Genomic DNA, 56,886 nt, shown 5'->3' with positions numbered 1-56,886 from the left:
CCGGATACCGTTCGAGCCGAGCGTAATGCTACCTGCGGCAGAGGTGCAGCTCCCCACAGTGTTGTTCTTCGTACCCCGGTAAAGGGAGTCGGCATCCACCGTCCAGCCGCCGATTTTCCCTTTTGTAACGTTCAAGGTCAGAGCTTCGATGTTTCCGGCGGTAATCAAGGAGGCTTTCAACGCCGCCGTGTCGATGCGTGCCGCAGCGATAATCCCCGATGTGATCTGGGAAGCACTGATGGAAATCGTCTTAATCGTATCGGCCGAGAGTGTTCCGGTAAAGACGCCGTCCTTGTCGATGTAGGTCGCACCGACCCAGTTCAGACTCACTCCGCTGCCGAACTCGACCTTGCCTGTCGTGGCGTTATACCTGACATACTGGTCGCCATAACCCAACTGGGCGTTACCGCCGTTATCTACATAGAAGGTTTTGTAGCCATCCCTAAATCCATAGATGCCGTTTACCGCCTCTGCGGCGATCGTTCCCGAGGAGGTCTTCGTATTGAGTGTAAACGAGCCTATGGCTATCCCGGAGACGGTGCCGTCGCTGTTTTTCGTGCCCGCAAAGAGTTTGGGGGTGATGACCGTGTTGCCGTTGATGAGCGTCTTACCCGTATTCCACTCCTTGACCCAGTCGAGCATGTCGGCATCGACCCCGTCCTTGCCCGGGATACCCGCCTTGGCTTTCGACCAGACGAACGACAGATGATAGACAATACCGGAAATTGTCACGGGAATATCTATTGTTCCGTGGTCGGCGAGGGTCGTCGTACCGGCGGTGATAACGTAGGTTAAGGTCTTCGTGCCGTTATTGACGGTAACGGATGAGAATCCCGCCGGCTTACCCACCGCACCGATGGTAAAGGCCGTGAGTTCCTCGTCCCCGCACATCACCCGTACGGTCGAGGTGAGAGTGACGGACGAGAGAATCTTCCCCGTGTCATCCGCGGGGAACACGTATTCACCCAAAGACTGGGTTATGGTATACCCGTCCTTCTGGACATAGATGGTCGCCTGTCCCCGGGCGATGAGAATCTTTGCCATGAAACCTTTTTCTGAAAGTATAGTGCGGAATGATTCCGGCAGGTTGCGGATTTTTTTTCGTGTAAATGATATTATTATAAAAAATATTTGTATTTTTGTAATTGGAAATGGTTCCGGGCGGTTCGCCGCCACGGATGAAAAGGGAATCCGGTGAGAATCCGGGACAGTACCCGCTGCTGTAAGTCCCCTCAAGGTTGCCGCAACCTGCCACTGGTGTAATGCTGGGAAGGCGCGACGACTGGGACGAGTCAGAAGACCTGCCATGACCGGAAAAGGATTTACACCCGCGGGAGAAAATCGGGTTGCGATCAGATACGGAATGCCGTAGGAGTCATTCTCATATTTGAAGACAAACATAATCCCGTTCGTGTAAACCTGCGCGAACGGGATTTTTTGTGTTTGTTAAAAATATGTTTTATTAAAAAACAAGTAAGCTATGAAAAGAAATTTACGCTTTCTGGCGGGAGCTTTCCTGTTGACGGCAACCGCCCTGTTCACCGGCTGTAATTCAGACGATGACTTTTTGATGAATCCTCAAACTGATTCAGTAACTCCCGAAACCCGAGCCAACTTTAATGATGATGGCACTACAACCATTACATTCGATGACTTCGATGAAACATTCATGGCGGTTTCGCCTAAAGCAGAGAACTACTACACGCTTTATGGATATACTGCAGAGAACCAAATCAGGGAAATATACGATCCCGATTTTGTGTTTGTCTCCGACATGAATACTGTAACCAATTCTTATGGAGCGTATACTGAATTTTCCAGTGGTGCCATTGCGTTGTCGAAATACAATTATCGTTCTGATTCTGCTGCCGGCAAGACTTCTGGAACTAATTGGTGGTATACTTGGGAGAATCAATGTAGTGTCTATAATACAGCATCCACAGATGGGGCCAATACAGGGGCAGGTCACAGCGGTTCCAATTTTGCTGTTGTATACGGCTACTCTGATTTCGGAAATACGGAGTGGATGGCCAAACCTGAATTCTATTTTGACTCCCCTCGCAAATTCAAGGGTTTATGGTATTGTAACACAGCATATACCTATGGTGTGATTATAAATGGTAATCAGTTCGGAACATCGGGTGTTGCAACACCGTTGAGTAATCTGAAAGATTCTGACGGCAACAATATAGGATATTTCCAAGTCAACATCGAATGTTATGACGTAGATGGAAATTTGATCACCACTGTATCGAAATTGTTGGCCGACTACCGATATGATAAACCAACAGTGTCCCCCGTAACTACATGGACATATTGGGATATTAATGTAGCGGATGTGCAAAGTGTAAAATTCAATTTTGAAGGATCTGATGTCGATCCTATATATGGACTCAATACTCCGGCGTATCTTTGTATAGACGACGTTACAATAGAATAACAATTTAATATAGTTTAGCATAGAACTGATTTCAGTTCTATGCCTTTTTTATTATGAAGGCTTTCATATTTAGTATTCTTGTACTTTTGTTTTTTATTACAAGCTGTAATAAGAACGATGTAATTACTGAAGAAATAAAACAAGCTCCTATAATTGAACTCGATAGTGAGACTGGCATTTACACTATCAAAGTTGGGCGTGAACTGACAATTGCCCCGACATATAAATATGCGAATAATGCACTTTATGCATGGACAGTAGATGGAAAACTTCTTTCATCTGAATCAATATTGAAGTATACATGGAATCAGGAACAACATCTATATATCAAATTGCGAGTTGATACACCAGAGGGTTATGCGGAAGAAGAGTTAAAAGTAGAAGTATTGGAGTTAACTCCACCTACAATTTCAATCATAATCCCCTCTAAAGGATTAAAAGTGCCTCAAAACACGGATTATATTTTATCTCCAGATATTCAACATGACGATCTTGAAAATTTTAGAATTGAATGGGTACGCGATGGAGAAATCGTCGGAACAGAAAAAGCATATACGTTTCACGAAAAAGAACTCGGTACATATTCGATAACAATCCGGGCATCCAATATAGACGGAGAAACAATCCGTGATTTCGACGTAGAAGTTGTGGAAACAATGCCTTATTCCGTACGGTTTCCGACACCATCCTATACACAAACTTCTACGGATCGTTATACTTTTGCAGGGCGTCCTGTATATTTGCGGCCTTTGCTGGAATATTTCGATTATCCACAGTATCAATGGCAGGTCAATGGAAAAATTATGGAAGCCGCTACCGACAGGGTTTTTAAATTCACGCCGACGACTCCTGGAGAATATTTCGTTGCTGTTACTGTTACAGAAAAAATGCCCAACACACAGCCACTTTCACGTAACATAACACGTAGTAATACTTCAATTACAACGACAGTTAAGGTTATTTGTGAAGAAAAAACGGAACAAGAACGCTATCGGCAAGCGACAGCGACAAGTTCAGGTATTTGGGATAAGGTTTATGAATTCATTCCTGCTCCCGGACAGTTTATTAATGAGTTATCCCAAAATACCGGATTTATAGGAAATGAAACGACGCCCCAACAAGCCATAGAGTATGCAACGAAACGATTGAACAAAAAAGCGCATGTTTCACTGGGATCTTTCGGTGGTTATATCATCATCGGTTTTGACCATAGTATTGCTCCGAGTGGCCGAGAATACGATTTTGCAATACAAGGAAATGCTTTTAACAGTTCGAGCGGTGGCTCAAATGAGCCGGGCATTGTTTGGGTAATGCAAGATATAAATGGCAATGGCCAGCCAGACGATGAATGGTATGAATTAAAAGGATCTGAAACCGGCATCGATGGTACAATACAAGACTACGAAGTAACTTACTATAGACCTGCACCCAGAGCACATACTCCGTGGGTAGATAGTGAAGGTAATTCAGGTTCTGTCGATATGAATGCATACCATGGCCAAGAATATTATTATCCCAATTGGATTAAAGAAGATAGCTATACATTATATGGGACGCGTCTGACTCCTCGCAACAATCAAGATCCCGTTACAGGATATTGGGCGAATAACGCTTATGAGTGGGGGTATGTGGATAATATGGGTTCAGATAATCTGGTAGGAGGAAATGTCATTGATGGTAGCGGTCAGCGCAACGGATTCAAAATAGCCAATGCAATATATCATGACGGGACTCCAGTAAAATTGCAATATATAGACTTTATCAAAGTTCAGTGTGGAGTATTATCGAAAAGTGGTTGGCTTGGAGAGATATCCACAGAAGTATTTTCATTTGAAGACTTATCAATAACTAATAATCAATAATATGAGACAGTTTTGGCTTTTACTATTCATTGCCCCATTTCTTTTTTTATCATGTTCAGAAGATAATCAGACTCCAGAAAGTCCTGCTGATGCCGATGACAATTTTATCACATCAGTCGTGATGACTGTGGCAAGTCAATCCTATACAGCGGAAATAATTGACAATATAATTACCATAACAGTTCCATATACTGTTTCGTTAAATAATGCTCAAGTCGAATTCAAATACACATCCTCGGCAACAATTATTCCCGATCCGGCAAGCATTACTGACTGGGATACGGAACGAACGTTTCGTGTAACCTCTTACAATGGAGAAGCGAATGATTATACATATAAAGTCATTAAAGACGAGATTCGCTATGAAGGGGATGTGGAATTGAAGACAACAGCGGATGTTACGGCTTTCATTGATACGGACGTAACGGTTATCAAAGGTGATTTGATTATCGGGTCGGATGCTGAGGATGCAGAAGAATTGTCGGATATCGCCGCATTAAAAATATTGAAGGAAGTCGAAGGAAACATCATCATTCGGAAAAGTTATGTTGGACAAGATCTTACGGGACTTGATAATATCACTTCAATTGGAGGTTTGCAAATAGGAACTGAAACTGCCTTTGCGACCAACAGTAAATTGCAGATGGTCAGTATGAGATCTTTGCAGCATATTACTGGCGACATCGTTGTCTGCAACAATCAAGTAGCATATGTGCAATTCGACAACCTTGAAACGATTGATGGAAATATAATATTCAGGACTTCATCTCTACAAAGTTTTGAATTCCCTAAATTAACCACTGTCGTAAAGGATTTTGATCTCCAGTGTCTGACAAGTGACGGAGAACCAGGAGGAGAAATCACATCTTTGAGAATTCCTGAATTGACAAAAGTAAACGGTCGCTTAGGGGTTAATAATTTAGGCAAAATGATTTCTTTGGAATTTCCGAAATTACAAGAAGTTGGAAGTGTGGATTTTGCTTCTATACCGATTCCGTTGGAGACCCTTTCATTGCCGGAATTATCGGTAGTAAACGGCGACCTTAATCTCGTTTCCAGTTATATTGCGTCCGATGCTTTTACATCTACGGGAAATAATAAATTACAAGAAATAGATGGACTGTCTAACTTGTCGATTGTTAAAGGCACATTGACAATATCTAAATTCCAAGTCTTGAAAAAATTGCCGGATTGGAGTAAATTAGAACAACTCGGAGGACTGACCTTGCTGCGTTTATTGGAGTGTTCTGATCGAATTTTAGATTTGAGCAAAGTAAATTTTGTACCTTTTGAGGATAACGAACCTTTAATTTCTATTACAGACGGGACTATATTCTCAAAAATTATCACAAAAGAGGATATGTCGCAAGTTAGCATGTTTCTAGCTCCGAGCGGTATTACCGGTTCAAGTGTTGGAATAGATCCAGAATTGAATTTTAAGAGTATTAAGAATTTTAAGTATTCTAGCAATATGACAACAGATCCTGTATTCCAATTTGAACGAGTTTACGGGAATATGGAAATTATAAGAGGTTCAAAAAAAGGCGTTTCAGCCCCTAACTTGGTAAGTGTAGATGGATATTTAAGCATCGAAACTACAATGGCAAACAATATCTCGTTCCCGAAATTGGAAATTGTCGGAGGTCAGTTATGTATTATCGGTAATCTGAACGCTGTTTCTAACTATGATTATGATTTTACGAATTTAAAGTCAGTCGGTTGTTCAAGCAATCCTCAATATATCAAAGAAGGGGTGATTAATAATATTTTATATGGTTCTTTAGATTTTATGGCATCAAATAAAGATTTTACATTTCCGTCATTGGAACATGTCGGGGGTGTTGGTATGACTGTTCGTGCCGTAAAAACTATTTCATGCCCCAAATTGCAGGCCATTGATGGAACACTTTGTGCTGCAAATGCAGCATCGCTTACGACTTTCAATATGCCAACTTTAACAAAACTCTCAGGAGTTCGATTTATCCGGTTGACACGGTTTGTTGATTATACGTTCTTCAAATCTTTTGTAGAAGAAGAGCAAATCAAGAAAGAAGACTGGCTTGTAACCAATTGCGGTTATAACCCCACCTACGAGGATATGCAAGCCGGTCGCTATACCCAGCAGTAACACCCATTATTTTACAAGGGAACAGGGTACTGGCCGAAAGACCGGTACTCTTTCCCGTTTATAACAAGCCAATGAAACATCTAATACGACATATCATTCTTCTATGCGGGTTGCCGCTGTTGCTGGCGGGCTGCATGGAGTGGGACTACGGAGATGCGGTGGAAGATTTCAACGCTACCGGAGCCGGGTTGTTCATCACCAACGAGGGCAACTTCCAGTACGGCAATGCCACGTTGTCGTACTACGACCCCGAAACCCAACAGGTGCAGAATGAAGTGTTCTTCCGTGCCAACGGCATGAAGCTGGGCGACGTGGCGCAATCGATGTGCATCCACGACAATAAGGGCTGGGTCGTGGTGAACAATTCCCACGTGATTTTCGCCATCGACCTCAATACGTTCAAAGAGGTGGGCCGTATCACGAACCTGACTTCGCCGCGCTATATCCATTTCCTCAGCGACGAGAAAGCCTATGTCACCCAATTGTGGGACAACCGCATCTTCATCATCAACCCCAAGAAATATGAAATCACCGGTTACATCCAGGTGCCGGACATGACGATGGAAAGCGGCTCCACGGAGCAGATGGTGCAGTATGGCAAATATGTCTATTGCAACTGCTGGTCGTACCAAAACCGCATCATCAAGATCGATACCGAAACGGATCAGGTGGTAGAAGAACTGAAAGTCGGCATCCAGCCCACCTCGCTGGTAATGGACAAGAACCACAAGATGTGGACGATCACCGACGGTGGGTACGAGGGTTCGCCCTACGGCTACGAAGCCCCGTCTCTCTACCGCATCGATGCCGAGACGTTCACCGTAGAGAAGCAGTTCAAGTTCAAGATGGGCGACTGGCCTTCGGAGGTGCAGCTCAACGGTACGGGCGACAAGCTCTACTGGATCAACAAGGACATATGGTCGATGGACGTGGATGCGGAACGTGTTCCCGTGCGCCCGTTCCTCGAATACAGCGGTACGATTTATTACGGCCTGACCGTCGACCCCGTGCGTGGCGATGTCTACGTGGCCGATGCCATCGACTACCAGCAGCAGGGCATTGTCTACCGCTACTCGTCCGAAGGTGAACTGATCGATGAATTCTATGTCGGGATAATCCCCGGCGCATTTTGTTGGAAGTGATGGGCAGGATACGACACCTATACCATCTCATCTTCGTTACCAAAGGACGCAAGATGACGATTCCGACAACGGGAAAAGGATTGATGCTCGAGCGGATGACACGGATTTTTACAGGGAAAGGTTGCCGCGTACATGCCGCCAATGCCTTTCTCAACCACGTGCATGTACTTGTCGAGATTCCGAATTCCGGGGATTTCAGCAAGATCGTGAACAAGGTGAAAGGCGCCACGGGAACGGTATACCAGAAAACCCCGGAATATGCCGACTTCTCCGGTTGGGCTGCCGGATTCGACTCGTTCAGCGTGTCGTTCAGCGACCTTCACCGGCTCAGACGGCACATCGAGGAGCAGCATACAATCCATCAGGAGATCTCGTTCGAGGAAGAATACGGACAACTGCTTGAAGAGAATGGGTTTGACCCGCATCAAACGTCCGTGCCGGCATCCTCCACGGTACATTTTTCCGCGAATACCCACCCTAAAAACGGAATCAAATGATTTATACGAAATACATACTTTTCTCGCTACTGCTCGTCTGTCCGTCCGTATTGTCCGCGCAGGGAATCACACGACGCATCCACCAGATAGACGAGGTCACGGTGTGGGGCAAACGCCCGATGAAAGAAATCGGCGTGCAGAAGACGAAGTTCGACTCGCTCGCACTGAAAGAGAACATTGCCTTATCGATGGCCGACATTCTGACGTTCAATTCGTCCGTGTTCGTCAAGAGTTACGGACGCGCCACGCTCTCCACCGTTGCTTTCCGCGGCACGTCGCCCAGCCACACGCAGGTGACGTGGAACGGCATGCGCATCAACAATCCCATGCTGGGTATGACCGACTTTTCCACCATACCGTCCTACTTCATAGATCAGGCCTCGCTGCTTCATGGCACGTCGTCGGTGAATGAAACGGGCGGCGGACTCGGCGGACTTGTCAAACTCGGTACTACGCCGCAGGTCGGCGAGGGCTTCCATGCCCAATACGTGCAGGGCATCGGGTCGTTCCGCACGTTCGACGAGTTCGCCCGCTTCACCTACGGCAGCGACCGATGGCAGGTCTCGACCCGCGCGGTCTATTCGTCGTCGCCCAACGATTACAAGTACACCAACCACGACAAGAAGATAAATATCTACGACGAGGAGAAGAACATCATCGGACAGTATCATCCCAAGGAACGCAACCGATCGGGTTCGTTCAAGGACCTGCACCTGTTGCAGGAGGTATATTACAACACCCTGAAAGGCGACCGTTTCGGGTTGAACGCATGGTATATCAACTCCAACCGGGAACTGCCGATGCTCACGACCGATTACGGCGATGAGACCGCCTTCGAGAACCGCCAGCGGGAGCAGACGTTTCGTGGTGTCCTGTCATGGGACCATATCAAAGAGAAATGGAAAGTCGGCGTGAAAGGCGGTTATATCCATACGTGGATGGCCTACGACTACCGTCGTGAGGTGGCGCCGGACAACTGGGCCTCCATGACCCGTTCGCGGAGCAAGATAAACACGTTCTACGGACAGGCGGAAGCGGAATACTCGCCCGGCAGGAAATGGTTCTTCACCTCGAACGTATCCGTGTACCAGCATCTCGTGCGCAGCGAAGACAAGAACATCATCCTTCAGGATGGCAACAAAGCCGTCGTCGGATATGACAAGGGGCGTGTCGAGCTCTCCGGTTCTGTATCGGCCAAATGGCAGCCTGTCGAGCCGTTGGGCTTGTCGCTGGTCTTGCGCGAGGAGATGTCGGGCGACAAATGGGCTCCGCTCATCCCGGCATTCTTCATCGACGGACTGATTTCGCGCAAAGGGAACGTGATGGTGAAAGCCTCCGTATCGCGCAACTATCGTTTTCCGACTTTGAACGACCTCTACTTTCTGCCGGGCGGCAACCCCGACCTTAAAAACGAACACGGCTTCAGCTATGACGCCGGAGTGAGTTTCGATGTCGGCAAAAAGGGGGTATATAAACTGGGCGGCAGCGCAAGCTGGTTCGACTCCTACATCGACGACTGGATCATCTGGCTGCCGACGACCAAGGGGTTCTTCTCGCCGCGCAACGTGAAGAAAGTCCATGCCTACGGTGTCGAAGTGAAGGCCAACCTTGCCGTGCAGCCGGCAAAGGACTGGCTGATAGACCTGAACGGTTCCTATTCGTGGACCCCCTCCATCAACGAGGGCGAAAAGATGTCGCCCGCCGACCAGTCGGTGGGAAAACAACTGCCTTACGTGCCGGAGCACTCCGCCTCGCTGACAGGACGGCTGTCATGGCGGACGTGGGCGTTCCTCTACAAGTGGGCTTACTACTCGGAACGTTTCACCATGTCGAGCAACGATTACACGCTGACAGGCCACCTGCCCCGGTATTTCATGAGCAATATCTCACTGGAGAAAATGCTGTCGTTCAAACCGCTGGATGTACAGTTGAAACTTGCCGTCAATAACCTGTTCAACGAGGACTATCTCTCGGTGCTGTCGCGTCCTATGCCCGGCATCAACTTCGAGTTCTTCATCGGCATCACCCCGAAATTCGGGAAAAGCAGAAAATAATGTAAACGTAAATAAGGTAATGATATGAAAGTATTAAAGAATTTGAGCCTGATGGTGCTGCTTGCGCTGGCATTTGCAGGCTGTCGTGGCAAGAGTTCCCAACTTGCCGATTTCAACAAACAGCTTTACGCTCCCGAATATGCCTCGGGATTCAAGATTGAAAGAGCAGACGGCAGACAGAGCGTGCTGGTTTCCGTCATGAATCCGTGGCAGGGCGCGGATAGCGTCACCACCCGGTTGTTCATCTCCCGTAACGGGGAACCCGTTCCCGAGGGTTTCGACGGGCAGGTCCTCGAAGGGGATGCGCAGCGCATCGTGGCGATGTCCTCGACCCATATCGCCATGCTCGACGCCATCGGCGAGACGGCACGTGTGGTCGGCGTTTCGGGACTCGACTATATCTCCAATCCCGACATTCAGGCACGCCGCGACAGCATCGGCGACGTGGGTTACGAGGGAAATATCAATTATGAACTTCTGTTGTCGCTCGACCCTGACCTTGTGCTGCTTTTCGGCGTGAACGGGGCCAGTGCGATGGAGAGCAAACTCAAGGAGCTCGGCATCCCGTTCATGTATGTCGGCGATTATCTCGAAGAATCTCCGCTGGGCAAAGCCGAATGGCTGGTGGCGCTTTCGGAGGTCGTCGGGAAACGCGCGAAGGGCGAAAAGGTATTCGCGGATATTCCGATCCGATACAATGCGCTGAAACAGAAAGTGTCCGGTGCCGTTCTCGATGCCCCGTCGGTCATGCTCAATACGCCCTACGGCGATTCGTGGTTCATGCCCTCGACGGAAAACTATGCCGTGCGGCTGATTACCGACGCCGGAGGCGACTACATCTACAAGAAGAACACGGGCAACTCTTCGACGCCTATCGACTTGGAGGAGGCATACCTGCTCGCTTCGGAGGCCGATATGTGGCTGAACGTCGGCATGGCGAACACACTCGACGAACTGAAAGCCGCCTGCCCGAAGTTCGCCGATACCCGCTGCGTCCGAAACGGCTATGTCTATAACAACAACGCCCGCACCAATGCCGCCGGAGGCAACGACTACTACGAATCGGCCGTCGTGAATCCCGACCTTCTTCTGCGCGACCTCGTGAAGATATTCCACCCCGAGTTGGTCGAAGAAGATTTCGTATACTACAAACAACTGAAATAGATGCGTTCACGCCCCGTCATCCTGTTCACCGCGTTGTCCGTGCTTACGGTCGGCCTCTTCCTGTTGGATTTGGCTGTGGGCGCGGTTCGCATTCCCGTCGGCGACGTATGGGCGGCCCTGACGGGCGGCGACTGCCCGCGGACTACGGCGAAAATCGTACTGAACATACGGCTGATAAAGGCGGTTGTGGCTCTGCTGGCCGGGGCGGCGCTATCGGTCAGCGGCTTGCAGATGCAGACATTGTTCCGCAATCCGCTGGCCGGCCCCTACGTGCTGGGCATCAGCTCGGGTGCAAGCCTCGGCGTGGCGCTCGTGGTGCTGGCAGGCGTCGGCTCGTCGATAGGCATCGCCGGAGCGGCTTGGCTGGGTGCGGCCGTCGTGCTGCTCGTAATCGCTGCCGTCGGACACCGCATAAAGGACATTATGGTGATATTGATTTTGGGTATGATGTTCTCGTCAGGCGTGAGCGCTGTCGTGCAGATATTGCAATATCTGAGCAAAGAGGAGGCGTTAAAGGCGTTCGTCATCTGGACGATGGGGTCGCTCGGCGACGTGACGGTGCCGCAGCTCGCCATCCTCCTTCCGTCGGTCATCGTCGGGTTGCTGCTGGCCGTATGGACGATCAAACCGCTCAACCTCCTGCTCTTCGGCGAGGAATATGCCGTAACGATGGGACTGAATATCCGCCGTTCGCGCGGTCTGCTGTTTCTCTCGACGACGCTGCTGGCCGGCACGGTAACGGCTTTCTGCGGCCCGATCGGCTTCATCGGTCTTGCCATGCCTCACGTCGCGCGGATGCTCTTCCGCGAGGCCGACCACCGCGTGCTCCTGCCGGGAACCCTTCTCTCGGGGGCGGCGGTATTGCTTCTTTGCGATATCGTTTCCAAAATGTTCACTTTGCCCGTAAATGCCATTACCGCACTGCTGGGAATCCCGATAGTCGTATGGGTGGTTTTACGCAATAAATCGATGACGGTATGATAGAACTGTGCGATTTTTCCATAGGCTACGCAGAGAAGAGGCTTCTCGATAAGGTCGATGCCTCTTTCAAAAGAGGACAGCTGACTGCCCTTATTGGCAGGAACGGCACGGGGAAATCTACACTTCTCCGTGCCATAGCCGGACTGAATCATAATTATTGCGGTAAAATCCTGCTCGACGGACATTGTATCGCAAACATGAGAACTCCGGAGAAGGCAAGGCAACTGGCATTTGTCACGACCGAGCGCACACGCATCGCCAACCTGCGGTGCGAGGATGTCGTGGCTATCGGCCGCGCCCCTTACACCAACTGGATCGGCCGCATGCAGCCTCAAGATAGGGAAATCGTCATGCGGTCGCTCTCTTCGGTCGGAATGGAGGCGTATGCCGGCCGCACGATGGATAAGATGTCGGACGGTGAATGCCAGCGCATTATGATAGCCCGTGCTCTGGCTCAGGAAACGCCCGTCATCCTGTTGGACGAGCCGACCTCGTTTCTTGACATGCCCAACCGTTACGAATTGTGTTCCCTGCTCGCACGGTTAGCGCATGCTGAGGGCAAATGCATTCTGTTCTCCACTCACGAACTGGATATAGCCCTCTCGCTGAGTGACAGAATAGCCCTTATCGATACGCCCGTCCTTCACTGTCTGCCGACCTCCGAAATGATCCGCAGCGGGCATATCGAGCGGCTGTTCAACAATGCCGCCGTACAATTCGACCCCGTGAGCGGGATCGTGAAATCCATGCCAAGAGACTGACTTTCCTGTCGGGAAACACGTCAGACGCAATGAGGGTGTCCCAAAAAGTATTTGGCACCCTCGTATTCGTTGTAAGACATGTCGTTTATTTCGATACCTCGCACATCAGCACGCCTTTCCCCGTCACATCGGCTTTCGAGACCGTGATGGATTTTCCCGTGTAGGTCTTCACGACGGAAGTCCCGGCAGAGTTCCACAGTTTCCATGTATAGGTATAAGCTGTCCCGCCCGTGTCGATTTCCTCACCGCCCCTGTATAACACGGCTTTGGCATCCACGTCATTGCCGTTGTTCTTGATGGTGAACCCCTTCTGGCTGACCAGATCAACCGTGATGGGGTCGGACATATCCGTGAAGGAGATGATGTCGCAGACGACCTTGTTCGCCGAGGCGTTGCCCGCCGAGGTGTCCGTATCCTTGATGGCGCACTTGAAGGTCTCGAAGTTGAGAACGGCATCTGCCGTAATCGTGATTTCGTTTGTCGTCCAGCCTGCCGTCACGCCCCGAGGATTGGTCGAGGTAAGGCATGCCCAGCCGGCACCCAGCATGGAGTTGTAGTAGGGACACGAAACGGCGGCTCCCGATGCGGCTGCGGCACTCAGTGCGGAGGTCAGCGTCACGACCTTCGTGGAGGCGTTGACTGCCGAAATGGTGTACTGTGCCGATCCTATGGTTATCCTGCCTCCCGCCTCCATGTTCATTACCGAAGCGACCGTTATGGTCGTGGCTCCGGCTGCCGCGGCAGCTGTCAGTGTCGTGCCCGCGAATACCGCCGAATCCTTGATGCCCCACGCGTAGGTGACGTTCGTCGTGTCGATAGAGGCTCCGCGCCACAGGTCGCAATGCGCCCTGAGCGTCGCCACCTCGTCGTTCTTGAATACGATGCCGTCGGGTGCATACGCCACGGCGGCGATCATCGCTCCGGCGTTCAGGTGCTGCGTGAACTGAATCTCCGCCCGGAACGGAATCTCCAGCCCGTTGGCGTCGATGTAAACCGCCTCGAAAGTATAACGCACTTGCGGAGCGGAAACGGTCATGTGGTTGGCTTTGACGGTAAGGGCATACTTGGCCGATGCCGCGCCGATGGTGCAGCTGTCCTGTCCGGAGACGATCGCCGTACCGTTCTTGTACCACTTGGCCGAGCCGCTCTTCACGCCTGCCGTAAGCGTCGCGGCATTGCCTACCGAGGTGATCTGGTCGGTCGCCGCCTGACCGCTGACGAAGAGCGAAGGGGTAAGTACCAGATAGGGAGAAGCCGCCCACGAAGGGGCATAGGCATTGTTGTCTCTGTTGTACACCTGTGTCAGGGGCTGCGAGGAGCCGATGAATGCCTGCAACGATACCGCGTCGTTCTGGTCGATGATGGTGACCTGCCCGCGGGCTACTTTTACTGCCATAATAGATTATCGGTTATTTGTTATTTCCACTTCGCAATCGAAAACGGCCTTGCGCCACACGTCCCCGCCGGTTATCTCTATCTCCCTGCCGTAACGCGGTGCGGCGTTCCATATCCTGTCACTCTCCGTATCGCGGCTCGTCCGTATCCAGCGGAAATTGCCGTCGGGAATGAGCGATGTAATCTCTTCACCGCCCCTGTACACCCTGGCACGGAGTACCGTCGAGACGATTCCGTTGCGGAATGTCGTGCCGTTTTCAGACTCCACATAAACAGTATAGGAGGGAGATCCGTCGTAAAGTTTGAAAAAGGTATGGGTCGCACTGATTTTTTCATTACGGTATGTTGCCGTGTAGCGGAGGGTCAGCACGTCGCGCCCTTCCCAGCCATGAAACGGGGGTGTCATTTCAAATACGGCGGCATTGCATCCGGCATCTTTCCATATGCCGTCAACGGCAAGGTATTCCCACTGCCGACTTTCCGGCTCGAAATTGTATTCGGTCGCCACAAGCGGGATATTCTCCGGCTCGCATGCGCCTGAAAGCTCGTCCTTGAAATGGAACGCCGTGCCGCCTGTCAGGGAGACGGAACGGGGCTTGAGCAGTTCCTGCGCCTCCTCATCGAGGTCTTCCCAGCGGATGGTCACATCGCGCAGTTCGATGGTATCCTTGCCCCACTTGAACCGTCCCGAGGCGAAATGGCCCGTCCCGTCCGGATGGATGACGAAAGAACCGTCCCGTGAAACGATCGAGCCGTCTTCGTTCAGCCGCAACAGGGGATTCTGTATGGTACCCCCGATACCTCCCTTATTGAACCAGGCACCGTAATCGTCCGTGTAGGACAAGGCTTCATCGGTCGCCTGATAGGGGGTCACGTTCCTTCCGGCCTCCAATTGAGGGGCGGACAACGACAGGGGGACGGAAGCGGCAATGCCGAGACACATGACGGGGGAATCTGACCCGCGTATGAGGAACGGGACATTATAACGGACCCATCCTTTACCGGCAGCCACCGTCCGATCACCGACAAGATGTTCATCCTGATAGAACCGGATGGCTGCCGTATCTTCCGCTTTTATCCAGACTGAGAAACAATAACAGACTCCTGTATGAGCCTCCCGCCAGGCGGCACTTTGCGCACCAAGAAGACTGTCTCCGGCTATCCGTACACACCGCCCGAGTCCGGCGGGAGATGTTTCATCCAGCTCTTCCGAATGGCTGAACCGGCAGGACAGGCTGTCGGGTATGACATTCTTGTGGATTTTGCCCACATAAAACGTGCTTGAAAAACCGTTCTCGTCTCCCGCGGTAAGCGTGCCGGCTATATTGACATTGCGTGTGGCATAGAGATTCTGGAAATAGGCCCCGTAACCATCCAACATGCCGAAGACCGGATCGATGATGCCGCTGACCTTTCCCACACGGGCCTTGCTCGCCTCGCTGAAAGCGGATACGGAGGCAAGACGAACAATGTTCAGGTCGGCGACCTCGCACCAGTCCCCCTCGGAGGCCAGGCTTGATGTCAGGTCAAGAAACAGGCTCCGGCTGTACTGTGCCGGGTAATCCACGGTGATGACCCATAACTTGTACTTCCATTCCCGGCCGATGGAGATTTCATCTTCCGCATCCGTCTTTTCACGGTTCGTATAGCCGAATCGGATCGGTACGGAACCTGATGTTTTGGAAGACCTGACCTTGAACGATACCAGCAGGCGCTCCGGGTATCCGACCGGTTCTTCCAATGTCAGCATCAGCCCGAAGGAAGCGTTTCCTGCCGGTTCCGCGTTGCGGATAATGCGGACAATGCGTGTCGCTTCCGAATCGGCATCCAGATATTCCGTTTGCAGCATGCTGCCATAAACGGCGTACCTGGACTTGTCCGGCACTCCCGCCATGCCTCCGTCCATGACGGGATAGCACAGGGAGCGTTCGGTCGCCATGCCGTCGATGACATCCATATAGGGTGAATCGCTGTCAGAAGCCGTCAGGTACAAGGCGCCGCTACGTGCCGTATCGAACAGGTTGGTAATCCGCACGAAGTCCAGCAGTTCACCGCCCTGCGGTTCGTCCCCGTCCAGCAATGCCCCGATGAAATAAGGGGCGTCCTTGTCTCCGACAAGCTCCGTTCCGGTTTCTGTCACGCACATCAGCGAATAGACGGTACGCTCCCGTTCGGCATATTGCCTGCGGATGATATCCCCGGCTTGCAGTCCCTGTGTCTTCTGCGAGTCGGGGGCAATACGGATCTTGTATGTCGGATAACGGAATACGGACATGGATTATGACAGTTTTTCCACGGTGTCTCCCGAACAGCTGTCGCTGATCCAGAAGGAACCGTTGGTTACCGAAGTCTTTTCGACCTCGAACTCATAGGCGCGGAACTTACGGCGGGCCACCACCTCGTCGAATGTGGCGGAGACGCCTCCTGTCGTCCGGTTCCGGCGGACAGCCCATCCGCTTCCGGAAAGGCCCGGGGAAAAGAACTCCGAAGAGAGCGACCCGGTAAAGACGCTGTTTCCGTAATGCCGGATACCGTCCTCCACCGCTTGCAGGCGTAACGCCTCTGTCAAGTATAGGATTCTGTCAGTAATCCGGGTGGGCGACGCATGGATTCCGATATGCCCGGCTGCTTCCAACGGAACAGCGACCGTAACGAAATCGGCATCGGTGCGGATATGGAACGATTCGCTGTGACGGTTCTGCGGGGCATAACAGCTCACGGACGGACGGTGTGAAAAATCCGTGCTGTGAGGGATAGCCGTCCTTACGTCCTCTTCCTCGTAGATTACCTCGGAAGAAAGCGATACGCGCTCCCTGTCGCCTGTGAACATAAATCCCTCTGCTGTGCCCATCCGCAAGCGCTTGTGGATAACGATACCTTCATCGGAAGTGTCTACCCGGTATGAGGAGAGCAGGTCGGCGCCGTAGTTGTGGCGGACAGTCAGCGAGCCCGGAAAACAAGCCTTTCCGTAAGGGGAAAGCATCAGACACTCGCCGTCCACGTCCGATATGCCGGAGAACAGGCGTATCTTCGGGGTATGGTCGCCGCCTAAAAGAAGGTCACCGCCGATACTCCCGAACTGTATCTTGTCCTTGTCGGTACAGAGCAGTACGGGAACATCTCCGATCCGGATGCCGAATCCGTCCAGGAACGAGAGGAACCCGCCGAGCGCGACATCCTCTTCCGAAAACGAAAGCAGACATTTCCCTTTGTCGCCCAGTTCCACGCCTTGCAAGGCTTTCAGTCCGCCATCCATGACCGTACTCCCTCGCACCGTCAGATTCCGTCTCACCATGCCGTCCCGCATCGTCCAATCCACCGTGTCCGTATTGGCGTTGCCACGATGATAGACATCCTGCCCGCCCACGGCCAGCCGTGTCGGGGAGATGGATATTCCTGTATCCTCGTCCCCGATAATCCATGCCCCTTTGGAATGTACCGTCGCATCCAGAAAGTCTATATGGGAAGCGTTGATTGTAGCGGTGGCCTTGTCCGCGTCGTAACGGAGCAACTGCCTGCCGCCGATATGCAGGCTGTCGCCCCCGACTTTCAGGTTGCCGGTAATCCTGATACCGTACTCGATGGCAGTTACCACACCTTCCGGATCGGTAATGTCCTGCGAATAGGTTTCCAGGATACGGGTGTTTCCAATGCCGGCTTCGAAACCGTAATTGGCACTGAGCTTGCCGGTCATGTCACCGCCCGATTTCTTCAGGTAATCCAACAGCAAGCCACCGCTTCCGGAACCGCCTTCTCCCGTAACGGCTCCGGCAATGGCGGATGCAAAACCGTAAGCGGTATTCTTCAGTCTCAGGCTGGTCTCGTCGCCTTCCTCGATGCCGTAAGGATGCTCGTCGTCCTTTTTCTGCTGGGCATTGAAAAAGTTATGGTACAGCTGTGCATAGATGGAATAGCACAGGCTCTCCTTGTCGAGGGTTTCTATATCGGGATGCAGTTGTACGCTCATTTGGTATAGCTGGTCTTGGAAAGAAATTTCTGGATACGTGATGTCAGCGAGATGAAGTTCGGCATATTGATCGGCGACATCGTGCCCATCAGTGTGGGAGTCATGATTTTCGAACATTCCGTCAGGAAGTCGAGCATCAGCCGGGCAAGCTCATTACCCAGAACCAGCGGCTCGGTGGCATTCTCGTCACCGAGCGTCACCTTGTTGTCGGCAACGGCAACGGTCGTGGAATTGACCTTTTGTACCACTTTATCTGCTGTCTGTCTGACTTCAGACTTGTCCACCGTATGCGTGATGCTTTCCGCATCGATAACGGTTGTCGCTTCCTTGTCCTTGTCATTCCTAACGGTTGTTGTGACGGCCGTCGGCGTATAGTGGGTGGAGGTCTCGTTACCGGTGGTTTCCAGTTCGTCGTAGTCCGGGGAAGAGTCGTTTTCCGGATCCAGTTCCTCCATTTCGGTCACGCCGATGACGGTTTCCGTGCGGGCATTGAGCCGCAGGATATCCACATGGGAGAAGTTAACCACATAGGCATAACGGGTGGCGGCATCCATGAAGATGGTCACGTCGGAAAAAAGTGCGGGGACGATCAGGAAGCCGCCTTCGCTGTTGGTGGCGGCCGAGAGCAACACGCCTTTATGGATAACAGGTTCGGCGGAGGCCGTCTCGTCCGGGTACTCGCCGACATCAATGGTACCGCCGTAGTCGGAAAACTCCTCGTCCGAGGGGTTGTCGTGTATCTTGGCGACATAGCCGTGTATCATGCGGGCCGTACCGATACCGGACATGCCTCCGGGAGCCAGATTGATACGCTCCATACTCCGTCCCAAGGCTATCTTGCGGATAGCCTCACGGATAAGCAACTGGTTGGATTTGTCTGAAGACATGAGTTTTTTGAAAGAATAGGAGGAGCATAGTTTATTGGTTGCCAATTATTTTGTACTTTTGCAAAGACAATGATATTACTTATGAAACAAGAAATTTTAGAATCCTATATTACATATATATTTGATTTCTTTCAAAAATCAAGATGCTTTAAAGCCGGGCAAGGTAACATGCTCAGAAATTTTAGATTTGCAGCTGAAAAGCAATTTACTCGTAATCAATTGGGTATATTGTATTTCCTGGTAAATACCCTCATTGATAATGGCTATCTCTACTTAAAAGATAGAGATTTTATAGCTCTTACGGAGAATGGTGCCGATGTTATAAATGGGGGAGAGTGTGTTATTCCTAAAATTTCCCTTGAGCGGACAATTTATGAAAAAGAGACCAGTAGATCAGATATATATGAACAGCTTTGGAATATTATCGGATCGAACAAAGAAAATGATTATGCGCCGCTGTATGTAGATGGACCATTGTTTTATAATACAATCAGGCCATATTTAACAACATTGTCGTTACCTCATACATATGGGGAATATATGGCAGAATTGCGGGAAAAGGAAGAATTTACATCAAGAATTAAATGGTATAGGACTTTATTTTTAGCTCTTGATGAGAATGATGTACAAAAATTCCTCAAAGATTTGTCTATCAAAATAAACAGGCTGCTGCTAATGAATACTCCAAAAGATGCGATACAAGAAGCTTTGAATCCTTGGGCAGATGTAGACATTCCTACAATCGATAATACGCCTCTGCCTGAAATTCTCAATAAAGTGGCGGAAGAACCAATTGTGAATAAAAACAAGCCGTTTGTGTTGATTTCGTATGCGTGGGAGGTAGAAGACAATGTCTTTATGAATTGGATTCAAACTTTCGCCAAAGATTTGCGAAGACGAGGGATTGATGCTCAAATAGACCAGTATCAACCTCATGGAACTGACTTGCCTAAATTTATGCTTGAAAGCATCCGTAAGGCAACTAAAGTTCTGTGCATTCTGACTCCAAAGTATAAAGAGAAAGCTGAATCCGGTAAAGGAGGTGCCGCTTATGAAGGGGGTATAATATCACATGAAATATATAACAATCAGGGAACCACTAAATTTATACCGGTTGTACGCAAAGGGTCTTTTGAAACTTCGACACCGGATTTCATTAGTGGAAGAAAAGGTTTTGATTGCTCTACTGACGATAAATACAATAGCGAACTTCCGAATATTATCAAGGTAATAAACGAAGAACCATTGATAGAAATTCCTCCTGTTGAATAACGGTAAATCTTATTTCCTAATTTTATACGGAATACTCAGTTGTTGCCTGTATCCACCCACCCCGAAAGTAGTCGTTACCTCTTCCACGAGGTATACGCCGTTCTTGGAAGGATTACGGTAGTCGATCAGTTCCACCTGTACGGCAGGAGACAGTCCGAAATCCCCGAATACTGTCACATTGCCGGTGATTCCGTTCAGATTGTAATTCCGAAAGTATTCCGTCGTCTCTTCTACAAGCCGGTCGGAATTGATTCCGACATGAGGTGACATATATGGTACGATGGTATATGTGGATAAATCCACCTTGGTCCTGGTCTTCGCTCCTGATGCCGTCGTGTTGCCCGTTACTTTGTGCGTCTTTTTTGAAATCTGCGTGGCATTGACCGTCTGAAACTCCTTGCTGCCCGGCGTCGCCGGGTCGTATTCAGGATTCATGCGTACTGTCACCTCAAAGAATTTTTCATCCGTCCCGAGTGCCTTGCCCGTCACCGCCAAAAACTTCGGATCGGTCTTGACCACTTTCAGGTTGCTCTGCGCCACATGCTCGTTGAAGTATATCCTGTACGGTCCTGTCGATTCATCCTCCGGGAATACCGGCTGAGCCTTGCTGGACGAATAAGGACGCCCGACGGCAATGGACGGTATGGCCCCGTCATCATCGGCATCGTATTTTAAAAAACAGTAGACCTTGTACTTCGACCATTCGGAAAGGATATCCGCTACCGTGAAGTTGTCCGTGACCTTTACCTTGCCGATATGTATCTCAAACCGCTTCGTATCCGAGTGTATCCTGAAGCCGGTATCTTTCAGGATATTATACTTGCCTTCCAGCACCTCGTTCACCGTCGTCCCTTTCGCCGGGGTCTCGAAATGAGGTGCCTGTTTCAGTTTGAGTTTGTAGGCCATATTCTCACACTGGATTTCCAGCGTGCTGTCCGAATTGTATCCGGTAATGTATCCGTCGAACATATTTTTCAGCACGCCGTTGTAGCCCAGCTTGATATTGATGCGCTGTCCGACCTTGAATGTCGTCTCGTCAACCAGACGCTGCGCGCTGCGTTTCTCGATGATGACACCGTCCTGCATCACCTCCGTCGTTATCCTCGACACGTCCTTGCCCTCCAATGTCACGTTCCCGATAATCGTGGAGCGGCATACCGACCCTTTCGGGAATATCACTTTGGCCGTTCCGATCAGCTTCTTGTAACTCTCGTTGATTTCGAGCGACTGGACTTCCGTAATCTCCACGCCGTTCTGTATCCTCATCGGATTGGATGGGTCGGCATCCCCGATGGTGATGCGACAGCAGAGGATATCCATTGCAGCTATACCCATAAACGTGTCAGTTTAAGCAACGAGGCGGGGTCGATGACCTCCGTACCGAATTTAACATACTTGATCCACTTGTTCGTGTGCTTGATGGCCGTGTCCACCTTTTCCTGTTCCGCCAGTTTCAGTTCCACGGCTTCCGATGGCTCCACGGCGACACAGTTCAGCGAATACGGCTGCACGTTCCGGCAATCCGTAGGCTGTAAGGTATAGCCCTGTATAATCAACCGTGAAATGTTGAACTGGCGCAATACCGTGTTGTCGCAATCGATGACACCCTTGTATTGTACCAGCCTGATAAACTTGGACACTTCCGCCTCGGGATACACGTCCGGGTATTTGGAGGTGATCTTGCCGTTGATGGTAATCTCGAGGTCACCCCCGGATATATATTCCTTGCGGGTATAGTCCCGCCCCTGTACCCGGGTCAGCAGGATATTGTTCCGGCTGCTGACCTGTACCTGCGGTCCCAGGTCCACGAATGTCACCAGTCCATACCGGCTGTTCGGCAAAACCTTGCACTCGCTGTTGTCATAATACTTCCCCTCCTCTGATATGGACAGTTCCAGAAAATCCGCCACTGTCCGGCCGACGATGGAATCGATATGGTTTTTCTTCTGCGCCACCGCCTGCTGTTCCCTGATGAGCTGGTAGTACTGTCCGGTCTTGTTCGCAAGGCTGGACTGCGACTGTGTCTGAAGATATTTGTCCCGCACCTGCTGTTCCCAGTATTTGAGGTATCGGGGATAGGAACGTAGCAACCCGTAAGCCGTCTGCGAGGCAACCTGTATGGCTGCCCGTTTGAGCAGGTCATGGTGCCTGGAGAAGTAATGTACCTGCCCGTCCTGCAATTCGGCAAGCCCCATGCCCAACGCCAGACGCGTGGCGTTGCTGATGTATCCGCCAAGCGAACCGTGGTTGAGTATGCCTCCGCTCAACAAAGTCGAGGCCGCGATTTGTATCAGTCTTCCCATAATCCTTTCATTTTATGCGTTCCAGGAGGCATCGAAGTCATGCACGACATCGATGAGCGCCTGTGCCAGTTGTTCTTTCAGGTTCTGTATCTCTTCCGTCTGCCCCTCCTTCGACTTCATCAGGTCGATGGTCCTGACACTGAGCAGGCTCTCTATGTTCACGATGACCTGTTTAGGTGCCGCCGAGGACAACCGCCCCGTGCCGGAATAGTTGCCGCCGGCCCCTCCGTCATCCAGATGCGTGTTGGTAATCGGGTTGGCAGCAAACGGACGTGTATCGTTGGAATCCGGTTCGTTGCCGTACTGGTCGGGAGTGAAGCCCGCCACGCGGAGGATGTTCTCGGCTGCCTCCGCCGAACCTCCGAAAGTCTGCCGGAGCGATGAAAAGAACTTCACGAGTGTCGTATGTGCCAGCTTGCGATGCGCGATGTTGTCTATACGCTGCGCATCGGTGGCGTTCTGCCCCAGTGCCCGCTGTTTCCATAGCCCGTTTTCGTCCTGCTCGAATCCCCAGGCCCTGAACTGGTCAAAGTCGAACCCTCCCTTACGCATCAGCTCATGCGCATTGGCGGCACTCGATATGGCATTCCGATAAGCGGTGGCGGCACGCACAATCTCCGGAACGGTCTGCGTGTTCATGTACCGGGCATAGTCGTATGTGCGGGCGGCAACCGCTTCCGACCTGTCCCCGATATCATTCACATAGACGGCCTTGCCATCCTGCATACGCCACAAAGACTTGTCGAGATCCTTCTCCTGTTGCCCGAAACGCTCCTTTACCGTCTTGAGGAAAGCGTCCACTTCCAATACCGTACCCATCTTCCCGAACTCGGCGTACGCGGCATCGATACGTGTCTGGCTGTCGCGTTTGGCAAGGGTGACAAGCGCATCCCTTATGTCATCCTGACGGGCTTTGTCCATGTTATACACATGGTCTCGCGATACCATCCCCTCCGATGAAGCGATGGCAAATTCCCCCAAGAACCCGGCCCACCAGTTGGATGTGAAGGCTCCGATTTTATGTCCCGAAGCCTCTTCGATACTTTTGCCGGCAACGACCTCGTCCACGGCACGCTTTGTCTTGACAGCCATGTTATAGGTCTCGCTCAGGGAGGAGTAAAGTGCCTCTATGGACGGATAACGGTACTTGCGGTTCGATTCGATCTCTTCCAGTACGGCATCCTTCGCCTCCTTTATCTTCCAGGTCTTGTAAGCCACCCATCCCAAAGTCCCGACCAATGCGGCTATACCTGCCGTGGCGGCAACCGCGCCTGTACTGATGGCACTCAACGAGGCGGCAGCACCGGTCAGTCCGCTGCCGGTAGCCACCTGTGTGGCAAACAGCGACTGCAGGACTCCTTTGGCTCCGATGACACCGCCCCCGGCCATCAAGGCGCGGTTCATCGCTCCCCGTCCCGCCACGCCTGCGGACTGCATGGCCGACACGATGGCCCGCTTCTGGGCAAACGAAACCTTACCGATACCACCCGCCCCCAGCAGCCCCTGCACGACACTGATTGATGTCGTGGCCGCAGACTGTTTGCCGATAAACCCCATGGCGATGCCGATATTCGTCAGGGCTCCCGCCACCTTGAACAGCCGGGTCGCGACAACGCCTGTAAAGACAAGCGGTTCTATCCAATGGAAATTGCGGGTCACCCATGCGCCGATATTGCCGATCACGGTGAAGATGTCCAACAAGGCATTCCCGATGGACACCAGGCCACGGGTAAATTCCGGAGCCTTGAACTTTGCCAGAAAAGTGCGGAGCACAGTGCGGATAGAGGGTTCCAACACCTCGTATGCCTGCATGAACCCTTCGGTCAGCTGGGAGGTCACCTGCGCCCACAATCCCTTGGTCGTATTCTGCTTTACCAATGCCAGTTCTGAGGAAACGCCCTGGGACCCCCGGTTATATGAAGTCAGTTCTCGTAGTTTGTCGTAGTTCTTCAGGAACATCATCGCCGCGTTACCGCCAATTTTCCCGAAGATTGCCTGGACATCCGCCATCGACGCGCCCTTCTTGTTCAATTCCTCGAAAATGTCCGCTATAGGACGGAGTTTCTCGACCTGCACCCCCTCGATGTCGCGCATTTCCGTGAACCGGATGCCCAGGCGGTCCAGAACTTCCTGTGCCTCCTTGGTAGGTTTGGCAAAACGTGTGGAAAGAGCACGCAACGAGGTTCCCGCCAGCGTTCCCTTCAGACCCATATTGCCCAAAAGACCGATGGCGGCACTGCTTTCCGTGAAGTCCACGCCCGCCATACGCAGGTAACCGGCAGCCATCTTGTATGACTCCGCCATCTCCACGATATTCACATTCGAGCGGGAAATGGTGGAGGAGATAATGTCCGCCACGCTGTCCATGCTGTCGTTATGGATATCATAACCGGCCATGATGTTCGTGGCCAGGTCGGCGATATACGACACGTCGTTGTCACCGATAAGTGCCAGGTTCGTGATCGGGCGGATGGACTTGTTGATTGTCTCGATATTCATGCCCGCCATCGACAGGTATTTGACGGCACCGGCAATCTCCACGGCTGTGTATTTCGTGTCGATGCCGATTTTACGGACATGACGGGCCATACTGTCAAAACGGGTCTCGAATGTCTTGAGGTCGCTGTCCGCCACACGGAGGATGGAATGTGCCGATTCCATGATGTTGGAATAGTCGATGGCCTTCGTCAGTTCCGAACGGATCAGGCTGTAACCCATATAGGCATTGAGCATCGAAGCGAACGGGAGGTTCCTGAGTGACGGCGCTTTCGAATACTGGATACGGTTGATGGCGGCACGGCGTTTACTGCGGTAGAGCGTACCGGCTGCAGTATGTTCCCGCTGCATGAGCCTGACGGACTGCATCGCATTGCGCTGTTCCTGCCGTCTTGCAGCCTGCTCGGCCTTTATACGTTCCGTTTCTGCCTTACGGCGTGCCTGTTCTGCCTGCCGGCGTATTTTCTCCGCAGCACGGGCGGCATTCTTGCACTCCCGTTCTTTAGCCCGCGCTTCATCGGCACGCCGCTTTTCCGCCGCGGCGGTTTCTGCCAGAGCCGCCTTACGGTGCTGGTCTGCGGTAAAGAGCTCCTCCGCGTGGACCAGTTTCTGGCGATGCAGCTGCTGTCCTGCATAAAGCCGTTCCATCAGTTTTTGCCGGGCCTTTTCGGGCATTACGAAGGCCTGCGGAGCATATGGCACCGGAACGGAAGGTGTGAGTCCTTCGGATGGTATGCCTCCCTGCATGTTGAAAGAAATGACAGAAGCACTTTTGATACGACCCAATAGGGAAAGTATCTGCTGCAACCTGTTTTCCGCCGTCCCGGTCTTGATTTGCAGTTCCCGGTCACGTTCCATGGAAACCAGGGCGGAGTTGATTTTCCCGATGGCTTTGGTAATGCGTTTCTGCGCGTCTGCCATCGTGCCAACGGACGAGGCGGCATTCTTTTCGATCTCCGCTTTGCGCATCTCGGCAGCCTTTTTCTCGTAAAGGCTTTTGGCGTTGGCCTTGATTTTCTTGCTGTCCAAAGCCTGACCGGCATTGATGGTCAGGCTGATGCCTTTGGAAAGCGTGGAAATATCCGTGAGTAACCCCTTGATACGTTCCAGCTTCTCTTCGCTTTTTTTCGTATCGATGGTCAGGCGGTAATCGAAATTACGTTTCTTGCCGTTCTTGGTGCGGAACACGCGGTCTATCTCGTCCATCATATTCTTGATGTTCGTGACGGCCGGAGTCAGGGACGCTTTCGCCTGTACCAGCTTGCCTACCGCCTCACCGAAGGCGATAACCTGCTTGGTGCCCTGAGAGGCATCCACGTTGATGGAGTAGTTGACCTGATAGTTCTGTTCCTGAGCCATGGTAATGGGTACTGCGTTAAAAGAATAGTCTTTCCGCAAGGGCGGAGATTATGAAACGAAGGCCGCCGCAAACCGGAAGCTTACGGCGGCAGGTCAAGGAGTCCTCTCCGGCAATGACATCGGAACGGGCATACGGCTGATGAGCATCTGCTCGTGCAGCCACAACGCCTCTTCGGAAAGCATCGCGAACTCCTCGTCGGAAATCGTGTCGAGGTTGACGCCGGGAAAGTAGTGGCGGACATAGATCATCCGCTGGCGGATGCGCTGCTCGTCGGTCACTACCCACCGGCTTATAAGTTTACCAGGACACTCTGGCGGGTGGTGATCAGCTCGGAAAGCTGTCCCATCAGACCGAACAGGAAGAGCGACTCGTCGTCCACGAGTTCCTTATCTCCGTCCACGAAGCAGTCGCGGGCCAACGTGCGCATGGCGATTACCTCGTCCTTTTTGGAAGCGGCCATGAATTTGCTGAACTGCGGAAAGCTCGGTTCGGACATGTAGGCCACATAAATCTCTTTCTCGCCGTTTGCGGTGTCTCCGAAAACGACCATCGGACAAATCTTGCGGAGTTTCTTCTCCTCTTTCAGTTTGAGGGCTTTTTCCTTGATCTTGATCTCCTGTTCCAATGAAAGCATTTTTTCGTCCATATCGAATTTGTTTTGATTCACCGAAAGAGTAGGACAAAGAATCGTGGAAAGGTTGAAGACACGGTTCTTATTCACTTGTAATCCATATGTTATACAAAAAACTTCTTTGCTCCTGATATTCCCAGATCAGTCTTTAAAGGAAATTTCGCTGAATATATTTCATATATTTCTTTGATATATAGTATATAATCGTTAATTTTGCATATTCTCAAACATAAATGATTATGTGCAAAATAGATGATTTTATAGATGTGACAAGCCGGTACATCGCTGAATTGCTTGATTTGAGGGCGGACATCAGGCCGGTCGAAAAGGATGTCTTGCATACATTCCCAGCCAATATTACTGCCGGTTATACATTTTGTACGGCTAACTTGTTGGGGCATGACGTAGTTCTTCTGTATAGTGCAGACAGTTCTGCATATACTCCGGGGCAGATGCGGAAACAAAAAGAACTGGTTGAGCGAAAAGCCCAATGCCCGGTAATATTTGTATTGCGTACAGTGGCGGCCTATAATGTACGGCGTCTTGTCAGACATCGTGTAAATTTCATCATACCGCAAAAGCAAATGTTCATACCGGATTTGTTGATAGATTTGAAACCGCATAAAAATAATATCGGGGGAGGTGAAGAAACGCAGATTCCTGCAATTGCCCAATGCATAATCCTTTATCATCTTGAAGTAAAGTCTCTCGAAGGGAAAGGAACTTATGATATTGCAGATCTTTTCAACGTGTCGTATGCCAATGTAAACCGGGCGGTCAGATGGCTGAAAGATAAAGAAGTTATCGCTTTATCCGGCGGCAAGACAAAGAGTATGATATTTCAGTTCAAAAAGCGTGAATTATGGGACAGGATGTTGCCGTTCCTGGCGAACCCCATCGAGCGGATTGTATATACCGATAGTCTGCCTGATGAAGTATTTTGTATTAGTGGAGTAAATGCCTTGTCGGAATATTCAATGCTGAACAAGGAAAAAAATGACACTTATGCCATTGCAAAAGAAGAAGCTCGACGGTTGCAAATCCGGACAGACAAGGAATATGGCGAGACCCGCATAGAGATATGGCGTTACAATCCATGTTTTTTCTCAAAAAACGGCATTGTAGACAAATTGTCTTTATTTCTGGCCATGAAGGATATGGATGATGAACGCATTCAAATAGAATTGGAAACTATGATAAATAATATGATATGGTAAGAGGAATTGATAAATTCAGGGAGTTTTTCACCGGATATGAAGGAAACTATGTCATCATAGGTGGTACTGCCTGTGAAATGCATGAAGAAATATATGCACAAACTCCAAGGGCGACCAAGGACATAGACATTATACTGATTGTGGAGGCGCTGTCTTCGGATTTTGCTGCAAAATTCTGGGAGTTTGTAAAAACCGCAGGGTACAGACAAAGGAATAAGGGAACCGGGAACGGGGAATGCAGGCATGAATATTACAGGTTCAAGGAACCGGGAAATCCGGATTTCCCGTATCAGATAGAACTCTTTTCACGAAATATCGGGGTTGTCAAATTCCCGGACGATGCCCACATTACCCCCATTCCGGTTGATGATGACCTGTCAAGTCTGTCAGCCATTTTGATGGATGATGACTATTATTATTATACCATTGAACACAGCACGTTGGAGGAGGGCGTACATATTGCGAACATTGAAAGTCTTATCTGTCTGAAATGCAGGGCCTATTTAGAAATGACCGAGCGGAAAAGCAATGGAGAACAAGTGGACAGCAAACATATCGTCAAGCACAAGAAAGATGTATTCCGGCTGGTTGCCATGCTTGCTCCTGCCGACACCTACGAAGTTCCTGATTCGCTTAAACAAGATGTTGACAGGTTTTGCCTGGCTGTCAAAGAAGAAGTGCCAAACTCTGATTTTTTCAAATCGGCAGGACTTAAAAGCATTTCCGGAGAACAGTTATTGGAACAACTTGAAGCCAATTTCATAACACAACAATGAGAATCCAATACGCATCCGACCTGCATCTCGAGTTTCGGGAGAACAGCAGTTTTTTGAAGCACAACCCGCTGGCTGTTGCCGGAGAAGTGCTTGTCCTTGCCGGAGATATAGGATATATCGGAGATGAGAACTACTCCAGACATCCGTTCTGGGACTGGGCTTCCGGAAATTACAGCCGGGTCATCGTGGTTCCCGGAAACCACGAGTTTTACAAGATGTTCGACATAGACAAGCTGTATAACGGCTGGTCGCTCAAAATCAGGGAAAACATCACCTGCCACTATAATGCCGTTATCCCATTGGGTAACGATATAGAATTGATCGCTACCACACTGTGGTCACATATCCTGTTGCAGGATGCCTATGAAACTGAGGCAGCCATCACAGATTTCCGCAGGATGCGTTACGGCAGCGAACCGCTGGACTGGACAAGGTTCAATGACGAACATTCGCGCTGTTTCCGTTTTCTGGAACAGAGCGTAAAACAAAGTACTGCCAGACATCTCATTGTCGCCACTCATCATGTACCGTCATTCGAACTGATGGCGCCGGAGTTCAAGGGCAGTCCGCTCAATGGGGCATTTACCGTGGAGCTTGGCGGTTTCATTGCAGACAGCCCGATTGAATACTGGATATATGGCCACTCGCACCGCAATATCAATAAGGTCATCGGAAACACCCGGTGCATATGCAACCAGTTGGGCTATGTGTTCAGTAACGAGCATACGTCATTCGATAAGGAAGCGCATATTTCGATTTAAGTCTGCCATACATAAATCCCGTCTGTCAGCCAAGGTCAATATCCGGCAAACAGACGGGTTATTATGTAACAAATTTATGGTTGACTATTGAAGTCGTGGCTTCACCAACTTCCCGTCGATACCGCATGTTTCCAGAACCGCGGTATTTTCTTTGTTGAAGGCGATCAGGCATGACGGCGCTCCGGCCGTACCACCCTGTTCCCCCGTAACATGGTAAAAACTGAGCCGTCCCTTGATAAAGAGTATTGAATCGGCGTTTGGGAATATCAGTTCGTGGAACAGGCGCGTGTCCGTGCGGGCAAAAGTGAGCGCGACGGCATTCCTGTGTTCGACACACCTGCGGATAAACCGGACAATCAGTGCAGTGTCATAGGGAGGATTGCAGAACACACGTCCGAACCAGGGTTGTTGCAGGCCGTCATCCTCAATGGTATAGTGATGTCGCGCCGTATCCCATGGGCGGTTTACGGGCGAACACGGATCCAAATCGAACGGCCCCAGCCTCCGAAGCAGGCAGGGAGGCGTGAGCCATTCGTTCTTTCCGGTAGAAGATTTCCCCTCGAAAGTTACATCCATGACAGCTTAGATTGTATCACCCGAGCCGATTTGGATATCGAACGGGTTGAGATCGAATTCATGGGTGATATTGGTATCATCCTGCTGTGACTCGAGACAATCCTCCGTGAAGATGCAACCTTTGAGCGTTACGGTCGTCGTTGTCCAGTCCTCGCCGGCCATCGGGTTGGCAAAGCTGATAATCAGGTCGAACTCGCCGATTTCGAGCAGCGAGCCGTACACCGAACGCAACAGCTGTTGCGTGGCATAGTCCATCGTGATGCTCGCCGTATAGGTAATGTTCCCGAACCCCCTCGACACCGGCCGTCCTCCCATGCCGTAGTTACTTTCGACCTTGCGCTTCTTCGACCATTTGATGGCCGACACGCCTTCAAGGGTCGTGGAACCTTCATCGATTCCCAGGGCGGTCGATGACAGGGTTATCATCGACCACGAGTATGCTACATTGTTGATTATTGCCATATGCTATGTCTTATTTGCGGTTAATGACAGTCCTTCCTCTACATAAATCTTCACGGCCACGCCCACCGGGACAAGGACATAGGAGATGCGCAGCGTGTCGTCCACCAACACGTTCTGGTTCGGGTCGATAGTGACGGCGTATCCTGAAATTTCCTGCGCCGCCTGCATCTTGGCCAGTATATCCCCGATGAGTGTCTTGAAAGCTGTAATCTTCGACGGGGCGAGGAACCCGGTTGAAGGATTGACCATCAGCGGTGAGTTCACATACGGCAGCAGGGCTGCACGCACGGCACGGCGGCTCTTGTTGATGGTGCGGTTCCGGGCAATGGTACGGAAATCCCCATGTGAGCATGTCTGGTCTTTCGAGATGTAGATCCCGTTCTCGCGGCCGGCATACTTGATGGGAAAAATATACCCCTTATCGTCGAGTTCGTCCAGCAGTGACGGGGAGAGTGACTCGTACCGGTTCAGGCTGAGGAAGTTCTCCTCTGCCTCGTCGAGGTTGATGTCCCCGAACCCCAACTCTATTTCCTGGAAATCGTCCGCGAAGAGATTGAACTGCTTGACCCATGCGATGGATTCGTGCACGTTGGCCTTTGCTATGGCTCCCATAACCGCTCCCAAAAATCCCACGGGCGTATGGTTCCTGTTGCACATCTGCATCGTGGAGATCTTTTCGTGATGCGCCTGGCCGAATATACAGCTGATACGGCTTGATTCACAGATGCATGAAGGTATTTTATTCAGGTCAATCTGACGCCCCTCAGTCGTATCCGCCCCCGTATTGGAAGGATTGGCGGAAAGGATGAGCGAGAGCGGCTGGTTCTGCTCCGCAAGCCCCACGGCCACGTCGTTGAGCCCCTTTACCAGATTGAGGTTGTATTGTTCCGATGCGCCGTTCGCTTTCCACAGCGGCTGTTCCGTCCATATGCCTATCTGGTTGATCATACCCCCGGCAGCACGCTGCATGATTTCCAGCGCATCCCAGTTCGCCGAACAGTCCGCGAACATCACGTAGAGTTTTCCTGAACCGCCCGGATTGCCGGACATGCGGAAAAATTCACGGATATGGTATGCCGGGATGCCGTGCAGGAAATTGACATTCATCTCCTCCTCGTCGGTTGCCTCCACACGTTCGATGATACCGAAGTCGTTCACGGCGGACTTGAACGAGGTGATGTAGCAGACATCGCCAGGCTTGAGCCTGGTCTCATTGGTTTTACCATACCCCTCCGTGAAAAGCGTCGGCTGGAGGGACACGTCGAACAGCAGTCCCGTCACCTTCTCGCCCGACGAGCCGGTATCGTAAGGAATATTGCCGTCCACATCCTTGATAAATACATTACCGAGTGCCATTATGATTTCTTTTTAAGTTCGTTGTAGAAAGGATTCCTGTAGAGTACGGCCTTGCCCCTGATGGCGGCCGCCGTGTCCGGCGCATAGGTTCCTCCGTGCGTGTCGATGTACAGCGACGGATATGCCGGGAACTTTTTCAACAGGGACAGGATGTGAGGCTCTGTCGTCTCCTCCGACCCTGCATTCCCTTTCCCCGCGGTCTTGGCCGGCAGCCTGTCTTCAGTCTCGCCGCCTGTCCCGAGGTTTTCCGATGCCGTTTCCGGAACGGGCACCGCCTGAGCCTCCGGTGCAGGAATATTATTGTTGTCTGTCTGCGGAGTTTCCTCCGTGTTGATTTTCTTTGCCATAACAGTAGAATGAAAATGGGGAACGGGGCCTTGCCTCCGCTCCCCGGGTGGATATTGAGAATGAAGAAAGGTGTGTTATTCGCTCTTCTTGTAGGCGGTATGGACCACGATCTCCGCCGGGCGGACGATGTTCACGTCCATTTTCATGCGCATCTGGAAAAAGAACAGCTCGGAGTTGGCCTGCAGACGGTCGATTTTCAGGATGTCCGTGTCGTTCGCGTAATCCACCCCCATCCACAGGTTGGAGTCCATGCCGGTGGAGAACTCGCCGAGCACCATCGTGTGTTCGGGGATTCCCACGACCGGGACGATGCGCTTGCCCTTGAAGCGATAGCGGTTGACCTCGGTATTCTCGGAATACTTGACCTGCTTGTCCGAGATATATTGGTCATACGCGTCCCAGGCGTCCCATCCGACCACAAAGGTCAGAGATGTCTTCTTTCGGATCTGCTTCGGACATTTCCTCCACATCGCATAGAGCGCCGCCTCCACCGCGGCCCCGTCCGTCAGCTCGGTCGTTCCCGAAATGATGCACTGCCCTCCGGCAACCACCTCGGCATCGGAGGAGTTCACATTGTCGAGGATCCGTTTGATGACCCCGTCAAAATATTTCTCCTTGTTGGCTCCGATTTTCGTGCAGCCTTCCGGTGCGGTAATCTTGGCCACCGTCTCTCCTCCGCGGGCGGAAGTCCAGATGGCGTTTCCGATATACTCGTTTTTCTTGTCCATAAGGAGACGGAGCATCGTCGCCTGGATTTTCGGGTCGAGCTCGCGGAACACGAGATTGCCTTCCGGCTGCGCGAAACGCCAGTACTTCTCGTAGTCCCTCGGGTTAAACTCGAGATAGACCATAAAATCGGACGGCTCAAGATGGCGTTCGGTGAACTGGTACTCGTTCGTGCCGTCATCGCCCTTGGCTCCGTGGATGGGTTGTGGGGTCGGCACGTTGTCCTGGATAATGTTGCCCAGCTTGATGGCAGGAAGCGTATAGCGGTGCTGGATGCCCGTCTTGATATGAATCAGTCCCTCGCGGACTGTATCATTGCCCTGCACGGTATAGGTCAGCAAGTCCTCAAGTACTTCGCCGCTATACCCGTTTTGAAGAAAGTTTACTGTATCAGCCATTGTCGTTTTAAGTTTTCCGTTGAAGAATGAAACTCGGCCGACTGGCGGATACCTGCTGTTTCCGCGCGAGACACTGCGGTCTCCGGCATGTCAGTTAAAATCGGGCGGACGCCCGCGGATAGTCTGTCAGAGCTTTCGGAACTTGAAATCCGCACCGACCACTTCCGCCACCTTCTCGGCCATCAGCTGTTCGGCGGTCTTTGTCGCTTCCGCCGTGGCCTGGATGTTGGCAGGGTCATCGGCGATTTCCTTCGAGATTTTCTCCCGCGCGGGAATGGAAGCCAGCGTGCTTTCCGCCAACTCGAAGTTGGAACCGGCCATCTCCACCCACTGCGTTTTCGCCTCACGGTCAATCTTGCCTTCTGCAATGGCATTCTCCACCAATGTCTCGATACGGGAAGCCTGCTCGTCCTTCTCTTTCTGCTCGTAGGCGGAAAGGCGTGCCGTCGCTGCGGCCAGGTCTGTCTGCAAGTTCCGGATGGAGGCGTCTTTTCCGGCGATGACGGTCTGCGCGTCGCTCAGTGATTTCTGTATTTCTCTGTATTTGGGTTCCATCGCGGCCAGTTCAGAGATACGTGCCATCACGTCCTTGACCTCACCGTCCTTCATGCCCAGCGAGGCTGCAATCGCCCCGTACTCAAAGCCTTGTGTCTTGTTTTCGTTTGCCATATCGTTTTCCGTTTCTGTAAGAGTAGGTTCAATGCCTTTGAAAGGTTTATTTCCCGCGCTGACACGGCTCATCAGTTCCTGGATGGCGGCCGTATCGGTCAATCCTTCTATCTCGTCATGCACTTTACGGCAAAGCTGCTTCGAGGTATGGATGACATGCTCCGCAGGTATGATGCCGGCCTTGACGGCAGCCTGTGCGTCGAAATAGGTCCCGTCCTTTCCTGCCTGTCCGTCCATGATGGCCCGCACATGCTCCGCTTTCAGGCCGAACCGTTTCCGGTAAATCGTCTCGATCTGTTTGGTAAAAGCCGTTACCATGTCCGACGGTTCCCCTCCGTCATCGTCCGGCAACATCGGGTTATGAATCATCAGTATGGCATAATCACGCATGAGAGAACGCTTGCCCGCCGCCCAGATGATGGAGGCCATCGATGCCGCGACCCCTTCGATGATACATTCCGTATCCACCGTGGCATTGGCGATGGTGGAATAGGTGGACATGCCGTAAAGGACACTGCCGCCCTCCGAGTTGATCAACACACGGATACAGGAGGGACGGATGATATTTTCCAAAAAGTCGAACTCGTCATTGAAACGTGAGGTCGTCTCTTCCGTCACGCGACCGAAGAAACGGATAACAGCCGGCTGGCCTGCCTTCGCCTCTCCGACGACATATTGAAGTGTGTTCATATCCATATGCAAGGGTTATTTGAACAAGAGTAGGCGGTGGGAAAAGAAAAGGTTTTGCACTGCTATTTATGGAAGTGGAAATATGAGAATCCATCCATTTATGGAAATGCGATTATCTTTACAGTATAATAGATTGTTCAAATTACAGACCGGTTGCAACTATTTGTATCAAGACCGGCATGCTGAACATTCTAAATTCAGCAAGTACAGAAAATGTATCATGAGTCTTGTATTATCTGCTGATTCATGTCTGTTTATACGCAGTGCGGATAAATCTCCTGCATGGATTTCAATTTTTCGATCCGGTATCCGAAAAACCAGATACTTCGTCATGTTCCGGACGCGGATGGAAGCCGTGTCCGCCGCTGTCATGTTGCGGCGCATCGCTGTGTTGGGTGAACGGGGGCATGACCACATACCTTTTTACCCAGTCCCTGTATTTCCACGCGGAAGATTCCCTGAACCATACCTCGTAGTCTATCCAGTACGCCTGCAACATATTGGTTGAAAGCGGCATGTCGAAATAGGTCAGGTTGCACCGCTCGCTCAGCGCCGGCTCATGGTTCTTGGCATCCTGTATGGCTACATTGAGCCGCTGGAAGACCAGAAACGCCTCGCATTCCTTGTCTTCGTCCGCATTGTTGAGCGTATTCAGGATAAACCGCACGCGCATGGTGGCGCGTCCCTCACCGATACGCTGTTGCTGTACCAGGTACCTCACGTTGATAAAGTGGATGAACACGGCAGGGAACACAGTCTCATACTCCGTGTTATCGTCACGAACAATGCGGGCGAACTGGCCGTTGTCGATAGCGACGGTTTTGAACAGGGGCGGCGACAACGGGTCGTCCGGATTCTCCCGCAGGGTCAGGACAGCCCGCTTAACGGCCCGGTATATCTCCACGAAAGGGTTCGCGGAAACTTCTTCAGGCAGGCTCTCCGCCGGTGCCGACGGTTGTGCGGGCTGTGGTGCGGGGTGTTTGTCTTTTATCATAGCGGCTGGTGTGGAAATCCTTTAAAAATCATATCTATGAAATGGACGGCGATATAGTCGTCCGTTTTCGGTGAGAATCCGATGAACTGCCGGTGTACGGGACGGCGCGTGGAATACTGGTTTACCGTGTACAGCCCGAACTTCGGATCGGTATTGTGTATGGCGGCATAATGCCCGTAACGCTCCTTGCTGCGTCCCCGCTTGCCCTTGACTGGAAAGCTCTTTTCCGTAGTCCACATGCAATACCTGGCGCCTTTCCGGAAGATGCGCGTACGGTCCGAACGCCGTCCCACTATGTCTGTCCGGCCGGCTTCCGACTGTATGCTCCGGGCCAGAGTCCCCGTATCGTTCATGAGAGGATGGGTGAACCTCTTTCCCCATTTGGAGGTACGAGGCGCCCATTTGCTACCGTTGAATCCCCCCGAAGCGAATGAGGACAGGAACTGCTGCCTGGTATAGTCACCGGCAGCAGTTGCGAAGTCGAATACGTTGAACTCTAGCCGGCTGGCCATGACGCGCGTACTGGTCCTGCTTACCCAGTGGCTGCAAAACTCATCAAGCGTTATCTTGGGCATAGGCGAACTTTCCTTTAATGCGTTTCACAATATCATTCATGTAACCCGGAAGCGGGACGGAGAAATAGCGGTGCGCATCGGAAAAGATACGCCCGCCGGTTGCCAGGCTCTCCCGGAAGACCGGATCCACCTTTTCCAGATAGTCTCCCTTATCCGGCAAAGCCGCCCGGACAGCGGCGAACCCCTCCGCGACCAGAAAGCAGCGGCATCCCCATTCGATCGGCGGTATCAGTTCCGGAGGAAACTCGGATTTGCGGAAGGAAATCCCTTCCAATGAAAGATGCCAGGCACGTACCCGTTCATCGCCTTGTGTCATGTAGGTAAGCACGGTATCCATATCCACCGCCATCCACCATGCGGCCATCGAGGCCGCGAAGAATACCTGGTTGTTCTCTTCCTCCGCATGGACGAGGTTATACCTGCGGCATATCTTTTCGTGTGCTTCCATGTCCTGTTCATCCGCTGTCTCGGGCAGTTCCCCGAGCATGGAATACTCCTCTGCCGCGGCAAAATCCACCAGGTTGTCTATGGCTGCAATCAGGATGTCACGCTGCTGCCGTTCCCTCTCTGTTGTAAAGGAGTTGTGATTTTTCAGTATCTCCAATGCCCGGTCCATGTCGATTCGCAGACCTGTCAGCGCACGGTCTATGAGGAAAGAGGCACGCAGGGTGATGATGTCCTCTATAATGTCGAGACGTTCCGCGCTGTTCTCCCAATAGAGGATCAGCCTGCGGAATGCATCGAAAATGACACGATACTCCTTTTCCGTATCGGATTCCGTGGTTGCAGATGCCCTGACAGCTCTGAACGGAGCGTTGTCCGGGAGCGGAAGACGGGCTTCTATTCCGCTCCCCGCAGAAAATTTCCGACCTTCGCCCCCCGGGGGCGTCCGTAACGCCGGAAATACTCCTCGTCCGACATGATGCCCCGGTCGTTGTGGCTGAGACCGGATGAGCCGCCTTCGGCTCCGAAACCTAATCCCGGGATAACATTGAGCTGCCGGCCCACATTGATACCGAACTCTTTCTCGATCTCATCGGCCGCCACTTCATATTTGTCCGTGATCAGCGAATAGAGCTTGATGCGGTCCTCGTTGCTCATCTCTATCCGGTTCGAATACCGGAACTCCAATCCTCCGGGGATATACCCGATAGCCACCAGGCGGGGGATTATCTCCTCGTTCATGATGTTTTCGATATACCGACGGTAGACTTCGATACGGTCGCGGAAAATGTCCTGGTGTGCTTTCGTGGAACCCACGTACGACTGCATCCCTCCGGCCATCGACTCGGAGCCGAGCACGAGGTTGGCAACTTCCTTGTTCACAAACTCGATAAGCCCGGTATATATCTTTTCCGAGTTGGACATGGTGAATGTCTTGATATCGACCTCGTCCTCAATGCCGGTAACCACCACCTTGTTCTGTGCCGCGTTGGCTATCTCGTTAGCCAGCCTCTTGCGGTCGGCGTTGCTCTCGCTGACCGTCTTTCCGTGGATAATCGGCTGTCCGTAAGTATGGGAAAAGTTCACATAGTTGGCCACCGTGAATTTCTTGGCCAGTATCAAAGGGGTCGTGGCGGAAAAAAGTCCCAAGTCGCCGGAGTTTACCAGTACATAACAACGGTAATATGCCGGGTCATGTAAATCCCAATGCGGCTCCCACAGTCCCTGCCGCTTCAGTACCGTTTTCTGGTCCGGTAACACATTACGCCGTTCGATGATGTTGACTTCCGCCAGCCTGCCCGTTCTGGGGTCAGTATGCGGCATGATTTCAAGCAGGGTGTACCCGTAGAGTTTGGATTCCACTATGCCCTTGATTATCTTGTCGAACTGCGAACCCTGTATCTTCAGGGAGTTCGCCACGTCCTTGATGTATTTTCCCTTTTCGTTTACACGGGCAAGCATATAGCGGTCGCCGAGAATCTGGCTTTCCAGTGTCTCGACAACGGAACGTATATGAGCGTCCTGTTGCAGGCAGGCTTCATACAGGTCAATGAGCCGGGCGCGGTCATCGAGAATATATCCCGAACCGGTATCCTGACGACATGAACGGTAGCGGTTGTTGCGCTCGATTTCGCGAACATACTCCTGAATTGTCTTTTTGGAGGTCTTAAAAATACTCTCCAAGAGTTCCCCGTTAAATGATTTGTCCGATGTAGCCATAATTTTTTTGTTTCTTGTTCAAAGAGTAGAGACAATCCTCAAGAGAGGTTTTTACGGCTAAAAGAATATATGGAGAACGGGACTCTTAATGCTTGATTTACAAACCGAAATATGCAACTTAAATATATAGATATTTCGGTTTTATTTGCGTTGTAAATATCTTATTATCAGTAATTAACAATTTATTAAAAGTGTAATTTATGTATATATTTATAGTGTATTTCATATTAAAAAGATATATCTTTGCACCACGTTAGATACAAATCCAAGAACAATGAAAAAGAGAACATGAAAGAAGAAAAGATTCCCTGCCGGATAATCCGGTACAGGGAGTTCCCCGATCTGCTTTTCGGAACGTTACGGGAAGACGGACCGGTCTATTTCGACGCGACACGCTTCATCCAGGCCAAAGGAGATGCACGCCGGCATAATGTCCGTGATTTCCGTGTCGCTTTCCATCACTGGGCAACGGCGTTGGCAGACGCCTACGGAATAGACAGGGAAAAGATGATCATCCGTGACGAGGCGTCGGGACACCTGTTAATTGATGAATGTCTGGCTCTATTATTTGTCGTTTACATCGATCCCGCGTTCGGTGTCTACCTTCTGGAGCGCGTGGACGAACTGCTGTCCGGTGGATTTACGGTTTCAGACACTTGGCTGGTACAGGCTGCCGGTCTTAGATTTACAAAGGAGGAATTAACGCAAATTTTAGAACAACATGAGACGCAGCACATTTAAACGACCCAAGATGGTGCTCATCTTCAACGGGGCACAGGTTCTTGTAGCGGTCACGCGCTCGCTGCACAGCGCGGCGGAATTGACAAAAGGCAACTTGCAGGCTATCTCATTCTGTTGCACGGGCAAGTATGTATGCAGCGGCGGACTCTATTTCAGGCATCTGCATCCGGATGTGGAAATCGAGCTGGCCGACCTCGGCACACTGATGCTGAAAGATTATGACGCCCTTTGCGGCGAGAAACGCACGTACTATCCGGTGCGCAAGATGGCACATAAGAGAGCCTTGCTTGAAAACAAACGTAAGTCTGATAACCAAAAGAAAGGAGGAAATACCTATGAGGGAAAATAGGAATGTTCCGTTCCGGGACTGGAACATAAGGGTTTCCCGGAACCATAACGGCCAGCTCCATATCTGCGCCGTGGATATATGCGATATACTCAAGCGGGACGAACTGCTTGAAAACGGCGCCATCGCCCGTGTTTGCCCGACGGCATTGAAAATCAGTTTCCGGAAAAACGGCAGGGAACAGTGGGGTTTCCGTCCCATCGATATGCGTCGGCTTTTACAACTGGTACGCAAGGAGACTATTATACCCCGTGACCTGCTTGATGAATTGGAAGTGTGGGGCAACAAGCTTCTGGAACTGGAAGCCGGGGAGCTGCACGCCGTCCCGCAGGACGACATCGTCATGCACTTCGAGGAAGGGTTCCCCGTCACGTTCCGGCGTGTCGGCGACAAGCTGATGGTCAACGCCACGCAGATCACGATGCACTTCGGGAAAATCCCGTCTGAATGGCTACGCATCGCTTCCACGGATATGCTCCGCAGGGAAATGGCCGGCAACGGACATACCGGGAAATACGAGTCGCAAGTCTTCACCACACGGGGGCGGGGGCACGGTGCGACCTGGTTGGAATCACCGCTTGTCATACCGTTGGCCAGATGGATCGCCCCTGACCTGTCTTTGGCGGAATGGTTGGGCGAGGCTATCGGCAAACTCTCCGTGAAACGAGGGAAGACAATCGTACGCGAACGCCCCAGGGTGGCGGCACCCGGTCTGCCCTGTATGGATTGTCCCATGCCGCAGGATATGGAATCGGCGACGAGACTGATTCTGGAACTGCGGAAGGTGGTGAGTGAATCCCTGCCGAAAATCGTATTCTACGAGGAGTTTATCGAGAACAGGGACTGGTTCAAGAGCACGCGCATCGCTGACGAACTCGGCATATCGCCGCGACAGTTGCACCAGTTCCTTGCCGAAGAGGGCATCTGCAAGTACGAGAAGCGGCAATGGGTGGTCTTTCCTTCCTGCCGGGCCTGGCAATGCGATGTGCCTTACACGTGGGAGAACAGCCGGGGCAAGGTATATACTTTCGGATCCACCAAACGATGGACACAGGCCGGACGGGAGTGTATCATAGAACTGTGGCGCAAGAGGAACCCTGAATACTGCCCACCGGGTGCATAGCGATGGAAACGGCATTACAGCGGATCATCCGCAAGACAGGAAGACGGCCGGTAGAGTGCCGTTGCCGTCTGTGCAGGCAGCAATGCCGGATACCGTGCCTCGGTACGCCGGAAGACATCCTCCGGTTGCTGAAAGCCGGATACAGGGAGCGTCTTGCACCCACTCGGTGGGCGGTAGGCCTGCTGTTAGGAAAAATCCCGTATATCGTGCCGATGGTACAGGCGAAACAGGAAGCAGGCGGGTGCACATTCTTTCAGGACGGACTGTGTGAACTGCATGCGGCAGGGCTCAAGCCCACTGAAGGCAGGTTGTCGCACCATACCATCACCATGGAGAACCTGAAGTTCGGAATGTCGCTCTCGTGGAACGTGGCCAAAGAATGGCTGGACGAGCGGAACTTCGACACGATACGGGAGATTGTCCGGATAATGGGAAAATAGATGAGGGACGGTTTCATGAATGAAGTATCAGTATAACCGGTTGATTCCTCCTTTGCCGATTTCATGGAACCGCCTCTTATTAATTCATACCATTTGCAAACAGTTCGTATTAGTCGCGGCTATCCTTTATCAGGAAAACATTTAAACGCGAATGATATGAAACTGAAAAGCAGAATGACCGTCGGGGAGATGTCGGAACACCTGACGGAACATACCGGCAAGTTCGCCAACCGCGTATCCGTGGGGCGTTACGCCAAAAAACTGGGATACGCCGTGTATAAACCGATGATAAACGGCAGGATATGCCAGTTCTATGTCAATCCGTCGATTAAGGATGACGGGGAAGCGGAAACATTACGGACGAACGAACGCGAAAACGGACATGAAAGGGAATGACGACAAAAGGCAACACGTGATACCGTTTATGAAATGCTTCACCGGGCTGGTCGGCGCGTTCACCCCGGAAGAGGTCATCTTCATGCTGTACATGGCAGACCGTACACGCCTGCGTGAAAAAGGTTACGACACCTTGCGCAGCAAGCGGTACTACATGGAGAACATGGAGATGGGTTCGCGGATTTTCGACAAGTGCGTGGAAAAGACAACGCGTATGGGATTGCTTGAACGGGTGCCGGTCAGCGGGATGTACGATTACCTGTGGCACATGGATTCCTACAACCGGCTTGTAGGGATATTGGCGGAACTTGGAAATCCTTTTTCTACCAGGGCATTCTGTCATCGGATGTTCGATGTGGAAAAAAGGACCGTGGCATCCGTCTCTGACGAAGAGGTCAGCCAATGGAAAGAGAGACACCGAAAAGTTTGAGCGTATCTGTCCACGGAACGTAAATGAATAAAAACAGACGGCATCGTTGTGATTTGCCGTCTGTTTTTGTGTTTTTGCGACATAAAATCCGATAAAACCGGAAGGAGGTGGTAGCCGGGTACAATATTATCCGGGCAAACGACAGAATATGCTAAATATACTTATTCAGTTCTTCCACAAGAAGATGCACCGTTGTCGAAGATTCCGCCTGTGCCGGCGGTATTCCCTCCATTCGGCGCAATACGGCTTTTGCGTTCGTGATGGCCTGAGCCTGTTTACCGCCCAGCTCCCTGAAAACACGACCGCCTGTACCGGCTTCCTTGTTGTAGGAGAAGCCCAACAAGCCGGATAGCTTTGTTTCATATTGATTTCTGTGCATCGGGCCTTGTACCAGGTTATAGTGCAGCAAGAACCAATACTCGAAAGCCTGGTTGCTGTATGCCACCCTCATGCCACCGGCTTCCGCCATACCGATAGCCCGGTTGAAATCCCGATCGGGAAAGTCATCCTTGTCAAATACCACCCAGCACTGGTCATACTCGCGTCCTTTCTTCCGCTCTTCTTCTTTCATCCGTAAAGCCTTTTGGACAAGACCTACCGTATTGAGTCCCTGGCCTACCGCTTTAATATTGGCGGAAGTCAGGCGAAATGCATTGAAATAATCCGGTTCCGTATTTACCCCCTCGCAGATGATCAGGAAGGATTGTTTGACCTCACGGACAAAACTGATACGCCTGAGTGTCCGTGCCGCGCGTGGATCACGCTTGTTCGTCCGTGCTGCCATATTCTTCCTCCCTCAGGTCAAATAACCGTTCAAACTGGCCGATGACAGGGATACCGCCATATTTCCCCATCAGGTACTCCTTTTCGAAAGGTGCACTGTTGCGAACCTTGTATTCCGCCAACGAATAGAGTTCCGAGGCTCCAAACGAATCTTTCTGCGTAAACCAGATCTGATCCCTGCGGAACAGGCTTGCATTAAGCAGGTTGGTGTCATGTGTCGTGAAAATCAACTGTGCATTCCTGGGATTTGTCACTCTGGAATTGAACAGCCCGATGATGCGACTGGTCAACAGAGGGTGCATTTTCGAGTCGAACTCGTCGACAACCAGCCTTTTGCCATGATCCAACGCGTCGATTATAGGATAAGCCAGCGAGAAGTATTTGATCGTACCCTCCGACTCGTTTACGCGGAACGGGAAAGTGACCGTCTTCGTGGCGTTGCCCTCCTCGTCATATTGCTGGTGTGAACTGATGACTGTATTGTCAACCTTGCGTATGTCGTCGATTCCGAAGTCTGCAAACCGGGCAAACTCCACAATACGCCTTTTCATGGACGGATCATCGATCTGGGCTATCGCCATTTCCCAAATCCGCTCGTCGCTGCTGCCAAGAACAATCGTGGTGTTGGCCAACCATCCCATGATTTCCACCGAGACGCTTTCGTTGAACTGTGCTGCCACGGAAAGAAGCAGCGCATTGTCGCGCACCATTTTTTTGGCGACAACCTCTTTGCCGACCGAAAATTTGGGATGCAGTTCATACTCATCGCCGTCACGCAGGAACAGTTCCACCTCCTTTGCCTTGCGCTTGTTGCCCTTTTGATAAAGCCACTCCCGGTGTACACGTTTTTCATCGACTTCGAACCCATAGCGGTATTGGACCGTTTCGTCGGCAAAGACCGCCTCAAAATAACTGGGCTCCTGTTCCGTCCTCCGGTTGAGACGGAAACTTTCCACCCGTATGCTTTCGCCGGACTGCACGCCTTTGGAGGAATTGATGACAAACCATTTGAAGAAATCGAGCGCTTTGACCAGATTCGATTTCCCGCTGGCATTGGCCCCGTAGATGACCGCACTCTTCAGCAAAGAGAGGTTCGTTCCTTCAAGCTCAAAAACAATCTCATCGGACCGGGTCTGTTTTTCTTTCAGCGCGGAAGCAGCCAAAGACAAGGTCGCCGGCTCCTTGAACGAAAGGAAATTTTCGACTGTGAACTGAATAATCATATTATATCGCAGTTATATGTAAGTTTTATGCAAATATAGGGGATATTTTTCATATATAGATGTTTTATCGGATCTCTTTTTGCGGTTATTTTCCTGCACGTGAAAATCAGACCGTTTTCGTTCTTGCAATGCTGCCCTGCAAAAGGCGACTGTAATTTTCCGAAGCGGCAACATCGGCTTGCGATTCATGCTCCCGATAGTGGAATTTGGGTGGAAAGACGCGGAATTCGCCACATCTTTCCCTTCAATGTGGTACAAATGTACCGTGTATCTGACAGGAGGGGTGTTACAAATGTAGCAACAATACTATAAGTAGTATTATACAAGAAGAAAGAAGAAAGATGTACTTTTTTCTTTGACGCAAAGAAAAAAGATACCAAAAAAGAAACAAATCATGACAGACGGCACGCCGTCTGTTTTTGTTTTTTTTGAACCGGAAAGTGTTGAAAACGGATAAGATGAGGATTAAAGGACCACTTCCTCCCCAGATACAAGAGAGAGAAACAGAACGAATACCTTATACCGTCACCCTCTTACCGTCTGGCATCCTTGTCGCGGTTCAGCCTTACGACAGAGCGCACGCAGTCACGTACCAGTTCGGCATCCCTCCGCTCCATGAAATAGTTCCCGCATTCCAACCGTTTCCTGTCCGCCGGCCTGTTGTTGTCCCTGCATTCACGGATTTCCAGTATGTCATTCAGGTAATAGTACTTGTCACCGCGTCTGACACGTGTTGCCAGCCGTTCGAGTTCCTTCAGCCGTCCGTTCCATGCAAGCCCTTTCTGGCGTAGAGCATCGGAAAGCCTGCTACGGCCACTGGTTCCGATAGGCAGTATCTGGAGATTCACCGCGTACCCGACTGTTTCATGCAGGGAATAGCGCAGGCTCCCGTCTTCGTCCAGCAGGCAATACAGCACAACACGTCCTTTTGCGTCGATTTCCTTGAAAGCCCCCAGTATTACATGCTCATCCAGGATACTGAGTTTTACCAACTGTCCGTCTTTGGGAGCATAGAGAGATTCCGAACATACACCCCGGCGCTTGTCCCATGCAAGATGGCCTTCGTTCAGCAGGCGTTGGAGGGCAATCTTTTGCTCTGCGCTCGCTTCCCGGCAATCATTCAGAAACATGACCGCGTCATCGGTAACGAGTTCTCTGCCCGCAGTCATCCTTACCGGAACCGACACGCAATTACCCGTGACATCTCCCACAAGTCCGGTTTCCGATGTCCCACCGTTGAAGACGACCATTCCCTTGCGAATGGACGACCCTCCCGTGCTGTCTTTCGGAATACTCCCGATTTTCTTCTTATGATATGATTCCATTCTTTCGATTCTTTATCCAGATATTTCCTGTAACAGCAAAATGCCATACTTCATACATAAGTGGATACAATACGGCAAATATACGTATAATTCACCAAAAAGGCAGGTGACTGAACCCCATTTCTTCTGCATTTCCACGGTTTCCTGTATAAAGTCACAAAAACCGTACAAATAAGTCGGAATCCATGTGGATAGCTTCGTTCTGTATATTCTATATGATTAAGGAACAAAACATTACAAGATTGTCCGATTGTGAAAAGCATATCCGAACATACTGAATGACAGGAATACACATCCTCCTTTTCCGTCGTCCAATCCGGTTAAGAACAGTCAATATACCGACGTGTCTCTATATATTTTTTGATACGTTTTCAGCGTATCTAAAAAACAGCTTCAAGCCGGAACCCGGAAATCGTGCAGAAAGTCTGTACACCCGTGAAAATTGAAAGGACAGGCATCCACAAATGAGAATATTTCAAAAATATGGGACATGGTGAACACCAGCACCTTAAGCAACCATGATAAATACAAGTACTTTACTGTATATTTTTTGATACCTGCTTACAGTTTCAATCCGAAAGCCGCATTTTGAGCCATTTTGGAAAACCGGACTTGAAAAAACGGCCCGAGGACAGAGACCGAATCCGCACCCGAGGGTACACCCTCCCTAATCTTTTTATTTTTATTACACCATTGAATATCAATAATTTATTAGGTTTACTTTTGTATAAAGTAAGCCTAAAAACGTCTTTTACATTATCTTTGCTTACAAATTGAAAGTAAAAAAATCTTTTCAGTCCTATTTTATCCATTTTGAGCAGCTAATAATCTGATAATCAATAGACAAAACTGATTTTGATTTTATACATACGTTGAAACGGGGCTTTTTTGATTTTTGCAAAGGAAAAATTTTTTTCAAAGAAAATCATTTTTTTCTATTTTATTGATATTCAACTATTTACAAATTCACTTCGCGCGCGTGCGTTCCATATTCGCAAAAAGGCTGTTTTTGGAACGTTCCAAATTTTTTTTCTCAAAAAGTTTTGCAGTTCTGAAAAACGGTTTTATAATAGTCATGTACTCGAAAGCCAAACAAACGGCAAACAAGTACGGAGAAAAACGAATAAAAAAATAGATAGTAAAAAACAGAATTAAAAAACAGAAAAGCAAAGACCGCCGAGAGCGAGAAACAAAAACGGCGTTTACACGAAAGTGAGTTGTTGAGCCGTCAAAGGGTAACACCCGAAACAACACCGTGTGCGTTTAGGTACGCTTAAAGAGTGCGTTAAATAACCACGCTTCGCACGGGGCAATAATACCAGTATTGCCAACCTACGAAAGTAGGGAAATTTATGGAACGGGATAAATCGTATTTATTCCGAGTGCCGGAAATACGTCAAGACTTTTGCAAGTCGCTGGGAGTATTGAGAATACCGCCACTGAAAAGGACGTGCAAGAATAATGCCATAATTGCGCCCTTGTGCGCACGGAGATAAAATGCACGGTAGCGGAAAAACAGTCCGCACGGAGCTTGAGAAAAGAGCATTGCCAATGTTATGCCCATAATCACCAGCCGCCCACCGCCTTACTGTTAGCTGCCGGATTGGAAAAGATCCGGAACGTGCCAGAGAAGCGTCTTGCCGAAATTGGAGTAAAGCAGCGCAGAGCCACGACACGATGAGTAGAACTCGTGCAAAGATACGATATGCCGAAAATGCGCTCATTTGGATAGCTCTGCTATGGGGTACGTTTTAAGTGCGACAAAGTTACGAAAAATTTTGCCGTGCAGGGTGAAATGCACGGCAAATTTTTGGGCGCGTGGCAGGAAATGCCACACTTTGCGCTATGGTGCAAAGTTCGGGGTTCGACTCCCCGAGTGCCCGCAATGCGTGATTTTGCGCAGTGTTTCTAAAATTTTATCATTATGGCAACTTCTAAATTGAACAAGGAACAGTATGCAAACATCGGTTCGTTTGCAGGTATCATGTTGGTTTACAACTCTACCAACAAGGACGGTGAACTCGTGCAGACGGCACAGCACTTTTTCGGTGCGGACTTTGAGCCTGCCGACAAGTCGGACAACGAGATTTTCCGTGTGATTAAAAACATGGTCGCAACTATGTGGCACACCATTGCGGAGGAAAAGAAACTGCGTGCCGATGCCGACGGCATACGCTCGAAATTCCGTGCCACAACCCCTGCGGAAATCATCATCTGCGAGAAGTCGGGAAATCGTATCAAGAAGTACGACCTTACCGACAGCGTTTGGGCGCGTATCGGTCTTGTGCCGACCAAAGTAGACCTCGAGAAGTCAAACCGTGATTTCCAAAAGACAATCCATGCCGCTGCAAAGGCTATCCGCAACGCCATGGATTTCGCCCCGAACCTCGCCAGCCTCGAAAAGCCAACCGAGAAAACGACCAAGACCGGCAAGGCTGAAAAGGTGGCGGAACAGCCTGCCGGAACGGTTGCCGACGAAAGCAAAAAGGCGGCATAAGGGCAACGGAGTAACTGAAACCTGCCCGAAAAAGGCAAAAGGACGGCAGGCAGCCCGCTGAACGTGTGGGACTGCCTGCCCTTTTCGTATCTGCCGTCGTAAGCGCGTGTTCTTGTGACGTATGCCACGGATACGCGCTTTTCATTTCGGGCGAAAGCAACTGTAACGTGATAGGCGAAAAGAATTTCCCGGCAAAAAACGGTGCCGGGACTGTACCTCCGCCGCAGGACGGGGAGTACACCGTGGACGACCTGAAGACCGCTCTGGAAGAGTCCGAGCGGTCGCTGCATGATGCCGTCTTCATAGCCCGCCAAGTGTGGGAGAAGGACTGCGATGCCGTGAAGTTCGACATCGACGACCTTGTGCAGATAGAATCGGCATTGCAGGAGATATGCAACATCACCGCAGGAATTGACAGCGGGGACGATGGCGAGTGACATGACGCGCACACGTGCTGCGGAAACTGCGGGGCGTGCGCGCTTTTTCGGGCATTGATATACACTGTGTCAGGATTGCACCCTGAAATGCCCGCACTTTTCTAAAATTCCCTCCGATATGACTTCCTTGCGCCGTGAGGCGTTGTGCCTACCTTGTATATAACACGGTTAAGCACGGTCTGGCGTTCTGCGGAACCGCCTGCCGTGCTTCCGCTGTTATCCTGTGCGGGGAAGCGGAGAACGGATGTGCCAATAATAAAACGAATAAATATGATAGAAGTGTTTGACGCAAAGCGCACCCGCAGTTACGGGTGCTTTGCCAGTTTCAAGGCTGCCACCGATACGCTTGACAGCCTTGCCGCGACGGGACAGCTCGGAAGTGTGCCCGCTGTCAGCGTGGCGGCGTATTGCAGCGGCGTGTTACAACGGGAATATGAAGCGGTGTTTGTCGGTGGGAAATGGCGTGTGCCGAAATCTCCGAAAAGGCGGATGCCGGAAACGAGACCTGCCCGTGGGAGACGTCGGCGGAAATGGTGCAAGGAGTACGCTACGGCGGAGCTGATGTTCCGAGAAGGGTTTCCCGACCATTTGAACCGCAGTTATCCGCTCTCGGCGGACAGCCTGAGACGGTGCAACCGGAAATGCAGAATTTATATGCAATAATAAAAACGCAATGAGTATGAAAACATTAGCAGACGTGAAACGGAAAATGACGCTTGGCTCGAAGTGGCGGTGTGTCCGGCTGTTCGAGGGCGGAAAAGACCTCGGCGTGCGTGAGGTCGGGAAAGTGCAGGGTAATGCCGTGGCATTCCTCAAACCCGACGGGAAACTCTCGTGGCTATGGTGGCCAAAGGCAAAGGACGTGCAGGTGGAAGAAAACGCCTTCACCGTGCTCCAGAACGGAGTGCCCAAGCTCAAGTACATCTATGCCGGATAGGTGTTCCGGAAAAAATCATGCAAAATAATATGAATTAATAACAACTATGGGGGCGGAATGCCCCTATGCTTTTATAAACGGATAAAGAAAATGACAGAAATAACGAGAAAGCAGATATCTGGTCTGCGGGTAAAGATGTATTAACGGCTATGGGAGAGGAACATAGAATCAACGAGATAAAAGGTGTCATCATCAGCCGTGCCCTGCTCAAGGAATACGGGTATGATGGCGATATGCCCACCGACAAACAGATGCAGGTCATCGGCAACGGGTTACTTGAATACTGGGGCGTAAGCGACGGTTTCAAGGAAGCCCTCGCCAGTACAATGGAGAACATGTTCGGTGTAAAAGCAAAAGATTAGGTCTATGGAAACGAAAGAACTTACTACCCACCAGCGTGGTGTTATTCTACGCGGCATCTGCGGCGGGGCTGCATTGAAAGACAAGTCGCCGCAAATATCTGAAAACAATACCGTCATAACCTGCGCCGGAGGGTTGGAGATTTGGGACATCTGCTGCATCAGCAGTGATGCCGAAGCCTTCGGCCTGAAACCGTCCTTCGGTTATGACGGGCACACGAGAATCACTTTCACCCCCAAAGAATAAGCGGAATGAAATCATATTACTACTTGGACTACCTGCACCGTGAAATCTTCCTTGAAGAGGAGGATATTCAGACCGTTCCGGAATCAGGCAGGGCGGACGATGCCTGTTCCGCCATTGCCGAAAAGCCGTATGTCGTGGAGCAGTTCATGGCGGACTCTTTCCGGACACTCAAAGATGTGGCCAGCCGCCTGTGCGATTCCCCTGATATTAAAAGCCGCCACGATGCGCTGATGTATATCGTGTGGAGGGTGGCACTGGACATCAAGGAGTGGCGGACTCTGAGCCATAGCGAAGCCGCCGTCAAGGTAACCCGTGAGGACGGTTTCGTGTGGCTGCTTGTATCGGCGGAAAATGCCCGGAAGCTATGGGAGGCAGACGTATTCTCCCTGTACAGGCTTTATGCCGATGATTCGGAATCCCTGATCGAAAGCGAGGCGGAGCTGGAATCGACTATCAAGGGCGGATACCAGATAGGTATCGAGGTGGGGTTCGCCTCTGTAATGGACCATGCCGCCCGGATGAAGCAACAATAAAAATCGGAAACAATCAAATAACGAAATCAAGAAGAAAGGTATGGAAACAACATTATTGACAAAGGAAAATGCCCATCGTGTGACCATGGTGCGGCGTGTGGATGCCCCGGAAAGCGAACCGGTAGCGTTTCTTTTCAGGGGAAAGAGACACGGGTATTGCAGCTATTCCCATCTTGTAGGGAATCCGGGCAAGGAAGAAATCCTCGCCCCGGCGGACTTCAAGGACTGGGAAGTTGTGGAAGTGGCGCACCCGGGCTATCTGGAAGAATATTTCAAGCAGGCGTGCAGCTCCTACAACCTCACCTCCTTCTCACCCGACGAGCGGGGTGAGTCAGACATCGCCTCGCACGAAAAGGAACTGCACGAGGATTTGCAGTCGATGCCCGAGCAGCAGCGGGAACGTTACATGGAAAACTACAAACGCTATTTCTCTGCCATGATCGCCGCCAACAGCCGTTGTGCCAGCGCGATGATTACGGGACCTGCACGCTTCAACACGGGCCGAAACGAAAAGGCCTGCAACAGCCACGCCAAGAGCGTCACGGCGTTCCGGGAATGGCGAGAACGTGCACTCGAAGCGATTCGCAAGGCTACCGAAGCGGCCAAGCCCGAAGAACAGCGTCTCGAGGAGGAGTGGCAGAAGGTCAAAGCCTTTATCGACGATGCCGCCTCGACCATTCACGGTATCGATACGGGTACGGCACGAGGCTATAGCCGGGCTCTCTTCGTCAGCAACCTCGCCGGGCGACTCTCCACCTATGTCAACCATGGCAACGTGGAAATCATCGACCGTGCCGTCGCTCGTCTGCGAGAGTGGAACGACAAAGTCAAGAAACCTGTCGTCACGGCACGCCATTCAATCTTCAAGTATCCCGAACTCGTCCGCAAGGTGCGGGAAAAGCAGCAGGAACGGGCAAGCCGTGAAAATCGTGAGATTCCGTTCGATGGCGGCAAGGTGGTCTACAACTTCGAAGAAGACCGCCTGCAAATCCTCTTCGACAAAATACCCGATACCGATATGCGTACGACCTTGAAGCGTAACGCTTTCAAGTGGGCGCCACGCAACCAGGCATGGCAGCGCCAGCTCACCCGCAATGCCGAATATGCCGCCGGTCAGGTGTTGAAAATAACCATTTAATCCAGTGCCCATGAGATACATCATCGATTCACGTTATTTCGACGGGACATGCCTCACGTCGATGTCGGATGACATGCACAGCGACTACGGCGGCGAGACGCTGGAAGCACTGCGCGAAAGGGAGAAGAACCCGTACCTGGTCGCTGTATCACCGGTACGCATGACACTGCTTGTGAAGCGTTATACCCGGGCACTTTGCAAGCCCTTCCATGAAATTACGGAGGAACGTTATTACGAACTGCTGGAATGCCTGCCTCCGGCCCGCATGCAGAGCGACTGGTTCTTTGTCGGGGAACCGTATTACCGAAACCTGTACGCGCTCTGTTTCGAGTCGGACGGCAGGTATTTCCGGGCGGAACGTCCCGTACGTCTTTCCAATGTGGAAATCTACCGCCAGATTCGGGAACACATGGAGAAAGTAAACCTGCATCCCGCCATCGTCAAGAAGGCTTCCTTTGTCAAATATGTCAATTGGTACAAAAAGACGGTCACCTACATACCGTACTATTTCGAGTATGGAGGTAAAATATATTTCCTGAAGAACCTCGCCACTCGGACGGGATCCGAATTTGGCGACCGCCGGGAACGGAACGAGATGGCGGCATTGCTGAGGAACCTGCGCGGAAACCGCTACGAATACTGTACTTTCTACTCCCAAAAGAAGGACATCTTCGAGTTTTTTGACTGGCTACGGAAGAACAAATACACGCTGGAAATCCAGGGCGACTTGTTCGACTTTGCGGATGACCGCTCCCACGTGGACTTTCACGGCAATGTATGCGAGTATTCGGCTGTGTTCCATTACCGCATCTATTCACGCAAGCTTTTTGGCCATATCATTAACCAGCTACGCACCGTGAAACGGTATCACGCGTGGCATAAAAGGAGGGAAATACGATGAAAATCTCAAATGAACCTACCCCATACCTCCTGCTCAAGGCAGGAACTGACAGTGCATGGGATTGCTGCGACTTTGCAATCGTGTACCTGTCAAAAGAGTGGAGACAGACACAGTCCGGCAGGCTGGAAGCCGTCAAGCCATTCAAGGATGACATCAGTTTCCAGTCTTTGAACTTTTATGACATATCGGTTGGTTTTTACCAGCCGGACGAGGACGGGATACTGGGCAGCGAGGACTTGCCGGAAGACAATAACTGGTGCTTCGTGGAACTGACCGAAACGGAACTGGAAAGGTTGGTTCCGCCGGACAATGTGCTGGTCAGCCATATCTTGGCGGTATTTGCAAACGGGGAAGCCAGATACCGGGCGTACGGCAAACATACCGACGAGCGATTCTGGACTGAAAAATTCCCTTTGCAACAGATTTTGGATATACTGGCGAGTCATGAATCTTAAAATTTCAAAGCAACTATGACAGAAATCATCAAAACGGACGGAACACGCCAACCCGTGCAGCCAGCCAATGGCTCAGACTTCACGCTGGAGGAGATGCAGGCGATTGTCGGCGGCTACATCGAACTGGTGGAACTGGACGGGAACACGACAATGGTCGTCAACGAGGAAGGCAAATTTATCCCTCTGTCCCTCAATCTTGAAGCGAGCAGGATATTCCGTGCTCATCACCCGGCGTCGAAAGACTTCATCGTTGGGGACGTACTTGTGTGCAATAACAATCAAATCAGATAAAATTATGGATAAAGAGAAAGCAAAAGCGCTCAGCAAGACCCTCGCATGCTACAAAGAATTACAAGAGAATAACAGTGTAAACCTGATCGAGTTCCATACCGCTGACGGGCAGAAACACGGTATCGGCAACCCGGAAGCCATCAAGCTGTTGCTTTCGGTGGCCGTCATCGAACTGGAACGCCAGCTCCGGACCGCACAGTTCGGTGATATTCCGGAAAGCCTGGAGAACAGCCGCGAGTACAAGGCGGCCAAACAGCTGGAATACGCCATGAACGATTTGGGATTCAAGTCCGAACGTTTCGCCCAGGCTCTTCCTTATTTCCACAAGACACTGGAACAGACATTCTTCAGAACGGTAAAGGCTTCCATTACCGCTATGGCAGGGCGTGATTCACGCTGCATTGACGACCGCAACCGTGCTTCATACGAGATGTGTCAAATGCTGGCCTCCATGCTGGAAGATACCCGTCTGCCCTTTATCTAAATGCCATGTTCATAGACGAGAGGACACAAAACCGCCTCCATGCCGTGCCGGGAGAGAGTATCTCCCACGGCACGATGCGCACGCAGGACCTGATTCCGGCGTTCTTGGACGTTATCCGTGACACACCGGAGTACGTGCAGGTGATGAATGCCATCCCCGCCCATGCCATGGAGGACAAAGAAGCAGACTGGTGGAACAGCGATGACGCGGCGGGATTGCTGGAATCGCTGTTCGACACGCTCGATAGTTACTCACCGGAGGGGTACTATTTCGGTGCTCATCTCGGTGACGGGTCCGATTACGGATTTTGGAAAATGGACAAGTGAATGTCGGAACATGGTACGGATTACAAAAGACAAGCGGCATGACATTCTCAAAGACGGGATTTGTATCGGGCAAATCTATCTTGCCCGTGCCGAAAGCAGGAAATTAAGATACTGGGCAATCTCTTGCATGAGTGGAATCGGCTTCAACACTTTCAATGAAGCCCGCAGTTATGCCAAGGATTTCCTTTAATAAAAGAATCGCATGAAAAATTGGATACAACAGATGCTTTTGTGGCGTAAAAAGACGGACAAGGGCAGAATGACACTCGGAAAGGTGCAGAAAGAGTATCGCGAGAATGACGTATGCATGGGAGAACTCCTTGATGCCCTTCCCGCCGACGGCCTTTCCATAGAGGAAGCTTTCGAGCTGGCTATCACCGCCAAGAAGTGGGCGGACGGAGACCGTTTCTACCGGAGTATCAACGATGGAGAACCGGAAGAATTGTAAGGTAAATAACAATAAACAATAATGACAAATGAGCAGATATGATTTTATAAGATTCGGCGGCTTTGTCAACTGGGCGGACGAGGACACGGACACGTTCCGGAAAATGAAAGTCTGCCTGCCGGTAAAGGAGCCTGTCGAAGATGACACGAAAATAGGACTGATTTCCACGGACGAGGACAATCCGGAAGAAATCGCGGTTTCCTATTCCGTCAGGGCAGCCGAACTCATCCCTTGGACGGACTCATTCCAGGAAGGATACTGGAAAGCCCTGATAGTGGCAGAGGCAAACGGAGCAGGCACGGACGTATTGCTGCCCATGCTCAAAGATGCCGGACTATGCCTGATGGAATGTGTCTTCCTGATGCTCCGGAGCGATGCCTGCAAACTGTTTCCGGTCCTGTGCCGGCTGTTCCCGGAAGTGGAGGAAATGTTTGAGATTATCACATGGAATGACAGGGAATATTTTGTCAGGGAACTGACGCTGTTCCGTGGAACGGGCGGGGAATACAAAACCCTGGTCTCTGTAACGGGTCTGCAAGACGTGCTGGTCGGCAAAGACGGCGCACCCATATCGGACGAGGCGGAGGCCGTGGACCGGAAAATCTGCTATTACTTCACGGACGAGGAGTTCCTGCTGCCGGAAGAGCGGCTTGTGGCCCTTGCGGAGGATGCGTGAGAAATCATAATGTATGTACAAAGACCAGAAAATGAATAAAAGAATGAACAAACAGCAAACCACTCCCGTTACCGACACTTTTAAGGGGATGCTACTTATGTCAATGGGTGTCCCTGTAGGAAACATCCGTCCCTACCGTTTGAAGTCGGCACCTTCCTGCCTCGGCGGTTTCGAGCGCATGAGCGTAGCGGCAGCACGAGCCTCGGGAATGGATATCCCGGAGACGGAGAAAGAGAACGATGAAGTTTACATATGCCGCTTGGGACCCGCCGTCTTCCATAAATGGATGCCTGTCTGGATGTTCGAAACCGCTTTCGAACCGGTTCCCGAGCAGAGACGCGGTGACCGCATCCGAACACTTACGGAAGAGATGAACAACCATCACGTGGCGGAGAAAGCCCTGAATGAAAAATGTTACGCCCTGTCCGTGAAGCTGCTTTCCGAGTGTGGCGGCAGCCTTGATGACAACGGTGAACAATCCTCGACCTATCTCCATGTTGTGGACCGTGACCCCGTGGAACTGGTCATCACGAACGCGTCGCTCCGGAAAGACGGGAAAATCTTCATCATGGGTTACAGTTACTACACGGGCGAGGAGTACGAGCAGGAATGTGACGTAGAATCCGGCATGGACATACTGAATTTTATCCTTTCCCAAAAAAGTTTTGAGTGCCATGAATGAAGACAAGATATTGCAAATGTTCTTCGACATAGGCCGGTGGACGAAGGCCATTGAGAAAGGCGTGCTGAAAGACATTAGGAAAGACCAACTTATTCGGCTGACCGACGAGCATACCCGTATGGCGATGGCCTATGCCATGCGCCGGGGAAAGTACGAGATTTCCCCTCCCCACACGGCGCAGATACCCAAGGACAACGGTGAGTTCCGCACAGTGTACGTAAACGAGCCGATGGACCGCGTAGTACTGGGTATCGCCAACGACCTGCTCTTCGAGTTGATGCCGGAGATGCTGCACTCTTCGTGCAAGTCCTACCAGACCGGTATAGGGTGCGGCAAGGTAGTTACGGAAGTCAGCCACCGGATGACAGAAACCGGCAATAGCGGCTGTCTGGGCTGGAAGTCCGACCTTTCCAAATACTTCGACAGTGTTCCGATACGGTTCATCGACGAGGCGTTCGACAAGGTGGAGGCCAAACACGGCCAGTCTGCCCTGATAGACGTACTTAGGAAATATTACCACTCGGACCTCTATTTCGATGAAGATAACCGGTTGCAAAGCAAGTATCAATCCTTGAAACAGGGTTGTGCTGTGGCTAGCTGGCTGGCGGATGTACTGC

61 protein-coding genes and 1 riboswitch (2 of these 62 cut by a window edge) are annotated in these 56,886 nt (G+C 51.1%); of the genes, 37 read left to right on the top strand and 24 right to left on the bottom strand.

The genetic code is table 11. The annotated features are described in order from the left end of the window. Window positions 1–1,044, bottom strand: the beginning of a protein-coding gene (locus tag DW896_RS09335; RefSeq protein WP_004293579.1) for a hypothetical protein. It extends 3,726 nt beyond the left edge of the window; 1,044 of the gene's 4,770 nt are visible here — the first part of the coding sequence; it begins with the start codon at window positions 1,042–1,044; the stop codon falls past the left edge of the window. Window positions 1,045–1,135: 91 nt separating this feature from the next. Continuing rightward, window positions 1,136–1,324, top strand: a riboswitch (cobalamin riboswitch). 156 nt (window positions 1,325–1,480) lie between these two features. On the opposite strand from DW896_RS09335, the gene DW896_RS09330 reads away from it, so the two are divergent. The 5 genes from DW896_RS09330 to DW896_RS09310 all read left to right on the top strand — a co-directional run bounded on the left by DW896_RS09330 (window position 1,481) and on the right by DW896_RS09310 (window position 8,069). Then, on the top strand, window positions 1,481–2,440 hold the full coding sequence (locus DW896_RS09330; protein WP_004293580.1) for a DUF4465 domain-containing protein: 960 nt from the start codon (window positions 1,481–1,483) through the stop codon (window positions 2,438–2,440). A 53-nt stretch (window positions 2,441–2,493) separates the two neighbouring features. Then, window positions 2,494–4,302 (top strand): PKD-like domain-containing protein, encoded by a 1,809-nt coding sequence (locus tag DW896_RS09325; protein ID WP_004293581.1) that lies wholly within the window; start codon window positions 2,494–2,496, stop codon window positions 4,300–4,302. 1 nt (window position 4,303) lies between these two features. Next, a complete protein-coding gene (locus tag DW896_RS09320) occupies window positions 4,304–6,430 on the top strand; it encodes a hypothetical protein (protein ID WP_004303979.1) in 2,127 nt (708 codons plus the stop codon). A gap of 71 nt (window positions 6,431–6,501) precedes the next feature. Then, on the top strand, window positions 6,502–7,572 hold the full coding sequence (locus tag DW896_RS09315) for a glutaminyl-peptide cyclotransferase (protein WP_004293583.1): 1,071 nt from the start codon (window positions 6,502–6,504) through the stop codon (window positions 7,570–7,572). Continuing rightward, window positions 7,572–8,069, top strand: coding sequence for a transposase (locus DW896_RS09310; RefSeq protein ID WP_004303978.1), 498 nt, complete (start codon window positions 7,572–7,574; stop codon window positions 8,067–8,069). Before DW896_RS09315 ends, DW896_RS09310 begins: the two co-directional genes overlap by 1 nt. A 1-nt stretch (window position 8,070) precedes the next feature. On the opposite strand, the gene DW896_RS21665 is transcribed toward DW896_RS09310, so the two are convergent. Then, entirely contained in the window at window positions 8,071–8,268 is a 198-nt protein-coding gene (locus DW896_RS21665; RefSeq protein ID WP_224200281.1) for a hypothetical protein, read from the bottom strand. Here DW896_RS21665 and DW896_RS09305 point away from each other — a divergent pair. Genes DW896_RS09305 through DW896_RS09290 form a run of 4 tightly spaced genes read left to right on the top strand, consistent with a single transcriptional unit; the run spans window position 8,171 to window position 13,029 of the window. After that, a complete protein-coding gene (locus DW896_RS09305) occupies window positions 8,171–10,123 on the top strand; it encodes a TonB-dependent receptor (protein WP_224200278.1) in 1,953 nt (650 codons plus the stop codon). The two genes, DW896_RS21665 and DW896_RS09305, sit on opposite strands and share 98 nt — an antisense overlap. A gap of 24 nt (window positions 10,124–10,147) precedes the next feature. After that, a complete protein-coding gene (locus DW896_RS09300; RefSeq protein WP_004293586.1) occupies window positions 10,148–11,287 on the top strand; it encodes an ABC transporter substrate-binding protein in 1,140 nt (379 codons plus the stop codon). Further along, on the top strand, window positions 11,288–12,268 hold the full coding sequence (locus tag DW896_RS09295) for an iron ABC transporter permease (RefSeq protein ID WP_004293587.1): 981 nt from the start codon (window positions 11,288–11,290) through the stop codon (window positions 12,266–12,268). Beyond that, window positions 12,265–13,029, top strand: coding sequence for an ABC transporter ATP-binding protein (locus DW896_RS09290; protein WP_004293588.1), 765 nt, complete (start codon window positions 12,265–12,267; stop codon window positions 13,027–13,029). The genes DW896_RS09295 and DW896_RS09290 overlap by 4 nt, the downstream gene beginning before the upstream one ends. Window positions 13,030–13,114: 85 nt before the next feature. Here DW896_RS09290 and DW896_RS09285 read toward each other — a convergent pair whose 3' ends face one another. From DW896_RS09285 to DW896_RS09270, 4 genes are read right to left on the bottom strand one after another with little or no spacing between them, the layout of a single operon-like run. After that, a complete protein-coding gene (locus tag DW896_RS09285) occupies window positions 13,115–14,425 on the bottom strand; it encodes a hypothetical protein (RefSeq protein ID WP_004293589.1) in 1,311 nt (436 codons plus the stop codon). 6 nt (window positions 14,426–14,431) lie between these two features. After that, window positions 14,432–16,699, bottom strand: coding sequence for a hypothetical protein (locus tag DW896_RS09280; RefSeq protein WP_004293590.1), 2,268 nt, complete (start codon window positions 16,697–16,699; stop codon window positions 14,432–14,434). Window positions 16,700–16,702: 3 nt separating this feature from the next. Next, window positions 16,703–18,391 (bottom strand): hypothetical protein, encoded by a 1,689-nt coding sequence (locus DW896_RS09275; protein ID WP_004293591.1) that lies wholly within the window; start codon window positions 18,389–18,391, stop codon window positions 16,703–16,705. Beyond that, window positions 18,388–19,278 (bottom strand): hypothetical protein, encoded by an 891-nt coding sequence (locus DW896_RS09270; RefSeq protein ID WP_004293592.1) that lies wholly within the window; start codon window positions 19,276–19,278, stop codon window positions 18,388–18,390. The genes DW896_RS09275 and DW896_RS09270 overlap by 4 nt, the downstream gene beginning before the upstream one ends. A gap of 81 nt (window positions 19,279–19,359) precedes the next feature. Here DW896_RS09270 and DW896_RS09265 point away from each other — a divergent pair, with 81 nt between their 5' ends. After that, a complete protein-coding gene (locus tag DW896_RS09265; protein ID WP_224200102.1) occupies window positions 19,360–20,550 on the top strand; it encodes a toll/interleukin-1 receptor domain-containing protein in 1,191 nt (396 codons plus the stop codon). A gap of 9 nt (window positions 20,551–20,559) precedes the next feature. Here the strand turns inward: DW896_RS09265 and DW896_RS09260 are convergent, their stop codons facing one another. The 5 genes from DW896_RS09260 to DW896_RS09240 all read right to left on the bottom strand — a co-directional run bounded on the left by DW896_RS09260 (window position 20,560) and on the right by DW896_RS09240 (window position 27,355). Continuing rightward, window positions 20,560–21,885 carry a hypothetical protein gene (locus DW896_RS09260; RefSeq protein ID WP_004293594.1) on the bottom strand — a complete coding sequence of 442 codons (1,326 nt, stop codon included), beginning with the start codon at window positions 21,883–21,885 and terminating at the stop codon, window positions 20,560–20,562. Further along, window positions 21,876–22,853, bottom strand: a complete 978-nt coding sequence (locus DW896_RS09255) for a DUF6046 domain-containing protein (protein WP_004293595.1) — start codon at window positions 22,851–22,853, stop codon at window positions 21,876–21,878. Before DW896_RS09255 ends, DW896_RS09260 begins: the two co-directional genes overlap by 10 nt. Window positions 22,854–22,865: 12 nt before the next feature. After that, on the bottom strand, window positions 22,866–26,708 hold the full coding sequence (locus DW896_RS09250; RefSeq protein ID WP_119993149.1) for a phage tail tape measure protein: 3,843 nt from the start codon (window positions 26,706–26,708) through the stop codon (window positions 22,866–22,868). A gap of 93 nt (window positions 26,709–26,801) precedes the next feature. After that, window positions 26,802–26,987, bottom strand: coding sequence for a hypothetical protein (locus DW896_RS09245; protein ID WP_004293597.1), 186 nt, complete (start codon window positions 26,985–26,987; stop codon window positions 26,802–26,804). Window positions 26,988–26,998: 11 nt separating this feature from the next. Then, complete coding sequence (locus tag DW896_RS09240; protein ID WP_008860783.1) at window positions 26,999–27,355, bottom strand: hypothetical protein; 357 nt, start codon at window positions 27,353–27,355, stop codon at window positions 26,999–27,001. A gap of 224 nt (window positions 27,356–27,579) precedes the next feature. Here DW896_RS09240 and DW896_RS09235 point away from each other — a divergent pair, with 224 nt between their 5' ends. From DW896_RS09235 to DW896_RS09225, 3 genes are read left to right on the top strand one after another with little or no spacing between them, the layout of a single operon-like run. Continuing rightward, the gene (locus tag DW896_RS09235) at window positions 27,580–28,557 is read left to right on the top strand and encodes a hypothetical protein (RefSeq protein ID WP_004303975.1); all 978 of its coding nucleotides are present in this window, start codon (window positions 27,580–27,582) and stop codon (window positions 28,555–28,557) included. Further along, window positions 28,551–29,333, top strand: coding sequence for a hypothetical protein (locus tag DW896_RS09230; protein WP_008142932.1), 783 nt, complete (start codon window positions 28,551–28,553; stop codon window positions 29,331–29,333). The genes DW896_RS09235 and DW896_RS09230 overlap by 7 nt, the downstream gene beginning before the upstream one ends. Further along, the gene (locus DW896_RS09225) at window positions 29,330–30,094 is read left to right on the top strand and encodes a metallophosphoesterase (protein ID WP_004293601.1); all 765 of its coding nucleotides are present in this window, start codon (window positions 29,330–29,332) and stop codon (window positions 30,092–30,094) included. Before DW896_RS09230 ends, DW896_RS09225 begins: the two co-directional genes overlap by 4 nt. Before the next feature lie 84 nt (window positions 30,095–30,178). Here DW896_RS09225 and DW896_RS09220 read toward each other — a convergent pair whose 3' ends face one another. The 10 genes from DW896_RS09220 to DW896_RS09175 form a co-directional block, all read right to left on the bottom strand. Further along, window positions 30,179–30,670, bottom strand: coding sequence for a DNA N-6-adenine-methyltransferase (locus DW896_RS09220; RefSeq protein WP_004293602.1), 492 nt, complete (start codon window positions 30,668–30,670; stop codon window positions 30,179–30,181). 6 nt (window positions 30,671–30,676) lie between these two features. Next, a complete protein-coding gene (locus tag DW896_RS09215; RefSeq protein ID WP_004293603.1) occupies window positions 30,677–31,132 on the bottom strand; it encodes a hypothetical protein in 456 nt (151 codons plus the stop codon). Window positions 31,133–31,135: 3 nt separating this feature from the next. Continuing rightward, window positions 31,136–32,488, bottom strand: a complete 1,353-nt coding sequence (locus DW896_RS09210) for a DUF2586 family protein (RefSeq protein WP_004303973.1) — start codon at window positions 32,486–32,488, stop codon at window positions 31,136–31,138. Continuing rightward, window positions 32,488–32,835, bottom strand: coding sequence for a hypothetical protein (locus DW896_RS09205; protein ID WP_004293605.1), 348 nt, complete (start codon window positions 32,833–32,835; stop codon window positions 32,488–32,490). The genes DW896_RS09210 and DW896_RS09205 overlap by 1 nt, the downstream gene beginning before the upstream one ends. Window positions 32,836–32,910: 75 nt before the next feature. Next, window positions 32,911–33,960 (bottom strand): hypothetical protein, encoded by a 1,050-nt coding sequence (locus tag DW896_RS09200; protein ID WP_004293606.1) that lies wholly within the window; start codon window positions 33,958–33,960, stop codon window positions 32,911–32,913. A gap of 126 nt (window positions 33,961–34,086) precedes the next feature. Next, the gene (locus DW896_RS09195) at window positions 34,087–35,325 is read right to left on the bottom strand and encodes an ATP-dependent Clp protease proteolytic subunit (RefSeq protein WP_004293607.1); all 1,239 of its coding nucleotides are present in this window, start codon (window positions 35,323–35,325) and stop codon (window positions 34,087–34,089) included. A gap of 283 nt (window positions 35,326–35,608) precedes the next feature. Next, entirely contained in the window at window positions 35,609–36,313 is a 705-nt protein-coding gene (locus tag DW896_RS09190; RefSeq protein WP_004303972.1) for a hypothetical protein, read from the bottom strand. Continuing rightward, the gene (locus DW896_RS09185) at window positions 36,310–36,888 is read right to left on the bottom strand and encodes a hypothetical protein (protein WP_004303971.1); all 579 of its coding nucleotides are present in this window, start codon (window positions 36,886–36,888) and stop codon (window positions 36,310–36,312) included. The genes DW896_RS09190 and DW896_RS09185 overlap by 4 nt, the downstream gene beginning before the upstream one ends. Beyond that, entirely contained in the window at window positions 36,869–37,504 is a 636-nt protein-coding gene (locus DW896_RS09180; protein ID WP_004303970.1) for a phage minor head protein, read from the bottom strand. Before DW896_RS09180 ends, DW896_RS09185 begins: the two co-directional genes overlap by 20 nt. Window positions 37,505–37,728: 224 nt before the next feature. Further along, a complete protein-coding gene (locus DW896_RS09175) occupies window positions 37,729–39,051 on the bottom strand; it encodes a DUF935 family protein (RefSeq protein WP_004303969.1) in 1,323 nt (440 codons plus the stop codon). A 243-nt stretch (window positions 39,052–39,294) separates the two neighbouring features. Between DW896_RS09175 and DW896_RS09170 the strand changes: the two genes are divergently transcribed. The 6 genes from DW896_RS09170 to DW896_RS09145 all read left to right on the top strand — a co-directional run bounded on the left by DW896_RS09170 (window position 39,295) and on the right by DW896_RS09145 (window position 42,527). Beyond that, window positions 39,295–39,792 carry a hypothetical protein gene (locus DW896_RS09170; RefSeq protein WP_004303968.1) on the top strand — a complete coding sequence of 166 codons (498 nt, stop codon included), beginning with the start codon at window positions 39,295–39,297 and terminating at the stop codon, window positions 39,790–39,792. A 10-nt stretch (window positions 39,793–39,802) separates the two neighbouring features. Further along, complete coding sequence (locus DW896_RS09165; RefSeq protein WP_004303967.1) at window positions 39,803–40,141, top strand: hypothetical protein; 339 nt, start codon at window positions 39,803–39,805, stop codon at window positions 40,139–40,141. Continuing rightward, window positions 40,128–41,261: a phage antirepressor KilAC domain-containing protein gene (locus DW896_RS09160; protein WP_004303966.1), complete on the top strand. Its 1,134-nt coding sequence runs from the start codon at window positions 40,128–40,130 to the stop codon at window positions 41,259–41,261. Before DW896_RS09165 ends, DW896_RS09160 begins: the two co-directional genes overlap by 14 nt. A gap of 2 nt (window positions 41,262–41,263) precedes the next feature. Beyond that, window positions 41,264–41,701: a hypothetical protein gene (locus DW896_RS09155; protein ID WP_004293615.1), complete on the top strand. Its 438-nt coding sequence runs from the start codon at window positions 41,264–41,266 to the stop codon at window positions 41,699–41,701. A 156-nt stretch (window positions 41,702–41,857) separates the two neighbouring features. Next, on the top strand, window positions 41,858–42,097 hold the full coding sequence (locus tag DW896_RS09150; protein ID WP_004293616.1) for a hypothetical protein: 240 nt from the start codon (window positions 41,858–41,860) through the stop codon (window positions 42,095–42,097). Then, window positions 42,084–42,527 carry a hypothetical protein gene (locus DW896_RS09145; protein ID WP_004293617.1) on the top strand — a complete coding sequence of 148 codons (444 nt, stop codon included), beginning with the start codon at window positions 42,084–42,086 and terminating at the stop codon, window positions 42,525–42,527. The genes DW896_RS09150 and DW896_RS09145 overlap by 14 nt, the downstream gene beginning before the upstream one ends. Window positions 42,528–42,678: 151 nt before the next feature. Here the strand turns inward: DW896_RS09145 and DW896_RS09140 are convergent, their stop codons facing one another. The 3 genes from DW896_RS09140 to DW896_RS09130 all read right to left on the bottom strand — a co-directional run bounded on the left by DW896_RS09140 (window position 42,679) and on the right by DW896_RS09130 (window position 45,858). Then, window positions 42,679–43,311, bottom strand: a complete 633-nt coding sequence (locus DW896_RS09140; RefSeq protein ID WP_004293618.1) for an RloB family protein — start codon at window positions 43,309–43,311, stop codon at window positions 42,679–42,681. After that, on the bottom strand, window positions 43,286–44,533 hold the full coding sequence (locus DW896_RS09135) for an ATP/GTP-binding protein (RefSeq protein ID WP_004293619.1): 1,248 nt from the start codon (window positions 44,531–44,533) through the stop codon (window positions 43,286–43,288). The genes DW896_RS09140 and DW896_RS09135 overlap by 26 nt, the downstream gene beginning before the upstream one ends. A gap of 533 nt (window positions 44,534–45,066) precedes the next feature. Then, on the bottom strand, window positions 45,067–45,858 hold the full coding sequence (locus tag DW896_RS09130; protein WP_004293621.1) for a hypothetical protein: 792 nt from the start codon (window positions 45,856–45,858) through the stop codon (window positions 45,067–45,069). A 1,924-nt stretch (window positions 45,859–47,782) separates the two neighbouring features. Here DW896_RS09130 and DW896_RS09115 point away from each other — a divergent pair. From DW896_RS09115 to DW896_RS09030, 18 genes are all read left to right on the top strand, one after another. Further along, window positions 47,783–48,355: a hypothetical protein gene (locus DW896_RS09115; RefSeq protein ID WP_004293623.1), complete on the top strand. Its 573-nt coding sequence runs from the start codon at window positions 47,783–47,785 to the stop codon at window positions 48,353–48,355. Between the two features lie 65 nt (window positions 48,356–48,420). Beyond that, on the top strand, window positions 48,421–48,792 hold the full coding sequence (locus DW896_RS09110; RefSeq protein ID WP_004293624.1) for a hypothetical protein: 372 nt from the start codon (window positions 48,421–48,423) through the stop codon (window positions 48,790–48,792). A gap of 270 nt (window positions 48,793–49,062) precedes the next feature. Further along, window positions 49,063–49,455 carry a hypothetical protein gene (locus DW896_RS09105; protein WP_004303960.1) on the top strand — a complete coding sequence of 131 codons (393 nt, stop codon included), beginning with the start codon at window positions 49,063–49,065 and terminating at the stop codon, window positions 49,453–49,455. A gap of 16 nt (window positions 49,456–49,471) precedes the next feature. Continuing rightward, complete coding sequence (locus tag DW896_RS09100; RefSeq protein WP_004303959.1) at window positions 49,472–49,729, top strand: hypothetical protein; 258 nt, start codon at window positions 49,472–49,474, stop codon at window positions 49,727–49,729. Window positions 49,730–49,878: 149 nt separating this feature from the next. After that, on the top strand, window positions 49,879–50,091 hold the full coding sequence (locus DW896_RS09095) for a hypothetical protein (protein WP_004293628.1): 213 nt from the start codon (window positions 49,879–49,881) through the stop codon (window positions 50,089–50,091). A gap of 4 nt (window positions 50,092–50,095) precedes the next feature. Next, window positions 50,096–50,335, top strand: coding sequence for a hypothetical protein (locus DW896_RS09090; RefSeq protein ID WP_004293629.1), 240 nt, complete (start codon window positions 50,096–50,098; stop codon window positions 50,333–50,335). Between the two features lie 5 nt (window positions 50,336–50,340). Beyond that, window positions 50,341–50,868 carry a hypothetical protein gene (locus DW896_RS09085; protein WP_004293630.1) on the top strand — a complete coding sequence of 176 codons (528 nt, stop codon included), beginning with the start codon at window positions 50,341–50,343 and terminating at the stop codon, window positions 50,866–50,868. A gap of 40 nt (window positions 50,869–50,908) precedes the next feature. Further along, the gene (locus DW896_RS09080) at window positions 50,909–52,006 is read left to right on the top strand and encodes a hypothetical protein (protein ID WP_004293631.1); all 1,098 of its coding nucleotides are present in this window, start codon (window positions 50,909–50,911) and stop codon (window positions 52,004–52,006) included. Window positions 52,007–52,016: 10 nt separating this feature from the next. After that, window positions 52,017–52,907 carry a hypothetical protein gene (locus DW896_RS09075; protein ID WP_004293632.1) on the top strand — a complete coding sequence of 297 codons (891 nt, stop codon included), beginning with the start codon at window positions 52,017–52,019 and terminating at the stop codon, window positions 52,905–52,907. Then, window positions 52,904–53,362, top strand: a complete 459-nt coding sequence (locus DW896_RS09070; RefSeq protein WP_004293633.1) for a hypothetical protein — start codon at window positions 52,904–52,906, stop codon at window positions 53,360–53,362. Before DW896_RS09075 ends, DW896_RS09070 begins: the two co-directional genes overlap by 4 nt. A 15-nt stretch (window positions 53,363–53,377) precedes the next feature. Further along, window positions 53,378–53,653, top strand: coding sequence for a DUF3846 domain-containing protein (locus DW896_RS09065; protein WP_004293634.1), 276 nt, complete (start codon window positions 53,378–53,380; stop codon window positions 53,651–53,653). Between the two features lie 4 nt (window positions 53,654–53,657). Beyond that, window positions 53,658–54,137, top strand: coding sequence for a hypothetical protein (locus DW896_RS09060; RefSeq protein ID WP_004293635.1), 480 nt, complete (start codon window positions 53,658–53,660; stop codon window positions 54,135–54,137). 5 nt (window positions 54,138–54,142) lie between these two features. Further along, window positions 54,143–54,463, top strand: a complete 321-nt coding sequence (locus tag DW896_RS09055) for a hypothetical protein (RefSeq protein ID WP_004303957.1) — start codon at window positions 54,143–54,145, stop codon at window positions 54,461–54,463. Between the two features lie 10 nt (window positions 54,464–54,473). After that, window positions 54,474–54,653 carry a hypothetical protein gene (locus tag DW896_RS09050; RefSeq protein WP_008143020.1) on the top strand — a complete coding sequence of 60 codons (180 nt, stop codon included), beginning with the start codon at window positions 54,474–54,476 and terminating at the stop codon, window positions 54,651–54,653. Window positions 54,654–54,665: 12 nt separating this feature from the next. Then, the gene (locus DW896_RS09045; RefSeq protein WP_004293638.1) at window positions 54,666–54,911 is read left to right on the top strand and encodes a hypothetical protein; all 246 of its coding nucleotides are present in this window, start codon (window positions 54,666–54,668) and stop codon (window positions 54,909–54,911) included. Window positions 54,912–54,939: 28 nt separating this feature from the next. Further along, window positions 54,940–55,587 (top strand): hypothetical protein, encoded by a 648-nt coding sequence (locus tag DW896_RS09040; RefSeq protein WP_004293639.1) that lies wholly within the window; start codon window positions 54,940–54,942, stop codon window positions 55,585–55,587. Window positions 55,588–55,630: 43 nt separating this feature from the next. Next, the gene (locus DW896_RS09035; protein ID WP_004303954.1) at window positions 55,631–56,269 is read left to right on the top strand and encodes a hypothetical protein; all 639 of its coding nucleotides are present in this window, start codon (window positions 55,631–55,633) and stop codon (window positions 56,267–56,269) included. Further along, window positions 56,262–56,886: the 5' end (the start) of an RNA-directed DNA polymerase gene (locus DW896_RS09030; protein WP_004303952.1), read on the top strand. It continues 638 nt past the right edge of the window; 625 of the gene's 1,263 nt are visible here — the first part of the coding sequence; the start codon lies at window positions 56,262–56,264; its stop codon lies beyond the right edge, outside the window. Before DW896_RS09035 ends, DW896_RS09030 begins: the two co-directional genes overlap by 8 nt.

This window comes from Bacteroides sp. AM41-16, from assembly GCF_003603495.1.
Lineage (GTDB): Bacteria > Bacteroidota > Bacteroidia > Bacteroidales > Bacteroidaceae > Bacteroides > Bacteroides uniformis.
This window is presented reverse-complemented; position numbering and strand designations above follow the sequence as displayed.

Excerpts from the sequence above, each read along its gene's own strand:
- DW896_RS09155 (WP_004293615.1), top strand. The coding sequence starts at position 41,264 with ATGGAAACGGCATTACAGCGGATCATCCGCAAGACAGGAAGACGGCCG.
- DW896_RS21665 (WP_224200281.1), bottom strand. The coding sequence starts at position 8,268 with ATGTCGGCCATCGATAAGGCAATGTTCTCTTTCAGTGCGAGCGAGTCG.
- DW896_RS09280 (WP_004293590.1), bottom strand. The coding sequence starts at position 16,699 with ATGTCCGTATTCCGTTATCCGACATACAAGATCCGTATTGCCCCCGAC.
- DW896_RS09100 (WP_004303959.1), top strand. The coding sequence starts at position 49,472 with ATGAAAACATTAGCAGACGTGAAACGGAAAATGACGCTTGGCTCGAAG.
- DW896_RS09055 (WP_004303957.1), top strand. The coding sequence starts at position 54,143 with ATGTTCATAGACGAGAGGACACAAAACCGCCTCCATGCCGTGCCGGGA.
- DW896_RS09050 (WP_008143020.1), top strand. The coding sequence starts at position 54,474 with ATGGTACGGATTACAAAAGACAAGCGGCATGACATTCTCAAAGACGGG.
- DW896_RS09205 (WP_004293605.1), bottom strand. The coding sequence starts at position 32,835 with ATGGCAAAGAAAATCAACACGGAGGAAACTCCGCAGACAGACAACAAT.
- DW896_RS09200 (WP_004293606.1), bottom strand. The coding sequence starts at position 33,960 with ATGGCTGATACAGTAAACTTTCTTCAAAACGGGTATAGCGGCGAAGTA.
- DW896_RS09210 (WP_004303973.1), bottom strand. The coding sequence starts at position 32,488 with ATGGCACTCGGTAATGTATTTATCAAGGATGTGGACGGCAATATTCCT.
- DW896_RS09235 (WP_004303975.1), top strand. The coding sequence starts at position 27,580 with ATGTGCAAAATAGATGATTTTATAGATGTGACAAGCCGGTACATCGCT.
- DW896_RS09045 (WP_004293638.1), top strand. The coding sequence starts at position 54,666 with ATGAAAAATTGGATACAACAGATGCTTTTGTGGCGTAAAAAGACGGAC.
- DW896_RS09085 (WP_004293630.1), top strand. The coding sequence starts at position 50,341 with ATGAAATCATATTACTACTTGGACTACCTGCACCGTGAAATCTTCCTT.
- DW896_RS09165 (WP_004303967.1), top strand. The coding sequence starts at position 39,803 with ATGGTGCTCATCTTCAACGGGGCACAGGTTCTTGTAGCGGTCACGCGC.
- DW896_RS09215 (WP_004293603.1), bottom strand. The coding sequence starts at position 31,132 with ATGGCAATAATCAACAATGTAGCATACTCGTGGTCGATGATAACCCTG.
- DW896_RS09260 (WP_004293594.1), bottom strand. The coding sequence starts at position 21,885 with ATGGGTATAGCTGCAATGGATATCCTCTGCTGTCGCATCACCATCGGG.
- DW896_RS09190 (WP_004303972.1), bottom strand. The coding sequence starts at position 36,313 with ATGATAAAAGACAAACACCCCGCACCACAGCCCGCACAACCGTCGGCA.
- DW896_RS09180 (WP_004303970.1), bottom strand. The coding sequence starts at position 37,504 with ATGGACCGGGCATTGGAGATACTGAAAAATCACAACTCCTTTACAACA.
- DW896_RS09255 (WP_004293595.1), bottom strand. The coding sequence starts at position 22,853 with ATGGGAAGACTGATACAAATCGCGGCCTCGACTTTGTTGAGCGGAGGC.
- DW896_RS09185 (WP_004303971.1), bottom strand. The coding sequence starts at position 36,888 with ATGCCCAAGATAACGCTTGATGAGTTTTGCAGCCACTGGGTAAGCAGG.
- DW896_RS09130 (WP_004293621.1), bottom strand. The coding sequence starts at position 45,858 with ATGGAATCATATCATAAGAAGAAAATCGGGAGTATTCCGAAAGACAGC.
- DW896_RS09275 (WP_004293591.1), bottom strand. The coding sequence starts at position 18,391 with ATGAGCGTACAACTGCATCCCGATATAGAAACCCTCGACAAGGAGAGC.
- DW896_RS09330 (WP_004293580.1), top strand. The coding sequence starts at position 1,481 with ATGAAAAGAAATTTACGCTTTCTGGCGGGAGCTTTCCTGTTGACGGCA.
- DW896_RS09140 (WP_004293618.1), bottom strand. The coding sequence starts at position 43,311 with ATGGCAGCACGGACGAACAAGCGTGATCCACGCGCGGCACGGACACTC.
- DW896_RS09160 (WP_004303966.1), top strand. The coding sequence starts at position 40,128 with ATGAGGGAAAATAGGAATGTTCCGTTCCGGGACTGGAACATAAGGGTT.
- DW896_RS09135 (WP_004293619.1), bottom strand. The coding sequence starts at position 44,533 with ATGATTATTCAGTTCACAGTCGAAAATTTCCTTTCGTTCAAGGAGCCG.
- DW896_RS09220 (WP_004293602.1), bottom strand. The coding sequence starts at position 30,670 with ATGGATGTAACTTTCGAGGGGAAATCTTCTACCGGAAAGAACGAATGG.
- DW896_RS09035 (WP_004303954.1), top strand. The coding sequence starts at position 55,631 with ATGAACAAACAGCAAACCACTCCCGTTACCGACACTTTTAAGGGGATG.
- DW896_RS09320 (WP_004303979.1), top strand. The coding sequence starts at position 4,304 with ATGAGACAGTTTTGGCTTTTACTATTCATTGCCCCATTTCTTTTTTTA.
- DW896_RS09265 (WP_224200102.1), top strand. The coding sequence starts at position 19,360 with ATGAAACAAGAAATTTTAGAATCCTATATTACATATATATTTGATTTC.
- DW896_RS09225 (WP_004293601.1), top strand. The coding sequence starts at position 29,330 with ATGAGAATCCAATACGCATCCGACCTGCATCTCGAGTTTCGGGAGAAC.
- DW896_RS09060 (WP_004293635.1), top strand. The coding sequence starts at position 53,658 with ATGGATAAAGAGAAAGCAAAAGCGCTCAGCAAGACCCTCGCATGCTAC.
- DW896_RS09150 (WP_004293616.1), top strand. The coding sequence starts at position 41,858 with ATGAAACTGAAAAGCAGAATGACCGTCGGGGAGATGTCGGAACACCTG.
- DW896_RS09230 (WP_008142932.1), top strand. The coding sequence starts at position 28,551 with ATGGTAAGAGGAATTGATAAATTCAGGGAGTTTTTCACCGGATATGAA.
- DW896_RS09300 (WP_004293586.1), top strand. The coding sequence starts at position 10,148 with ATGAAAGTATTAAAGAATTTGAGCCTGATGGTGCTGCTTGCGCTGGCA.
- DW896_RS09240 (WP_008860783.1), bottom strand. The coding sequence starts at position 27,355 with ATGGACGAAAAAATGCTTTCATTGGAACAGGAGATCAAGATCAAGGAA.
- DW896_RS09175 (WP_004303969.1), bottom strand. The coding sequence starts at position 39,051 with ATGGCTACATCGGACAAATCATTTAACGGGGAACTCTTGGAGAGTATT.
- DW896_RS09270 (WP_004293592.1), bottom strand. The coding sequence starts at position 19,278 with ATGTCTTCAGACAAATCCAACCAGTTGCTTATCCGTGAGGCTATCCGC.
- DW896_RS09285 (WP_004293589.1), bottom strand. The coding sequence starts at position 14,425 with ATGGCAGTAAAAGTAGCCCGCGGGCAGGTCACCATCATCGACCAGAAC.
- DW896_RS09065 (WP_004293634.1), top strand. The coding sequence starts at position 53,378 with ATGACAGAAATCATCAAAACGGACGGAACACGCCAACCCGTGCAGCCA.
- DW896_RS09250 (WP_119993149.1), bottom strand. The coding sequence starts at position 26,708 with ATGGCTCAGGAACAGAACTATCAGGTCAACTACTCCATCAACGTGGAT.
- DW896_RS09325 (WP_004293581.1), top strand. The coding sequence starts at position 2,494 with ATGAAGGCTTTCATATTTAGTATTCTTGTACTTTTGTTTTTTATTACA.
- DW896_RS09290 (WP_004293588.1), top strand. The coding sequence starts at position 12,265 with ATGATAGAACTGTGCGATTTTTCCATAGGCTACGCAGAGAAGAGGCTT.
- DW896_RS09070 (WP_004293633.1), top strand. The coding sequence starts at position 52,904 with ATGAAAATCTCAAATGAACCTACCCCATACCTCCTGCTCAAGGCAGGA.
- DW896_RS09075 (WP_004293632.1), top strand. The coding sequence starts at position 52,017 with ATGAGATACATCATCGATTCACGTTATTTCGACGGGACATGCCTCACG.
- DW896_RS09195 (WP_004293607.1), bottom strand. The coding sequence starts at position 35,325 with ATGGATATGAACACACTTCAATATGTCGTCGGAGAGGCGAAGGCAGGC.
- DW896_RS09080 (WP_004293631.1), top strand. The coding sequence starts at position 50,909 with ATGGAAACAACATTATTGACAAAGGAAAATGCCCATCGTGTGACCATG.
- DW896_RS09090 (WP_004293629.1), top strand. The coding sequence starts at position 50,096 with ATGGAAACGAAAGAACTTACTACCCACCAGCGTGGTGTTATTCTACGC.
- DW896_RS09040 (WP_004293639.1), top strand. The coding sequence starts at position 54,940 with ATGAGCAGATATGATTTTATAAGATTCGGCGGCTTTGTCAACTGGGCG.
- DW896_RS09105 (WP_004303960.1), top strand. The coding sequence starts at position 49,063 with ATGATAGAAGTGTTTGACGCAAAGCGCACCCGCAGTTACGGGTGCTTT.
- DW896_RS09095 (WP_004293628.1), top strand. The coding sequence starts at position 49,879 with ATGGGAGAGGAACATAGAATCAACGAGATAAAAGGTGTCATCATCAGC.
- DW896_RS09295 (WP_004293587.1), top strand. The coding sequence starts at position 11,288 with ATGCGTTCACGCCCCGTCATCCTGTTCACCGCGTTGTCCGTGCTTACG.
- DW896_RS09310 (WP_004303978.1), top strand. The coding sequence starts at position 7,572 with ATGGGCAGGATACGACACCTATACCATCTCATCTTCGTTACCAAAGGA.
- DW896_RS09145 (WP_004293617.1), top strand. The coding sequence starts at position 42,084 with ATGAAAGGGAATGACGACAAAAGGCAACACGTGATACCGTTTATGAAA.
- DW896_RS09315 (WP_004293583.1), top strand. The coding sequence starts at position 6,502 with ATGAAACATCTAATACGACATATCATTCTTCTATGCGGGTTGCCGCTG.
- DW896_RS09115 (WP_004293623.1), top strand. The coding sequence starts at position 47,783 with ATGGCAACTTCTAAATTGAACAAGGAACAGTATGCAAACATCGGTTCG.